This window comes from Cupriavidus sp. F041, from assembly GCF_057814235.1.
On record NZ_JBVASY010000001.1, the window covers coordinates 171,044 to 226,889 of the forward strand.

Sequence of the window (55,846 nt, forward strand, 5' to 3'; positions counted from 1 at the left end):
CGCCTTGCTCGAGCGGCTGGAACCCGCCGCTTCCACGTCGTTCCGCGACTGACCCCCCACCCTTTCGTCTTGCCAGTTCCACATACCAAGCCCCCAGGAGAGTCTCGCCATGAATCGTCGCCAACTGATCAAAATGGGTGTCGCCACCACCGGGCTGTCGCTCGCGGGTGTACCGTTCCACGTCCTCGCGCAGGGAAAGAAGGGCGGCGTGATCAACGCGCTCGTGCAGCCGGAGCCCTCCGGCCTGATGATCGGCATTACCCAGAACGGCCCCACCCAACTGATCTCCGGCAACATCTACGAGGGCCTGCTGCGTTATGACGAGAAACTGGAGCCGCAGCCGGCGCTGGCGACTTCCTGGACGGTCAACCCGACCGGTACCGTGTACACATTCAAGCTCAAGCCCAAGGTCACGTGGCATGACGGCAAGCCGTTCACCGCGGCCGATGTGGTGTTTTCCGCCGATGTGTTCCTGCGCAAGACGCACGCCCGGCTGCGGGCCAACCTGGCGGCCGTGGAAAGCATCCGCGCAGTGGACCCGCTCACGGTGGAGTTCAAGCTGAAGTATCCGTTTGGCCCGTTCCTCGGCATCTTTGAAGTGGGCACCATGCCCATGGTGCCCAAGCATATCTACGAGGGCACGGATTTCCTGACCAACCCGGCCAACGCCAGGCCCATCGGCACCGGCCCGCTGAAGTTCAAGGAATGGGTGCGCGGCTCGTACATCCAGCTGGTGCGCAACGACGCGTACCACCAGCCCGACGTGCCGCTGGTCGACAGCGTGTACTTCCACGTGATTCCCGATGCCTCCGCACGAGCCGCGGCGTTCGAGTCCGGCAAGGTCGACCTGGTGCCCGGCGGCGCGGTGGAGTACTTCGACGTGGCGCGCCTGAGCAAGCTGCCCGGCGTGCAGGTCACCACCAAGGGCTGGGAATTCTTCGCGCCGCACTCGTGGCTGTGGGTCAATAACCGCAAGGCGCCGATGGACAACATCAAGTTCCGCCAGGCGCTGGCCTTTGCCATCGACCGCGATGCGATCTCCAAGGTGGCATGGCAGGGCTATGCGAAAACCGCCACCGGCCCCTTCAACAGCCACATCAAGTACGCCAGCACCGATGTGGCCAAGTATCCGCGCGACCTGGCCCGCGCCAAGCAGTTGCTGACCGAATCCGGCTACAAGGGCGAAACGCTGCGCCTGCTGCCCCTGCCCTACGGCGAAACCTGGACCCGCTCCGCCGAAATCGTACGGCAGAACCTGCAGCAAGCTGGCGTGAAGATCGAGATGACGCCCACCGACGTGGCAGGCTGGGGCGAGCGCCTGAACAAGTGGGACTACGACCTCGCCTTCACATACGTCTACCAGTACGGCGATCCGGCACTGGGCGTGGCGCGCAACTACACCTCGGATAACATCGCGCAGGGCTCGCCCTTCAACAACGTTGAGGGCTATCGCAACGCCAAGGTCGACGAGTTGTTCCAGGCCGGCGCGCGCGAGATCGATCCCGCCAAGCGGGCGGCGATCTACCACCAGGTGCAGAAGATCCTGGTCGACGAAATGCCCGTCGTGTGGATGCACGAGCTCAATTTCCCCACCCTGTTCCGCACCCGCATCAACAATCCCATCAGTTCCGGCATCGGCCTGAACGACGGCCTCGGCCGCGCCTGGCTGGCGTGATGGCAGTCATCTTCATCTCGGGGGCAAAGCCATGAGTCGTACGCAGCGCATGCTAGGCCGGATGGTACAGGGCGTGATCGCGATCCTGGTCATCGCGACCGTCAACTTCCTGCTGATCCGGGCCGCACCGGGCGATCCGGTCTCGGTGATGGCTGGCGAGGCCGGCGCATCGGACCCGCAGTTCGTCGCGCAGTTGCGCGCGCAGTTCGGGCTGGACAAGCCGGTGCCGGAGCAACTGGCCACCTACCTCGGCCATGTGGTTCAGCTGGACCTGGGTTACTCGTACCGGCAGCAGCAGCCGGTACTGGACCTGATCCGACAGCGCCTGCCCGCCACGCTGATCCTGACCGGCAGCGCCTTCCTGCTCTCGGTGCTGTTCGGCGTGGTGTTGGGGGCATGGGCGAGCCGGCGTGCCGGGAGCTGGGTGGATAACGCCATCACCCTGTTCGCCCTGGTGTTCTATGCCACGCCGCTGTACTGGCTGGCGATGATGGCGGTGCTGCTGTTCTCGGTGAAGCTCGACTGGCTGCCGGGCTTTGGGTACTTCACTGTGGGCGCGGACCTGCACGGCCTGGCGCTGGTGTTCGACATTGCCTCGCACCTCGTGCTGCCGGCGCTCACGCTGGCCCTGTTCTACATGGCGGTGTATGCGCGCATGACCCGGGCCTCGATGCTGGAGGTGGCGCAGATGGATTTCGTCAAGACCGCGCGTGCGAAGGGCGTGCGGCCGGGGCGTATCCAGCGCGCCCACATTTTGCGCAACGCCCTGCTGCCGGTCGTCACGCTGGCCGGCATCCAGGCCGGCGGCATGATCGGCGGCGCGGTGCTGACCGAGACGGTGTTTGCGTGGCCCGGCATTGGCCGCCTGATGTTCGACGCCCTGCTGCAGCGCGACTACAACCTGCTGCTGGGCTGCTTCCTGGTCACCGCGGCCATGGCCGTGTTGTTCAACCTGTTGACCGATTTTGTCTACACGCTGGTCGACCCGCGGATCGAGATGCAATGAAAAATACTTTCTGGCGGCGTTTCTGCCGCAACAAGGCAGCCGTGCTCGGCATGGTGGTATTGGCGGGCTTTGCCGTGCTCGCGCTGTTCGGCCCGTGGATGGCGGGGAACGATCCCTGGGACATGGTGCAACAGCCGTTCCTGCAGCCCATGCAGGAGGCCGGCTTTGCCATGGGCACCGACACCATGGGGCGCGACATCCTGGCGGGCGTGATCCACGGCGCGCGCATCTCGCTGCTGATCGGTGTGGTGTCTACCGTGGTCTCGCTGCTGATCGGTGTGACGCTGGGCGCCGTTTCAGGCTACTTCGGCGGCTGGATCGATGCAGCGCTGATGCGCTTTACCGAGTTGTTCCAGGCGGTGCCGAGCTTTGCGCTGGCGCTGGTGCTGGTGGCGATCTTCGAGCCGTCCATTGGCTCCATCGTGGCCGCGATCGCCATCGTGTCCTGGCCGCCGGTGGCGCGCCTGGTGCGCAGCGAGTTCCTCACGCTGCGCCAGCGCGACTTTGTGCAGGCCGCCAAACTGGCCGGGCAATCGACGCCGCGCATCATCCTGTCGCAGATCCTGCCCAATGCCAGCTCCCCCATCGTGGTGATGGCGTCGCTGATGGTGGCGACCGCTATCCTGCTCGAATCCAGCCTGAGCTTTCTTGGGCTGGGCGACCCTAACCATATGAGCTGGGGCTATATGGTGGGCTCGGCACGCACGGTGCTGCGCCAGGCCTGGTGGATGGCAGTATTTCCCGGCACGGCCATCTTGCTGACGGTCCTGGCACTCAACATGGTGGGCGAAGGCCTGAACGACGCGCTGAACGCGCGGCTTGGCGGGAGCGGACGATGAGCGCACCGGTACTTGATATCCAGGACCTGAGCATCCGCCTGCCGGCCGGCGGCGACCGCGCCCTGGCGGTGCAAGGCGCATCGCTGACGCTGGAAGCCGGCCAGACGCTGTGCGTGGTGGGCGAGTCCGGCTCGGGCAAGTCCATGATCGCCAATGCGGTAATGGGCCTGCTGCCAAGGCCACATGTGGAACCGGTTGCCGGGCGCATCCTGTTCGAGGGCCAGGACCTGCTGCAGCTGGATGACGCCGCCATGCGCGAGTTGCGCGGCCAGAAGATCGGCATGGTATTCCAGGAACCCATGACGGCGCTCAACCCGGTGATGCGCATCGGCGACCAGATCGCTGAAGTGTTCGACGCGCACCAACGTCTGGGCGCGGCCGAGAAGCGCAAGCGCATCGTGGCGGCGCTGGCCGATGTCGGCCTGCCCGATCCCGAACTGCTGTACGACAGCTATCCGTTCCGCTTGTCGGGCGGGCAACGCCAGCGCGTGATGATCGCGTGCGCCATGGCGCTGGAGCCGCGCCTGCTGATTGCCGACGAGCCCACCACCGCGCTCGACGTGACCACCCAGGCGCAGATCCTGCAGTTGATCCGCGATTTGCAGAAGCGGCGCGGCATGGCCGTGCTGTTTATCACGCACGATTTTGGCGTGGTGTCCGAGATCGCCGACATGGTGGTGGTGATGCAGACCGGCACCATTGTCGAAGCCGGGCCGGCCGCGCGCGTGCTGACCGATCCGCAGCATCCCTATACGCGCAAGCTGATCAGCGCGATTCCCGGCGGCCATTTGCGCCAGCCGCCCGTGCAGGCGGAACTCAACCGCGTCCTGCAGGTGCAGGACCTGTGCAAGACCTATCGCACTGGCGGCAGCCTGCTGCGGCGCGGGCGCGAGGTGCAGGCCGCGCGCAACGTGAACTTTGAACTGCTGCGCGGGCAGACGCTCGGGCTGGTGGGCGAATCGGGCTCAGGCAAATCCACGGTAGGTCGCTGTATCGTCGGCCTGGCGCCATTCGACAGCGGCCGCATCGTGATCAACGGGCGCAACCTGTCGCAGGGCAGCGGCTTGCTGCAGCGCTCCGGCGGCAAGCTCCAGATGGTATTCCAGGATCCCTACGCCTCGCTCAATCCCCGCCACAGGATCGGCGCGGCCATTGCCTCCGGCCCGATCGCCCAGGGGGTCTCGCGCGAGGAGGCGCAGGCCCGCACAATCGAGCTTCTCGGGCTGGTCGGGCTGGGCCCGGAGGCGGCCGAGCGCTATCCGCACGAGTTTTCCGGCGGGCAGCGCCAGCGCATCGGCATTGCCCGGGCGCTGGCCATGCAGCCGGAGTTGCTGGTGGCGGACGAGCCCGTCTCCGCGCTCGATGTATCCGTGCAGGCGCAGGTGCTGGAGCTGTTCGCCAAGGTGCGCGAGCAGTTCAAGCTGGCCATGGTCTTCATCACCCACGACCTGCGCGTGGCGGCGCAGATGTGCGACAAGATCGCCGTCATGCAGCGGGGCGAAGTGGTCGAATACGGCGAGACTGCCCGCGTGCTGAGCGCGCCCGAGCATCCGTACACGCGCAAGCTGATCGAGGCCATCCCGCGCCTGACACGGGCGCAGGAGGTTACCGAGGCACAGGAGCCGGCCCGCCTGCAGGCGGTCGGAGGCTACGCATGACGCGCACCGGCCTCGAAGATTCAGCGGCGACATTGGACATGAAGGATATGGCGGCCGGCAAGCCACCCTGCGTGGCACTGCTTAGCAGCGTGCTCGACATGAGCTACCTGGTTCCCGCCTTCCGCGCGGCGGCGCCCGGGCTGGACCTGCGCATGGGGCCCGACCTGGGTGCGCTCGACGAGATCGATGCCGCGGTCTGCTGGGTGCCCCCGCCCGGGTTGCTGGCCGCCATGCCGAAGCTGAGCCTGGTGCAGTCGCTGGGCGCAGGCATCGACCATCTGCGGAGCGACCCGGACCTGCCGTCCGGGCCAACCGTGTGCCGCATCGTGGATACCGCGATGGCCGGCAGCATGACGGCCTACGTGACATGGGCCGTGATCCAGCACCAGCGCAGCATGGGCGCCTATCTGGCCAGCGCGGCAGCCAGGCAATGGCAGGAGCAGCCCATCGTGGTGCCGTCGCGGCACCGCGTGGGCATTGCAGGGCTTGGCACGCTGGGCGTTGCCAGCGCCCGCGCACTGCAGGCGGTGGGCTATTCGGTGCGCGGCTGGAGCCGTAGCCCCAAGACTGACTTGCCCGAGGGTGTCGAAGCGTTCCACGGGCAGGACGGCCTGGATGCCTTCCTGGCAGGCTGCGACGCACTGGTTTGCCTGCTGCCGCTTACCGCGCAGACGCAGGGATTCTTGTGCGCCGACCTGTTCGCCCGCCTGCCGCGCGGCGCGCATCTGATCAACGTGGGCCGCGGCAGCCATCTCGTCGAGGCAGACCTGCTGCGCGCGCTGGACGAAGGCACGCTGGGCGCGGCCACGCTGGACGCCTTCCAGCACGAGCCGCTGCCGGCGGAGCATCCGTTCTGGCGGCATCCGCGCATCGTGGTCACGCCGCATGTGGCGGCTCGCACCGATTCGGCTACGATCGCGCGCCAGACGCTGGATAATCTGGCTCAACTGCGCCGTGGGCAGCGACCCGCGGTGGCAGTCGATCCGGCGCGGGGATACTGATCTTGCTGAGCCAGGCCTTGCCATGCCGCTGCCCTCCCCTCCAACACACCAGACAACTACAACAGGACGTGACCCGACATGACCGTCGCCTTGCCCTCGCACGCCGCCCTTGCAGCCGACGATATCGCGGCCCACCTGCACCCCTTTACCAACCTGGCCACTCACCCCGGCGTCGGCCCGCTCGTCATCACGAAGGGCGACGGCATCTATGTGGAGGATGACCAGGGCAAGCGCTACCTGGAGGGGATGTCTGGCCTGTGGTGCAGTTCCCTCGGGTTCAGCCATGCGCGCGTGATCGAGGCTGGCGTGCAGGCCATGCGCACGCTGCCCTGCTATCACACCTTCAACCACCGCTCCAACCCGGCGGCCATCATGCTGGCCGAGAAACTGGTCGCGATGGCGCCGGTGCCAATGTCCAAGGTGTTCTTCGCCAACTCCGGCTCGGAGGCCAACGACACCGCAGTCAAGCTGGTCTGGTACTACCACAACGCCATCGGCAAGCCGGACAAGAAGAAGATCATCGCGCGCACCAACGCCTATCACGGCGTCACAGTGGCGGCGGCGAGCCTGAGCGGCCTGCAAGCCAATCACCGCGATTTCGACCTGCCCATCGACCGCATCCTGCGCGCCGGCTGCCCGCATCACTACCGCTACGGCGCACCAGGCGAGAGCGAAGCAGCGTTTGCCAGCCGCCTCGCCCGGGAGCTGGAAGCGCTGATCCAGGCGGAAGGCCCGGATACCATCGGCGCCTTTATCGCGGAGCCGGTGATGGGCGCGGGCGGCGTGATTGTGCCGCCGGCCACCTACTTCGCCGAAATCCAGGCCGTGCTGCGCCGCCATGACATCCTGCTGATCGCCGACGAGGTGATCTGCGGCTTTGGGCGAACCGGCGCGATGTTCGGCTCCACCACCTACGGCATGCGGCCGGACATCCTCACCTGTGCCAAGGCGCTGTCCTCCGGCTACATGCCGATTTCGGCGGTGATGGTATCGGAGATGGTGCACGCGGCGATAGCCGCCAACAGCGGCAAGATCGGCACCTTCGGCCATGGCTTCACTTACTCGGGTCATCCGGTCACCACGGCAGTGGCGCTGGAAACACTGCGGGTCTATGAGGACGACAGCATCCTCGACCACGTGAACGCAGTCGCGCCCCGCTTCCAGCAAGCGCTGTGCGCATACGCCGGACGTCCGCTGGTGGGCGAGGTGCGCGGGGTCGGGCTGCTGGGCGCGATCGAGCTGGCGGCGGATCCGGCGGCGCGGCGCAGCTTCGACCCTGCGCTAAAGACTGGCCCACGCCTGGCCCAGCTGGCGCAGGAGCAAGGCCTGATCGTGCGCGCCATGGGCGACACCATCGCGTTCTGCCCGCCGCTGATCGTCACCGAGGCGCAGATCGATGAACTGTTCGCGCGTTTCGAGAAAGCCATGATGGCGCTGGAGCATGAGCTCCCGGCCAGCGACAAGGCTGCGGCCTGATGACCGGCCCCGCCAATCCATCGCTACGGCTTACCACGGCAAGCGCGCGCCGCGACGGCATCCTGCTGTTTTTCTGCGCGCTGGTGGCGTTTGCCAGCTATGACGCCTTCTGCAAGTGGATGCTGCGCGACCACTCGGCGCCCATGATGAACCTCACCCGATACGTGTCGGTGAGCGTCATCGCGCTGGTGTGGCTGGTGCGCAAAGGCGACCTGAAGCTGTGGCGCACGCCCTGCAAGTGGCTGTTACTGGTGCGCGGGCTGGCGCTCGGGATCGTGGCCAGTTGCTTCATGGCCGCGCTGGTGTACATGCCGCTGGCCGAGGCAACGGCGATCTACTTCACCGCGCCGCTGATCATGGTGGCGCTGTCGCCGGCGGTGCTGGGCGAGCGGGTGGGACGCGCGCAGTGGGCTGCCGTGCTGGCCGGCTTTGGCGGCATGCTGCTGATCGTGCGGCCAGGCGGTGACCTGCCCTTCGTGGGTACGGTGCTGATGATGGTATCGGCCGTGTGCTACGCGGCCTTCCAGCTGCTGACGCGCCGGCTGGCCGGCGTGGTCGCCGGGCCGGTACTCTACGCCTGGACCGCGCTGATCTGCCTGGTGGTGACCGGCGTACCCGCGCTGGTGACGCTGCCCGAGGTCATGCCGTCCGCGCCCGATATCATGCTGATGATGGCCGGCGGCGCCTGCAGCGGGCTGGCCCAGCTCCTGCTGCTCGGTGCCTTCCGGCGTGTAGCCGCCTCCACGCTCGCGCCGCTCAATTACTTTCAATTGCTGCTCGCCGTGCTGATCAGCACCTTTGTCTTCCAGCGCCCGCCCGACGGCATCGCGCTGGCGGGCATCGTGCTGATCACGCTGTCGGGCGGCTACCTCGCATTGCGCGGGCGGCCGGTGCCATCAGGGCAGCCGGTCGTGGCCCGCCCCAAGGACTAAGCCCATGTCGGATTCCATATTCAAAGACACCTCGCCCTCCTCTCCGTTTGCCTCGATCGAGGTTTCCGACCTGGTGGCGGCGGTAGAGGCCCAGCTCACCCAGGCCATCGTCGAAGGGCGGCTGCCGCCCGGCAGCCGTATCGTCGAGGCGGACATCGCCCGCCGCATGAATGTCAGCCGCGCACCGGTGCGCGAGGCGGCCCGGCGGCTGGAGCGGCAAGGCGTGCTGATCTCGCGGCCGCGCCACGGCTTTGCCGTCCGCACGGTGACTGTGCGCGAAATAGACGACCTGTTCCAGGTACGGCTGAACCTGGAACTGATGGCGGCGTCGCTGGCGTGCAAGCAAGCGCCCGAGGCCGGCCTGAAGCAGCTCCTGGCCATGGTCGAGCGCATGGTGCTGGAGGCCGACTCTTTGCCGCAGATCGAGCGGGTGGCGCGCGACCTGGCCTTCCACACGGCCATTTGCGAGCTGTCCGGCAATGCCTACCTGCATCGGATGTTCTCGCAGATGCAGACGGAAATCCGCATGATCGTGGCGTTGATCGACAGCGTCTACCACGACCCGAAGGCCGTGGCGGAGACCCACCGCCCCATCGCCGAAGCGATCTCCCGGCGCGACGAAGCCGCCGCCCAAGCCGCGGTGCGCTTCCATATCGAAGACGCCTGGGTGCATGTCCGGGCGGTGTTCATGCAGAAACAAGGCGCCACCGAGGCGCCTCCGATGGAGTCCGTCCTATGAAAGTCGTCTACAGCGATCAGCATCTCGACCACGACCCGCACGCGTTCATGGTGCGCGGCAAGATGAAGCGTAGCAACGAGCAGCCAGAACGCGCCCTGCGCCTGCTGGCCGCGGTGCGCACCAACGGCCACGACGTGATCGCCCCCGCCGATCACGGTCCGGGCCCGCGCGCCGCGATCCACACGCCGGAGTACCTGCGCTTCCTGGAAACCGCGTACGACCGCTGGCAGTTGCTGCCCGATGCCTCTGAAGAGGTGCTACCCAACATTCATCCGTTCCCCGGACAGCCCTGCACCTATCCCGACAGCGTGGTCGGCCAGGCGGGCTTCCATATGGGCGACACTGCCTGCTCCATCGGGCCCAACACCTGGCGCGCGGCGGTCGGCTCGGCCGACGTGGCCACCCACGCCGCGCAGCTGGTAGCAGACGGCGAACGTGCCGCCTACGCGCTGTGCCGCCCGCCGGGCCACCATGCCTATGCGGACCGCGCCAACGGCTTTTGCTACCTGAACAACACCGCCATCGCCGCGCAGCATCTGCGTCGCCACCATGAACGCGTCGCTATCCTCGATATCGACATGCATCACGGCAACGGCACGCAGGGGATCTTTTATCGCCGCAACGATGTGCTGACGGTGTCGCTGCATGGCGATCCGATGCTGTTCACGCCCTTCTTCACCGGCCATGCGCATGAGCGCGGCGAGGCGGAAGGGCTGGGTTACAACATCAACCGGCCACTGGCCCGCGGCACCGGCGACGAGGCCTATCTGGCGGCCCTGCGCGACGTGTGCCAGAGCATCCGCGCCTTCGCGCCCGGCGCGCTGGTGGTGGCACTGGGACTGGACGCCCACGAGCGAGACCCGTATCAGGCACTCGCCGTCACCACGCCCGGCTTTGCCCTCATCGCTGCGGAAATCGCCCGGCTTGGCCTGCCGACCGTGCTGGTGCAGGAAGGCGGCTATCTCTCCGACGACCTCGGACCCAATCTCTCCAGCGCGCTGCGCGGCTTCGCGAGCGCAGCATGAATGGGCCGGCAAATGCGGCGCTGGCCGCCGGCTCCCAAGAGGGGGATGTGCTGAGCGAAGGCACACCCGAAGTCCCGCTGGCGTGGGCCATAGACTTGCTGGCGCGGCAGTACGGGCTGGCGGGCCGGCTCTCCCCGCTGACCGGCGAGCGCGACCAGAACTTCCTGCTGGAAACCCTGGCGGCAAGCTATATGCTCAAGGTCTCCCATCCCGCCGAATTGCCGCTGGTAGCGGACTTCCAGACGCAGGCGCTGCTGCATATTTCAGCGACCGATCCCACGCTCCCGGTGCAGCGTATTGTGCCGACCCTGACGGGACAGCCTTCACTGATCGCGCAGCCGCCCGGCGGCGACGCGCGCGTGGTGCGGCTGTTCAGCTACCTGCCGGGCGAGCCGCTGCCAAAAGCGCAACGCTCGCAGGCGCAGACGCGGGAACTGGCGCGCACGCTGGCACGGCTCGACCTGGCGCTGCGCGGCTTCCGCCATCCCGCCGGCGAGCTTGAGCTGCCGTGGGATATCCAGCGCGCCGACAGTGTGCGGAGCTTGCTCGACTGCGTCCCGGACAGAGCACGCCGCGAGCAGGCGATACGCGCGCTGGATCGTTTCGCCACCAACGTGCAGCCCCGGCTGTCGCGCCTGCGCGCCCAGCCGATCCACAACGACTTCAATATCTATAACGTTCTGGTCGACCCGCAAGACCATGCGCGCATTGCGGGTGTGCTCGATTTTGGCGACATGGTCCATGCGCCGCTGATCGACGACCTGGCCGTGGCCGCCGCCTATCAAGTAGATCCGGCCGGCGATACGATGGCCACGCTGGCGGACTTCGTCGCCGCTTATCACGCGGTGCTGCCGCTCGAAGCCGATGAGATCGACGTGCTGTTCGACCTGGTGCAAGCCCGGCTGGTGATGGTGGTGGCCATCAGCGGCTGGCGCGCCGCGCGGCATCCGGAGAACGCCCCTTACCTGCTGCGCAACAATGCGGTCTCCTGGGACCGGCTGACGGCCTGCGACGCCATTCCCACCGCACAGGCACGCAACGTCCTGCGACGAGCTTGCGGGCTGGCGTGACCACGACACCAAGGAATACGATGACCCCTTCCGTTCCCGAACTGGCCGAGCGGCGTGCCCGCGTGCTCGGGCCGGCGTACCGCCTCTTCTACGAGGAGCCGCTGCACATCGTGCGCGGCGACGGCGCGTGGCTTTACGACGCCGGAGGAGAGCGCTACCTCGACGCGTATAACAACGTCGCATCGGTCGGCCATTGCCATCCGCAAGTGGTGGATGCCATCGCCCGTCAGGCAGCCCAGTTGAACACGCACACGCGCTACCTCCATGAAAGCATCCTGGATTACGCGGAGCGCCTGCTGGGCACCATGCCGGATGCGCTTGGCCATGCCATGCTCACCTGCACCGGCAGCGAGGCCAACGACCTGGCAATGCGAATCGCCCGCGCCCACACCGGCGCGCAAGGTCTGATCATCACGCGCTTTGCCTATCACGGCGTCACCGCATCCATTGCCGAGGCATCGCCTTCGCTCGGGCGCTACGTGAAGCTCGGCGACAGCGTGCGCACCGTGCCGGCTCCGGACAGCTACCGCGTCCCGCCGGCGCAACTTGGCGCCGTATTCGCCGAGGGCGTGCGGCACGCCATCGACGACCTGCGCGCGCACGGCATCCGCCCGGCCGCGCTGCTGGTCGACACCGTGTTCTCCAGCGACGGCATCTTCACCGATCCCCCCGGCTTCCTGAAAGACGCGGTCGCCGTCATCCGCGCGGCCGGCGGCGTGTTCATTGCCGATGAGGTGCAGCCTGGCCTGGGCCGCACCGGCGACGCGTTCTGGGGATTCCAGCGGCACGGCGTGGTACCCGACATCGTTACCATGGGCAAGCCAATGGGCAACGGCCACCCCCTCGCCGGGCTGGCTGTGCGCCCCGAGGTGCTGGAGGCGTTTGGCCGCGAGTGCCGCTATTTCAATACCTTCGGCGGCAACCCGGTCTCGGTCGCGGCCGGCATGGCGGTGCTGGACGTGATTGAGCAGACGAATCTCACGGCGCAGGTACGGCGCGTTGGCGCGCACCTGCGCGAGCGGCTGGCCGGCGTTGCGGCACGGCACCCGCTGATTTGCGACATCCGTGGGGCCGGCCTGTTCGTCGCAGTGGAATTTGTGAATGGTGGCGATGCCGGGCAGCCAGCGACAGCGCAAACCGCCCGCGTCGTCAACGGCCTGCGGCGCCGCCATGTGCTGGTCGGCGCCACCGGGGAACATGCCAACATCCTGAAGATCCGTCCTCCCATGGTGTTCACGGAGGCGCATGCCGACCTGCTCGCCGACACCCTGGACGCGGTGCTAACCGACGTGGCGAACGCACCCCCGACATAGAAAGTGGCTACGGGCAGGTCGCATCAGAGACCGGGCGCCGCGCTACTAGCGCGGGTGTCGTGCGCCGACGAGGCGCGGCCCGGCATCGCATGCCTGCGTTGGCACTACGATGCACGCTCGTGGAGCGCCCCGGACCGACACAAGACTGTCGCTGACCAGAGCGGCCCGCGACAGGCGCTCACGGCGTGACAATCTGTCAATGCCGAAGCCCTGTAGGAAAAGTCACCCTGCAGAAGCCCCTTTCCGGACAACGCGAAGACCGAGCAGACCGAGTGGTCACGCCAATCTGCCCGCTCCCTGAACCGGAGCAGCCAAGCTCAGTTCAAGTCGTCGTCCTTGTAGTACTTGGTCCCTTTAGCGGTGAGTTCGATCGCCAGGCCTTTATCGGTAAGCTGGTAGAGCCAGACGCCAGGCCCCACGGCTATCGCCCCCTGGTACGCGCTGCCCTTGTCGCCGGCTTTCGCCGCGGCGGTTGCCTGCCCACCGAACGTCCACCCGGACGTGATGAAATCGTTCAGCGCGGTCTCGTTCTCGAATACCCAGACCAGCTGGAATTTCTTCACGCCCATGCCGAGGCCGGCCTGGACCTCCGCCATCTTCATATAGGTCATGGCCTTGGTCTTGTTATTGACCGCGACGCCCTCGCCCGACCCTCCGCCAGCGAGGAGGATCTTCATGCCGAAGTTGCTGAACGCCGCATAGCCTGCCGCAGACTCCACAGCCTTGCGCGCCGACGGTTGCACCCTGTAGAGGGCAGCTAAAGAATCTTGTGCCGCTTTGCGTACTTTCCCCTGCTTTTCCTCCTTGCTTGCGCCGAGCGCGATAGCCGGCGTGGCCGATAAGCAAGCCAGCGCCAGGATTACCATGCGACGATTCATGACCACCCCCTGATGAGCGATGTTGCATTGGCGCGGGAGTAACGGCGGCCCTCAGGCCTATGGGCACTGGCTGATGGCGCTAGCCGCATTGCTGTCAGTGCCACGGAAACCCACCGATGAACCGGACCCACTCGCGCCCTGGCGTACGATGGCGGCCGCGCCGCTTGGTGGTTGCTGGCCTGGAACGTAGACATCGAATGCCTGGTCGTTAGCGAGCATGTACTGCATATAGACCACCTGCCCAGAGCTATTCGCCCATTTAGACCCGATGCATTGAGCGGCCGCCTTGGGGGCGAGCTGACTTTGGCCGACGGGACGAACGTCTGACGGCGGTGGTGGTGGTAGGCTGGCGCACCCGGAGACTGCGATGACCAACGCGATTAAGGGATATTTCATGTTAGCGACTCCATATCAAATCGCAAAAAGCACGGACGTCGGTACGGGAGTCATCCGGCGCAAGGGGTCTCTATGCCGCGCAGCATGCCGATGAAACCCTGGTTCGAATGGCAGTTTCGCTGACCCCAAGTTAGCGCGTCCGCATCACAGGCTTGCACTATTCCCAGACTGCAAGTACATAGTGTCACACCGACACTATGATTCAATTGGACCTTGGTCCTACACAGCGTGTACGGGAACGGTCCTTTCGATCACTCCGGCTCAGCAAGCCCCTTTGCACGTGTATGCCGAACGCCGCACGGCGGACCGCGCGAGGGTAAGCGTAGCGCCTGGTCAGAGGTTGAAGGCGAACTTAGCGAGTCGGCGGCGGGCGTCTCAGGCTTTTCGATTTACATGCTCCCCACCCATGAACCCTCCGTGGGTCGAAGATGTAGCGGATGTCGATCTGGTCCTTGATGACGTCTTCGCCTATGATCAATTTGCGGCCAAAAAATATGAAAAATCTCTAGAATTTTTCGTGCAATCACCCTTCCTGACTCTCTTCTTTTCACTGTCGCCTATAATCCCGCCATAGGATACTCACATCATGAAAAGATATTATCCTCAACTTTATTCCTGCACTGTAATATTATTTACCTTGGCGGGATGCGCGAATCGCCCATCTTTTTCCGGCGAAAATAGTGTTGCCACAGCAGAAAGAGTAGTAGATTCTGCCGGAACCAAATATATAGATTCGTGTGGCGGGATGGCACCAAATGTTTCAGCCACAGCTCAGACCATTACCATTTGGGCCAGGCCGAGGAATCCCCCAGGCAGTGTTAGTCATGTGACCCAGCCAAGTGAGGGTTTGAACGTGCCTCAACAATCGGTCGTATGTAAGGTCAACTACAAAATCCTTGAGCACAATAACCCCGCTCAAGCCGGCTTCTGGGTCCAGGATGGGAGAACGAGATATAGCGCAGTTGCCTGCAGCGGATTCTGGGAGGTACTCACCGGGATTAAAGTTATGCTTTGCCCTTACGTAACAAGTAAGGACGCGGCAAGTCAGCCAAACTCCGGCTGCACTCCGATCGACAAGCTGTATATTGGCTCCGACGCACCCCATGAGCTTATTTGCAATTAAATATTTATCCAAGGATTCATGACGCACGAATCTTTAAAAAATTGAAGAATACAGGTAGGTCACAAAGAATCAGGGATTTTCCCCTCCGGGCAGGCAGCTGAAATATATGCTGGACCAGCTACCTCCAGCCTTCTTCCTCCCGACGTGTGCCCCGCGCGACTTCCAGGCCCGACTGTCGCCCGAGATCCTCCGCGTCACGAAGTTGCCCGAGGTGTGGCAGCGGCTAGTGACGATGCGCCTCCAGCCGGTGGGTTCGGCGCCCAGGGAGTCGGCGGCGGTGGTCAGCACGGATACGCCGAAGTGGGCCCACATCATGCGCGACGTCCATATTCAGCGCGACCGAGATCCCGGCCGCGCTCGTCAAGACCTCCCTCAGACTAATACGTGACGTGTTTCAACGAAGAAGCGTTGAATCTGGCGATCTATATCAGGATCGACCATCACCTCGGGCCGGTTTCCATTCGGGCAGGCCAGCCGGGGCGTAGTGCCAAACAGGCGGCAGACCAACGGGCGCTCGGCATAAACCTGGCAACCCTTGCTGCCAAGATAAGGGCAACTCAGGTTTTCAAGCGCAGCTTCGTGCTCGGCATCGCTTTTTACGGGAAGCCTCGACATCTCTTCCGTCGACGCCATCACCGGCCCACAGCAGTCATGGCAGCCAGGTGTGCATTCGAATGAGGGAATCCGTGAGCGAAAGAATCTGATTTTTTGACTGGTCATTTCAGTCACTTGAGTCATTTGAGCGTCCCCCATTTGAGCGTCCCCCTTCATTGGCCTGTCCACCTACCTGCGATTGACCTGGTGGCCGGCGGCGCGCGCATCAAATGCGCAGCCGCGCCAGCCAGGCCACTGCCACCGCAGCCGTGGCAAGCCAGAGTGCAACAATCACGACGACCGCAATGCGGCTGCCGGGACGCTCCGCAGCGAGCGCGGCGGCAGTTCGATGCTCCTCCATCACTTCAACCGGGATCATCCGGACCACCAGCAACACGCCGAGGGGCACCAGCACCACATCGTCCAGATAGCCAAGAATCGGGATGAAATCCGGAATCAGGTCGATCGGAGACAACGCATAGGCGGCCACCAGCATGGCCAGCGCTTTCGCATACCAGGGCGTGCGGGGATCGCGCGCAGCGAGCCACACCGCGTGGACGTCGCACTTGACCTCCCGTGCCCATGCGCGCGCGCGGGCGGCGAGTCGTGGAAGGAAGTCCGAGCGCAACATGTTGCTTCGCACATCATCCATGACCGGTACGGCACCAAGTGCGAGCAGCAATGTGGCCAATGGCAGGGTCACACTGAACCCAACGTGCCTGAACCCTACCGCCCCGACTACACCGCCGGCAAAGAACAGCGCGACCAGCGTAACGAGCACCCGCAGTTTTCTCCGGTCGGCCAGCACAGTTGGCTTGGCGGAATTGGCTCTGGCCAGGTTCCAGTAGAACAGCTTACCCAGCTCAATGCCGATGTCGGTGACCATACCCGTTATGTGCGTGGTGCGGATCTCGGCCTTCGAGAGCTTTGTGATCATGGCATTCTGCAACCCCATGATGAAACAAAGCACCATGACCGTCGCCGGCACGAACAGCCATTCGTGACGCTCGAGATTGCTGCCCAGCAGACCGAAACACACCAGCAACACGGATTCAAGCATCAACGGCAGCGCGAATTCGCTGTGCAGGCTCTCGCGCCGCCCCCAGTTGATCAAAATCGCAGAGCAGGCCGCACCCGCCAGAAACGATAACAAGGCACCCAGGCCGTCCAGGATGAGTCCGATGCTGCCGAGCGCCAGATTGTCGGCCATGGCCGACACGATGCCCGACATATGGGAGGTGTATTGCTGCACCGCCAGGAATCCGCCTGCGTTGGTAGCACCTGCCACAAACGCAAGATAGCGCGCCAGTTGCCGGTCGGCCTCCGGACTGCGTTCCCTCCCGGTCAGTCTGCGCAAGTATGGAATCGGCATGGTCACATCGGTGAGCGTTACCTTCGGTTCAGATCGTGTCTATCCAGACATCGGCCGGAGAACTCGTCAGCCCGCGAGCTTTTGCCAGAACTTGTGATCCGCCGCGAGCCGTTTGCCCTGTTTCAGGCGACGCGCGGCCGAGCGCAGATTCAGCGGATGCGTGGTTTCCAGAGCGCGCGCACGCATCAGCAATTCGTCCAGCGAGGGAAGTGCCTGCGCGCCCTTCCAGGCGAACAGCGCGTAGTTGCAACTGTCCTCAGACGGAGAAATGGAAAAGGAGTCGCCGAACACCGAACGAATTTCTTCCATATAGAACGGAATATCGGTATCGCTGTCGATGAAGTTGGCGACCAATACTCCATCGTCGGCGAGCCTCGCGTGGCACGCCGCGTAGAAGTCCGCGCTGCCCAGTTGTGTCGGCATGCCATGGGCGAGAAAGCCATCCACCAGGATGACTTCCGGCCGCGCGTCCTGACTCTTGACATATTCGGCGCCATCCGCGCAAACCACCTCGAGCCGTTCGTCGTCGGGCGGAATGTGAAACGTATCGCGCAGGGCAATCACCGCCGGATCGATTTCGATGGCGACAACCTTGGCATCCGGCAGATGCCGATAGCAGTATTTGAGCAATGATCCCCCGCCGAGGCCGATCATCGAAATCCTGGCGGGCGCCGGCTGCAACAGTAAAAACGCCATCATCGTCCGTGTGTAGCCTAGAACAAGCTTGTCGGGGTCACGCCGCGACATGACGCTTTGCGTTGCCAGCGCGTCGAAATGCAGTGAAAGCGCAAGCGAGGTTTCCAGTACCGTCGGCGTGCCGTCGCTGGGTGCTTCGGACAGAAACTTTAGGTAGGCTTCGAAGGACGTGCGCGTGGGGTCCATCTGAGGGGTTCGATCAGGCGTGTTATTCAATTCATCACTCAGTCAGCAGGGCGGCGATGACTTTCACGGCAGCAACTTCATCCGGCCCGATGGCCTGAATACGCACCTCGGTCCCCGCCCGCGCCGAGAGCCGCATCACCTCCATCACATTCTTGGCATTCGCTGTGCAGTCATTACTGACAAGCAGAATCTCGGATTCGAACTGAGCGGCGGTAAAGGTTAGCCGCGCTGAGCCCCGGCCTTGCAAGCCCATGCGGTTCGTCATTTCAATTGTCGCGTTTACCACATCGCCCTCAGATAAGAAGCGGCCCCTAAGCAACTTGCATACGTCACGCCTTCTGGCTCGCCGCCATAGGCCGGACAAGACGGGCTGGCATGCCGGAACATCGTCAAGTTGTATATAATGATAACTCTATTATCATACAACACTATTCTAGAGCGCATGGAATCCAAGACCGCCCGTTTCACCGTGTTGATCGACCCCGTGAAGAAGAAGGCCTTTGAAACGCTGTGCGCGGCGCAGGATCAGACGCCGTCGCAGGTGGTGCGCCAGTTGATCCGCGACTATCTTGAGCAGCATGGAGTGGCTTACGCCACCCGGCCCCAAGTCGGTACTACGCTTCCGGCCAGGAAGGACCACGAGTGACCGATGTCCGCGTCGCGGACTACCAGCATCAATCCGCAGTTCCACTTCGCGGTTGCATCCGGCAAAGATCCGTGCGAGGGCCCCGAGATGCCTGCCCTCCCTGCGAGGTGCCGACCAGGAGGCAATGCTTCTTGCCGGCACGGAATGCCGCGGCCGGAGTCAGGCCCTTGCAACAATCGGGAGAGATCCGTGCACAAGCCGGCGGTTAGTTATCGCGTTACTCCGCGCGCAAAGGCGCTCGTCGACGGCAGCTACCAGCCGAAGGTGCTGGTGGCCATCTATCGGGGTGACGCTCTGCTTAGAGATGTCACGCTCTACGCGCTCGGTGGCTCTTGTCCGTTGCGCGCCACCGCGGCAAGGCTTGCCGAAGCGCTGGCCTTGCGGATTCAGGCGGTACTTCAAGCGGTGCTTGAGGACATGCAAGAGACGGATGACGTCGCCACGGCCGCCATTCACACACTATTGCACCGTATTGGACTCAGGACGAGCCTGCGATCCGTCACCATAGGTGATGCCGGCGCCAGCTAGCCGCACCGCATGTCCATGCCCCCTGTCAAGCAACCCAATCCTCCACCTGCTCCACAAGCTGTTCCATGGTTGCTTCGCCAGCCCATTCGCGCAAATGCCTCACGCGCTTTGACGCCTGCTTGGTTTATGTTAATCACATTAGCATAGTGATTACACGTATGGCGTATTGAATTACGGTTCCTGGCATATGCAATCTTCATTCCGTATGCTAGGTTGTAACAAGCATATGGCGAACTTTGCTGCCGCTTCACCGGCGGTGCTCGGTGGCAGTGCCGAGCACCGCCTGGTCGCGGACATTCATGCATGATGTGGTTCATCTGACCATCGTATTAGCGCGTTGAGGCTCCATGGAGATCAAGACTGCTCGGCTGACGCTGCTCATCGATCCAAACAAGAAGGCCGCTTTCGAGCGCCTTTGCGCGCAACAGGATCTGACGGCATCGCAGGTGGTGCGCCAGCTCATCCGCGAGTACCTCGCTCAACATGGGGTCCAGTACGTGCCCAGCGGATTGAACGTGGGCAATGTCGAGCCTGCCGGCAATGAGACAGTGCCAGAAGCACAGGCGCAGGCGCAGTCTGACGCGCCGCCCGCCAAACGGCGCACCGCACGCCGCAAGGCCTAGGCCATGAGCAGCCTGCCCCCGGCCGCGCAATGGCTCCATATCGACTGGGTGCTTATTGTCGTGGGGGCCTGGTTGCTGGTCGGGGCCGCAGGCGTTCTCGCGCTGCAGCGACTGACGCTGGTGTCTCGCGTTCTCTTTCCTCTCGGTGGATTGCTTGGACTGGCGCTTTCCGGCCTCGCGCTCGCCGCGACACTCGGCACGCCCGAGGTCGCAGTACTGGCCATCGGGCTGCCGTCGCTGCCCTTCCACGTCCGGCTCGACAGCCTCTCCGCTTACTTCTTGATGGTCATCGGCGGCGCGACCGCGGGCATCTCCATGTTCGCGGCCGGGTATTTCCGCAAGGGCGAGGGCACGCCGCCAGGTTTGCTTTGCCTGGAATATCACCTGTTCCTGGCCAGCATGGCCGGTGTCATCCTGGCTGACGATGCCTATTCGTTCATGGTGATGTGGGAGACCATGGCGCTGTCGTCATTCTTCCTGGTGACCGCGAATCACCGCATTCCGGAGGTGCGCAGCGCCGGCTACCTCTACATCACGATGGCGCGGATCGGCGCGATCGCGATCCTGCTCTGCTTCGGTGTGCTGCAGGCCAACACCGGTGACTACACCTTCGCCAACATGCGCGACCAGGCTCTGACGCCCTTCTGGGCATCGGTTGCCTTCCTGCTTGCCGTGTTCGGCTTCGGCGCCAAGGCCGGCATACTGCCCTTGCATGTCTGGCTGCCGGAGGCACATCCGGCAGCGCCCTCGCCGGTCTCCGCGATGATGAGCGGCGTCATGCTCAATACAGCCATCTACGGGCTGTTGCGCGTGTCCTTCAATCTGCTGTCCATGCGCCTGTGGTGGTGGGGTGCGCTGCTTCTGGCCATCGGCCTGGCCACCGCCCTGTTCGGCGTGGTCTTCGCCGCAGTGCAGACCGACATGAAGCGCTTGCTGGCCTACTCGTCGATCGAGAACATGGGCCTGCTGTTTGTCGCCATGGGCCTGACCCTGATCTTTTCGGCTTACGACATGAGGCCGATGGCGGCACTAGCCCTGACAGCGACGCTTTATCACGTCGCAAGCCACGCCTTCTTCAAGAGCCTGCTTTTTCTCGGCACAGGCAGTGTGCTGCATGCGACCGCCGAGCGAAGCCTGGGCAAACTGGGCGGATTGATACGGTACATGCCATGGGTTGGCTGGCTCACATTGCTGGGGGTGCTGGCCAGCGCAGGCCTGCCTCCGCTCGGCGGTTTCGTGTCGGAGTGGCTGCTGCTGCAGAGCTTCCTGTTCACGCCCGGCTTGCCGGTGCCGCTGCTGACCATGCTGATTCCGGTGGTCGCCGCGCTGATCGCGCTGGTGGCGGCGCTGGCCGGCTATACGATGGTCAAGTTCTTCGGCGTGATCTTTCTCGGCCAGCCGCGCGAGCACAAGCTAACCCACTCGCATGACGCCGGCCCCTGGGAATGCGCGGGCATGGCGTGGCTGGCCCTTGGGTGCGTGGCGCTTGGCCTGTTGCCGACGCAGTTCATTCAACTGATCGACCCGGTGACACGACAACTGGTCACCGCCGGCCTCGGTGCCCGGGTAGCGGCAAGCGGCTGGCTGCTGGCGCCGACCAGCCAGGACCAGGCCAGTTATGGGCCGGTGATCTTCCTGCTCGGCATCCTGGCCAGCTTTGCCCTGGCCTACGTGCTCGTGCGCTGGCTGTACCACGGCCGGTTGCGCCGCGGCCCGCCGTGGGCCTGCGGGTTTCCCTGGGGCACCGCGCGCATGCAGGACACCGCCGAGGGATTCGGCCAGCCTATCCGGCAGATCTTCGAACCCTTTTTCCTGATGGAGCGCGAACTGCCGACGCCCTTCGACGAACGGCCGCGCTACCGCGTGACCATTGAGGACCGCTTCTGGCGCTGGCTATACCTGCCCGCTGTCGATCTGGCCTCGTACCTGGCGCGGCTGGCCGGCTTGATGCAGCAGGGGCGCATCTCCGTGTATCTGCTGTATAGCTTCCTGACTCTGATTGCCACGCTGCTGGCGGTGATGCGATGAGGTCTCCATGACAGTCACCGGCTTGCTGTCACAGTCGATCGAGATCGTGATATCGATCGCCATGGCGCCGCTACTGACGGGCTGGGTCAATCAATGCCGTGCCTGGTTGCAGAACAAATCCGCGCCCAGCCTCTGGCAGCCATATCGCACGCTGCACAAACTGTTCAACAAGGAATCGGTGGTGGCAGACAACGCATCGCCGCTGTTCCGCGTCACGCCCTATGTGGTGTTCGGCTGCATGGCGCTGGCATGCGCGATCATCCCAACCCTCTCGACGGACCTCCCACTGGCGCCCGCGGCCGATGCGATCGCGCTGGTCGGCCTGTTCGCGCTGGCACGGGTTTTCATTTCGCTGGCGGCGATGGACATCGGCACCGCCTTCGGCACCCTGGGGGCGCGGCGCGAGATGCTGATCGGCTTTCTTGCCGAGCCGGCATTGCTGATGGTGCTGTTCTCGGCCTCGCTGGTTTCCAAGTCGACATCGCTCACTACCATCGTCGAGACACTCGCCCATCGCCAACTGGCGATCTACCCCGGACTGGCCTTTTCCGGCGTTGCGTTCACCATGGTGTCGCTGGCGGAGAACGCACGCGTGCCGGTCGACAACCCCGCCACGCATCTGGAACTGACGATGATCCATGAGGCGCTCATCCTGGAATACTCGGGCCGCCACCTCGCACTCATCGAGTGGGCTGCGAGCCTGAAGCTGTTCGCCTACTCCTGCATCGGACTCGCGCTGTTCTTCCCCTGGGGCATCGCCGAGGCCCAGGCGCCATCGTCCATGTTGCTGGCGCTGCCGGCGCTGCTGGCCAAACTCATGGTGGGCGGCATCCTGCTTGCCGCGCTGGAGACGGCGAGCGCCAAGATGCGCATCTTCCGCGTCCCGGAATTCCTGGCTACCGCCTTCTTGCTGGCAGTGATCGGCATGCTGGTGCATTTGCTGCTTGCCCGCTGACATGAGCACCCTGCTGACCCAGTTCGTCAACCTGCTCGGCGCGGTGCTGCTGATCCTGGCCTTCGGGATGATCTCGCAGCGCCGCATCCTGACGCTGATCCACCTGTTCACGCTGCAGGGCGCCACCCTGGCGCTGGCGACAGCCGTGGTCGGCTATGTGACCCGGCAGCCAGACCTGTACCTGTCGGCCGGCGTGACATTCGCGCTCAAGGTGCTGCTGATCCCCTATCTCCTGCACCGGATCATTGCCCGGCTTGATATCCGCTGGGACGTAGAGACGCTGATCAATATCCCAACCATCATGGTGATCGGCATTCTGGTGGTGATCTTCGCGTTCAACCTGGCCATGCCGATCTCGCGGCTGTCGGTGAAGCTGGCCAGCGGCACGCTCGGAATCGCGCTGGCCTGCATACTGCTTTCGTTCCTGATGATGATCACCCGGTCGAAGGCAATACCGCAGGTCATCGGCTTCCTGGCCATGGAGAATGGATTGTTCTTTGCCGCGACCTCGGCGACCTACGGCATGCCGATGGTGGTCGAGCTAGGCATCGCGCTGGACGTGCTGATCGGCGTGCTGATCCTGGGCGTGTTCATGTTCCAGATCCGCGAGCAGTTCGACAGCCTGGACATCCGCCACCTAGAGAAGCTGAAGGAGGACTGATTTGATCGCGCTAGCCTTCCTGCTTGCAACCCCGCTCGCCGGCGGGATGGTGCTGGCGCTGGTCGGTCATCGCGATCATGCGCGCGACGTCAACGTCGTGTTCAGCCTGGGCACCTTCATCGCGGCCTGCCTGCTCACCGGGCAGATTATCGACGACGGTCCCACGCTCGCGTGGGACCGTGCGTTCTACATAGACGCCCTGAATGTGTTTCTCGTTACGCTGACCGCGTTCGTGGGCCTGACCACATCCATCTTCTCGCGGCCCTACATGCGCGTGGAGCGCGACCACGGCAAGATGACGCCGCCGCGGCTGCGCCTGTACCACAGCATGTACCAGCTATTCACCTTTACGATGCTGCTGGCGCTGACCACCAATAATCTGGGCATCGTATGGGTGGCAATGGAAGCTGCCACGCTGACCACGGTCCTGTTGGTCAGCGTCTACCGGACCGCGGCCAGCCTCGAGGCGGCCTGGAAGTACTTCATCCTGTGTGGCGTGGGTATCGCCCAGGCGCTCTTTGGCACGGTGCTGCTCTACATGGCGGCCGAGCAGGTCATTGGCCCCGAGGGCGGCGCGCTGCTGTGGACCAACCTCGATGCGGTCAAGGGCCGGCTGGACCCGAATATCATCACCCTGGCATTTGCCTTCCTGTTCATCGGCTATGGCACCAAGGTCGGCCTGGTTCCCGTGCACAACTGGCTGCCGGACGCCCATGCCGAGGGACCGACCCCGGTGTCCGCCGTGCTGTCCGGCCTGCTGCTCAATGTGGCGCTCTACGCCATCCTGCGCTGCAAGGTGTTGACGGACGGCGCGCTGAACAACCATCTCACCGGCCACCTGATGATGGGCTTCGGCCTGGTTTCCGTAGTGGCGGCGGTCTTGCTCCTCATCCGCCAGCGGGACGTCAAGCGCATGTTCGCCTACTCCTCCATCGAGCATATGGGCATGATGACCTTCGCTTTCGGTATGGGCGGCCCGATCGCCAGCTTCGCCGGACTGCTGCACATGACGGTGCATTCGCTGGTCAAGTCCGCGATCTTCTTCGCCGTCGGCCATGCGGCCCAGCAAGCGGGAACGCAGGCCATGGACGAGATCCGCGGGCTGGTCCGGGTCAGCCCCACGGTCGGTTGGGGCCTGATGCTAGGCGTACTGGCCATTCTGGGCATGCCGCCGTTCGGCGTGTTCGCCAGCGAGTTCCTGATCGTGACGACCGCGATGCGGGAACAACCCTGGGCCACGCCCTTCCTGCTGGTCGCGCTCGGCATGGCCTTTGCGTCAGTGTTCAGCCGCGTGCAACCGATGGTCTTCGGCGAGACCACCCTGAAGCCCCTGCCGCACCCGCCGGCGCTGGTCCCGGTGTTCTTGCACCTCATACTCGGCTTGATGCTGGGCCTCTATGTCCCGCCGTATCTGGATGCGTGGTACCGCCAGGCGGCCGCCATGCTGGGGAGTTGAGCGTATGGCCCTGCCTGAACTCGGACTCAACCTGCATCGCCTCCCGGCACCGCTGCCGGTATGGCACGGGCTCGCCAGTCCCGATGCATGGAGCGCGGCAGCGCGCACGGTCGCGGACACGGGCGGGCGCCTGATCTCCGTGTGGGGCGCCGATCGCAGCGCGGCGGGCGGGACGTTGGCGGCATGCGCCGCGTATGCCGTACCGGCGGGACTGGTCTGGCTCGAACTGCGGCTCGGCGGCCCGGCACAGGGGGTTCCGGACCTGGCCGGCATCTTCCCGTGTGCCGGGCGGATGCAGCGTGCCATGGCCAACCTCTCGGGCATCCGGGTGCAAGGCAACCACGACCAGCGCCCGTGGATCGACCATGGCCTGTGGGCGCCCGGGTCATTCCCCCTGCAACATGCGACGCAACCGCTGGCCGCCGCGGGCAGGCTGCCCGCGGACTACGCCTTCGTACGTGTCGATGGCGATGGGGTGCATGAGATAGCCGTCGGCCCGGTGCATGCCGGCATCATCGAACCCGGCCACTTCCGCTTCTCCGTCGTCGGCGAAAAGGTGCTGCGCCTTGAAGCCCTCCTCGGCTACACGCACAAGGGCATCGAACGCCGCTTCACCGAACTGGCGCCGAGTGAGGCTTACCGGCTCGCGGGCCGCATCTCAGGCGACTCGACGGTGGCCTATGCCTGGGCCTACTGTATGGCGCTGGAATCCGCCTCGGGGAGCGAAATACCGGCAAGGGCGGCCTCGCTGCGCGCCCTGATGCTGGAGCGCGAGCGCGTGGCCAACCACCTCGGCGACCTCGGTGCGTTGGGCAACGATGCCGGACTGGCCTTCGGACTGGCTCAGTTCTCGCGGCTGCGCGAGGATTGGCAGCGGCTGTCCGGGGAAGCCTTCGGACATCGCTTCATGATGGATGCGGTGGTGCCCGGGGGTGTCGCAATGGATCCGGCGCCGCCCATGATGGACCGGCTGCGCAAGCAGTGCGACGGCATCGAGCGCGAAGTTCGCGCGTTGCGCCGCGTCTACGACGAGCATGCCGGACTGCAGGACCGGTTTCGCGCCACGGGACGGGTAACGCCACAACTTGCCGCCCGGCTTGGCCTCGCGGGGCTCGCCGGGCGCGCCAGCGCGCAAGCGGCGGACCTGCGCTGCGACCACGCATGGCCGCCCTATGACCGGTTAGACGTCACGATGGCCACGCACCGCGATGGCGATGTCGCTGCACGCGTGGCGATGCGCTTTGACGAGACCATTGAATCCCTGCGGCTTGTTCGCGCCATCTGCTCGGAACAGCCGGGCGGCGCGATCCATGCCGGTATCCGGGCGCAGGACGCGATCTCCATCGGAGCAGGCTGGGTGGAGGGCTGGCGCGGCGAAGTCCTTGTGGCGCTCGAAATCGGCGCTGACGGCAGAATCCTGCGTTGCCACTGCCATGATCCCTCCTGGCAGAACTGGCCGGTGCTTGAGCACGCGGTCATTGGCAACATCGTTCCGGACTTTCCGCTGATCAACAAGTCCTTCAACCTCAGCTATTCGGGACACGACCTCTGATGTGGCACATCCTCAAACAAATCGTCCGCACTGGCATCGTTACGGAGCCGCCGCCCCCGGCCGTCGATGGCGATGTTCATGGCGTTGGCGATGGCGGCGCCGCGATGCAACAGATCCACCAGGACATCCTCGACATCCTCGGTCAGGCGCTCACGATCAGGGAGGTCGATGCAGGCTCGTGTAACGGCTGCGAGCTGGAAATCCACGCACTCAACAACCCCTACTACAACATTGAGGGGCTTGGCATCAAATTCGTTGCCAGCCCGCGGCATGCTGACATGCTGCTGGTGACAGGACCGGTTTCGCGCCACATGGAAGACGCTTTGCGGCGTACCTATGACGCGACGCCAGAGCCGAAACTCGTGGTCGCGGTGGGTGACTGCGGCTGTACAGGAGGCATATTCGGCGAGAGCTATGCGAGTTGCGGTCGCGTCGCCAACGTCATCCCCGTCGACGTCGCCGTGCCTGGCTGCCCGCCTCCCCCCATCGAGATCCTGCGGGGAATACTGACCGCCGTGCAGCGGCGCAAAAGCTAAATCCTCCACATGATCCTCATGGAGGATGGCGACGGCATCTTTTGAGGCAACGGGAGTGCCCCCGAATCCGCGCAGTCAGAATCGCCAGCAGCCTTCGATGACAGGTGCCCTACCCTGGCAGCCCGCAGCAGAGATGCGCCGCCTTATTTGCGTTTCCGATCGGAGATCGTAGCCCTTCCAAACCACCGTCTCAGACCTGCAGAGGAATCGCTAGAGTAAGCGTTGCAAAGGCGCGGATATCCACTTGCCACCTGCCGGACAAGCTTGGCCGGATAGAGGCAGGCAGCGGCGCTAGTGCCAAGAACAATCAGCCTGAAGAGAAAAAGATCATGTCCCTGTATCAAATCGGTTCCCTCGCGCCCGTCATTGCCGAATCCGCCTTCATTGCCGAGCAGGCCACCATCATTGGCCGCGCCATTGTTGGCGAGCAGGTCAGCGCGTGGCCCGGCTCGGTGATTCGTGCCGACAATGAGCCCGTCACCATTGGCGCGCGATCCAATGTGCAGGAAGGCGCGGTGCTGCACACCGACCCGGGTTGCCCGCTCCATATCGGCGAGGGCGTCACGATTGGCCATCAGGCCATGCTGCATGGCTGCACAATCGGCGACGGTTCGCTGATCGGAATCCAGGCAATAGTGCTGAATCGCGCGACCATCGGCAAGGAATGCCTGGTGGCTGCCGGTGCCCTTGTGACAGAGGGCAAGGTATTTCCGGATCGCTCGCTGATCCTGGGCTCGCCCGCCAAGGCCGTGCGCCAGTTGACTGACGACGAGGTCGCCAGTCTGCGCGCCAACGCCGACGACTATGCGCGGCGCACGGCCCAGTACACGCGCGAACTGCGCAAGCTCGCCTGACCAGGGGGCGGTGCGCGCGGGCGTCTAGCGCACGGATCGCCTGGATTCCCCAAACGATGCGATGCGCCATGCCCTCCCGACGCTTTACAGCCTGTCGAAGCGCACCGATCTTTATTTCAACGCCTCCTATATGAACAACAAGGGCGCGTCGAAGTTTTCGCCCAATGCGCCCACGCAACTGCCAAACGGAAACCGCGCCGGTATGCCAGGGCGCGGCGCCGGCTCCCCCGCCGGGACGGCACGCCCCAACCTCACTCGAGGGTCACATTGGCCTTCTTGACCAGTGCCGCATAGCGCGCCGCTTCGCTCTGGAAGAACTTCGCGGCGGCCTCCGGCGTGCCGGGATTGATCGTATTGCCCTGCCTCTTCATCGCTTCCAGGACATCCGGGCTGGTGAATGCCTTGACGAACACGGTGTTGAGGCGCTTGACCTCGGCCGGCGGAAGCCCTGCCGGACCCACCACGGCAAACCAGCCCTCGACCGCGTAGTTTGGCAAACCTTGTTCGGCGATGGTGGGAATCTCCGGCGCGGCGGGCGAGCGCGTAGCGCCGCACAAGCCGATCGCACGCAGGGTGCCGTTCTTCAGGTGCGGCGCTACCGCATTCAACGCCACCACGCCTATCTCGACCTGGCCCGCGATCAGGTCGGTGATCATTGGGCCGGTGCCTTTGTAGGGAACATGCCGGGCCTTGACATGCGCTTCGTCAAGGAACATTTCAGCGGCGAGCTGGATGATGGTGCCGTTGCCCGACGAGGCATAGTTGAAGGCATCGGGCTTGGCCTTGAGTAGCGCCACCAGCTCCTGCACGTTCTTCGCGGGCACCTTGGGGTTGACCACCAGGACCAGCGGCGTCGAGCCGATCACGCTGATGGGCGTGAAGTCCTTGATCGCGTCGAACGGCATCTTTTTGTACACGCTCGGATTAATGACATGGTTGTTGGAGAACAGGCCCAGCGTCGTGCCGTCGGGCTGCGCCTTGGCCACCGCCGCTGCGCCGGTAATACCGCCGGCGCCGGGGAGATTCTCGATCACCACCGGCTGGCCCAGGCTCTTGCCGAGCGACGGTCCGGCGGCGCGCGCGATAGCATCCACGCCCGAGCCTGCGCTGATAGGCAGGATCAGGCGTACCGGCCGGCCCGAGCCTTGGGCCATGACGGTGCCGGCCGGCAAGGCGACCGCGAGTGCGATGGCCGAAGCGGCCATGCCGAGTAGTGCCCGGCGCGAAAGGGGGAATGCCATGTCTGTCTCCGTGTATTTATCGTTCTGGTCCGCGCGGCCATCCGAAGCCACTCGGCAATGCGGGTAGATTCAGTCCGGGGTGCGCATGCGCAGGCCGGACAGGATTTCATCGTTGTGCTCGCCGATGCCTGGCAGCGGCATGCGCACGCCGGGCCTGCGTCCGCCCATCAGCAGCGGCAGCAGCACAACGTCCGTGGTGCCGCCATCCTCGGTCTGCATCGGCACCAGGCCACCACTTGCCTTCAGGTGAGGGTCATCCAGCAGTTGCTCGGGACGCATGATGGGCGCGTAGGGGATGCCCGCGGCTTCGAGCTTCGGCGAAAGCTCTTCCACGCGATGGTCCTTGAGAATCTCGCCAAGCCGCTCCAGCAATGCCGGACGCACCGCAACGCGCATGGCGTTGGTGGCAAGTGCCGGATCGGCGGCCAAGTCGGGGCGTTGCAGCACGTCGCACAGGGTGTTGAACTGCTTGTCGCTGACAGCACCAATAAACAATTGCTCGCCTTCGGCCAGCGTGAACACGTCATAGACACTCCAGGCGGAGACGCGCGACGGCATCGGCGGCGGCGGCTCGCCAGTCATCGAGAACTGCTGCATATGCTGGGACGACAGGAACACGCAATTCTCGAACAGCGCGCTCTGCACTTCCTGCCCCCTGCCGGTACGGTCGCGCTCCCGCAAGGCGGCCATCACGCCGATGGCGCCGAACATTCCGCCCATGATGTCGTTCACCGAGGTGCCCGCGCGCAGCGGGCGGCCCTTGGGCCCGGTCATGTAGGACAGGCCTCCCATCATCTGCACGACTTCGTCGAGCGCCAGGCGGTTTTCATAAGGGCCGGGCAGGAAGCCCTTGTGCGACACGTAGATCAGCCCGGGGAATCTGGCGGACAACGTGGCGTAGTCCAGCCCGCATTTCTCCATCAGGCCCGGGCGGAAGTTCTCCAGCAACACATCGCACTGGCCAACCAGTTCCGCGGCCGTGGCCTGCCCTTCCGGGGTGGTGATGTCGATGACGACGCTCTTCTTGTTGCGGTTGAACGAGCGGAAGAAGCCGATGCCAAGGCCGGGCAGGTTGCGCGTCTTGTCGCCGCCGGGGGGCTCGACCTTGATGACTTCCGCGCCCAGGTCCGCGAGGATCATGCCGCAGGTCGGGCCCATCACCATATGGGTGAACTCAACCACGCGGACGCCGGCGAGCGGCAAGGAGGCATGTTCAGTGCTCATGATTTTCTCTCTCAGGCGCAGGCGGTAGCCGCATCGGCAACCGACGCAGGAAATGTCTTGGGCAGGCCGGCGCGCCACAACGTGCCGTGCAGGGTCTCATTGGTCAGCCAGCCGGCCACGCGCTCGCGCAGCGCCAGCAACCGGCCGATATCGAGGGCGGTATCGAAGCCCATGCTGCCCAGCAGGTAGGCCAGGTCTTCGGTGGCGACATTGCCGCTGGCGCCGGGCGCGTGCGGGCAACCGCCAATCCCGGCGAGACAGGCATCAAAGCGGGTCACGCCGGTTTGCAAGGCGGCATACACGTTGGCCAGGCCAAGTCCGCGCGTGTCGTGGAAGTGGCCGCACCAGAAGCGGTCGCCGGCGATTGCCGTGGCGCGTTCGAACAGGCTGCGCACCATCGCGGGATCGGCATAGCCCACCGTGTCCGCCAGGCTGACGCGATCGGCACCCGCATCCAGCAGGGCCTGCATCAGGCGGAGCACCTCGTCCGGATCCACATGTCCCTGCAGCGTGCAGCCGAAGGCCGTGCCCACGCCACCTTCGATCAGCGTCCTGGAGCCGGCCGCGTCGCGGGCGGCGCGGATCTTCGCCACCTCGGCCACCACGTCGTCAGGCGTCTTGCGCAGGTTGGCCAGGCTATGGGCATGGCTGGCGGACAGCGGCACCAGCATCAGGTCGGCGCCGCTGGCGATGGCGTTTTCCGCGCCCCGCAGGTTTGGCACCAGGACCGAGACGAACAGCCCCGGCAGCGACCTGGCGAAGTCCACGAGTTCCGCGGTATCGGCAAGTTGCGGCAGCAGCTTCGCCGGGACGAAGGAGCCGACTTCAATTTCCCTCTGGCCTGCCGCATAGGCCGCCTGGATCCACTCGCGCTTGGCGGAGGTTGGCAGGATGGTGGCGATGCTCTGCAGGCCGTCGCGCAGCCCGACCTCCCGAATCACGGCCCGGCGTGGAGCAAATTCAGCGTGTGTTGTCATTCTGTCTGTGTCCCCTCGGATGTTCGTGTTTCGGTCTGGCATGAGCACTCTATGCCGTTCCAGCCCAAGGCAGAAGCGCTAATCCAGAAGCACTAACATTCCGAATCGGAATAGCTGGGCAGCGTCACGCCACCCCATGTGCCCCTCGGCTTAGAGATTCCCGGACAAGGCAACATCCGCTAAAATTACCACGATAAATTTCCATATCGGAAATCCTAAACTCGACACCAACTCGACACCAAAAGCTTCAGATGCGTGACCTGGACCTCACCTCCCTGCGCCTGTTCGTGGCAGTTTGCGAGACGCGCAACATGGCGCGCGCTGGCGAACAGCAACACATTGTGGCTTCGGCCATCAGCAAGCGCCTGGCTCAACTGGAAGACACCGTGGGCGTCACGCTGTTCGAGCGGCGCCGGCGTGGGGTCATACCGACCGCGGCTGGCGAGATCCTGCTAGAGCACGCACGCGCCATGCTGGCCGCGGCCGATCGCGTGGAGCGCGATATGGCCGACTACGGCACCGGCATCAAGGGGCAAGTCCGCCTGCTGTCCACCGTCTCGTGCATGGCCGAGTCGCTGCCCGACGATATCGCGAGCTTTCTACAGGTGCCTGACCATCGGGATATCCGCGTCACCGTCGAAGAAAGTCTCAGCCGCGACCTTGTCCGCTCACTGCGCGAAGGCTCCGCGCCGCTGGGCATCTGCTGGGATGCCGCGGATCTCGAAGGACTCCAGACCCGCCCCTATCGCAGCGATGCCTTGGCAGCCATCGTGCATTCCTCGCATCCGCTCGCGAGCCAGGCGGAGTGCTCCTTCGAGCAGACGCTTGAATTCGACCATATCGGCCTGCCCGGGCAGACCGCGGTACACACCATGCTGGCGCGTGCGGCGGCCATCATCGGCAAGCCGATGGCGTACCGGGTGGTGGTTTCCTCCTTCGATGCGTCCCTGCGCTGCGTCCGCGCGAACCTCGGTCTTACCATCGTGCCCCGCGAGGTGGTTGAGCCCGTTTCCGCCAGCTTTGGCTTGCAGGTGGTCCCGCTCACGGATAGCTGGGCGCAGCGCCGCTTCGCGATTTGCTTCCGCGACGAGGCGAGCCTCTCGCCGGCGGCGAAGCTGTTGGTGGATTACCTGGTGCGCCAGGCGGCGTCCTGACAGCCCGCAGGCCACCCGGGGGCGACAGGGACGCCTGTCGCTGCGCGGGCACCGTCGGGCCAGAACACCTATGCTTGAAACCTGCGAGGCGCGTGAACCTGCGGGACTGCGCCCCCTGGCGCTACTGTTCCAGCGCGCCACAATACAGAGCAGAGCGTGGCCTCAGGCCACGGGTACCGGGAGACCTCCATGGATTCGAAAGCGCAGCGCAACGTACATGTCGTGCCTCACGGCGACGGCTGGGATGTCGTCCATGAAGGAGCCAGGGGCGAGCGAGCCCATTTCCTCAACCAGGACGAAGCCGTCGAGGCCGCCACGGTGATCGCCAGGCGCGAGAAGGTCGAACTGCTGGTTCACGGCCAGGATGGCCAGATCCGCATGCGCAACAGCTATGGCCACGACCCTCGCGACGTGCGGGGCTAGACAGTAAGCCGGCGCCATCGGGAGCGACCAGGAACCCGAAAATACCAAGCCATTGCTTGTGTAATTCACGGCATCACCTTATTATCCAAGAATAATTTTGGATAATAAGACGGCAGCCATCCTGCCGCACGCTCTCAATGCCTCCTGAACAAGCCTCCACCGGCGCCTGGCGCGAACTGCTCCTTGGCAAGAACGGGTTACTTGCCCTCGCCCTTACCGGCGGCGTGGCGCTTCACGCCATCAACGTCCACATTGTCACCACCGTGCTGCCGTCCGTGGTACGGGACATTGGCGGCCTGGACTGGTACGCCTGGAACACCACGCTTTTCGTCGTCGCCTCCATCGTCGGCGCCGCGCTGTCCGTCCGGCTTCTGGCCGCCCTGGGACCGCGCGGTGCCTCCATGACCGCGCTGGCCGTGTTCGCGCTGGGATCGGCCGGCTGCGCGCTCGCGCCGTCCATGCCCTGGATGCTGGCCAGCCGCGCCGTGCAGGGCCTGGGCGGCGGCACGCTGGCGGCGCTTAGCTATGCACTGATCCGGGTTGTGTTCGCGCCGCCGCTTTGGCCCCGCGCGGTGGCCCTGGTCTCGGGCATGTGGGGCATCGCCACGCTCTGCGGGCCGGCCGTGGGCGGGTTGTTCGCCCAGGTGGGGCATTGGCGCTGGGCGTTCTGGACGCTGCTGCCGGTGTCCATCATGCAGGGCTTGCTGGTGGCGGTGCAATTGCGCCCGGCCGGCGAGCGCGCATCGTCCACCGCCGCGCCGAGCATTCCCGCCGCGCAGATCGCACTGCTGGCTGCGTCGGTCCTGGCTGTCGCCGCCGGCAGCCTGTCGGCGGCGATGGGCTGGCAGGCCGCTGGCGTGGCCGCGGGCCTGGCATTCGGCGCCGCCGCCATTGTGTGGGACCGGCGCGCGCTGGTGCGGTTGCTGCCTAGCGGCGGCACCGAGCCCGGCACGCCGCTGGGCGCGGTCTATGCCAGCGTGGCCCTGCTCCTGATCGGCACCACCACCGAAGTCTTCGTGCCTTATTTCCTGCAGACCTTGCATGGCCACACACCGCTGGCCGCGGGCTATCTCACAGCCGCGATGGCGGGTGGCTGGAGCCTGGGGGCGCTGCTTTCCTCCGGCCACGGCGGTACGGGCGCGGCACGGCTGCTGCGCGCGGGGCCGGTACTGTGCGCCGCCAGCCTGATCGCGCTGGCGATAGTGGTACCGGCGGGGGCAAGCCTGGCGCCGACGGCTCGCACGCTGCTCAGCGGCCTGGCGCTGGCCGGCGCGGGCGCTGGCGTGGGCATCGGCTGGCCGCATTTGCTGACGCGCGTGCTGACGCTGGCGCCGCACGGCGAGGAAGGCACGGCTTCGGCCGCGATCACAACCGTCCAACTCTACGGCATGGCGATCGGCGCGGCGATCGCGGGGCTGGTGGCGAATGCCGCTGGCCTGATCGTCCCCGGCGGCACCGCGGGCGCGCAGTCGGCTGCCGCCTGGCTGTTCGCCAGCTTTGCCGTGGCGCCCGTGCTGGCAGCGCTGGCCGCGCGCCGGATTACAAGCCGGGCGCATTAGGATTCCGTGGCGTTGCGCCATCTCCTACGCCGCTACCCGCGCCCGGACGCGCTCAGGCCATGCGGCGCGCCTTGGCGCGCAAGTCCGCTAGCGTCGCCACCGGCGTCAGGTCGCGCCAGCTGAACGGCAGGTTGCTGACCACCGGCACGGTATGGAGCGCGGACGAGGTGACCAGCAACTTGCGGGCCCCCACGGCACAAGCGCCACCGGCCGATGCATCAGCGGCTCAGGCCCCGCGCATCGATATCCCACAGGCCTGCTACCCGCCCCTGCCGGAAGCAGACGTAGTGCCGGTGCAGGTTGGCGGTAGGGTCGCAGTGCCCCGGGATCAGCAGCAGCTTGCCGCCCAGCAACTCGTGGCTGTCGCCGTTGAGCACTTCGAGCACGCCGTGCTCGTCGTTGGCGGCGACGTAGCGCAGCGACCCGTTGCTGTCGCGCGACCACAGCCGCGGCAGGCCGGAATCGACCGCCACCGTCTTCAGGCCGACATCGCAAACCACCACGCCGGGGCGCGCCGTGCTCATCACCGTGGCCGCGATGAACAGGCTGTGCACCGGCCGGAATTGCCCCATCCATTCGTTGGCGCCGTAATGTCCGTCCAGGAACAGATAGGACCCCGGCTGGATCTCGGTGTAGACGCCGCCGCCGACGTCGAACTCCGCGGTGCCGGTACCCCCGCCCGTGACCACCGGGCAGGCGATACCGCGCGCATCCAGGTGCCGGACATAAGCGTGCGCCGCTTCGGCAGCCCGTTGTGCGGCCTGGCGGCGCTGCGCCCAGACGGCGATATGCTGGGCCGGGCCGTGGTACGCCTGGAGGCCGCCGAACCGCAATGCCGGAAACGCTGCGATGGCGTCAGCCAGCGCGCTCAAGGCATCGCGGCTGGCAACGCCGCAGCGTCCGTGTCCCACGTCGACCTCCGGCAACACCGTGATCTTCACACCCGCGGCGGTGGCGGCGGCCCCCACCGCCCGCACCTGCCGCACGTCATCGGCGCAGATGCTCAGCGCCACATGCCCGGCCAGTTCTACCGCCATGGCCACCTTGTCGGCGCCGGCGAATTCGTTGCTGATGTGGATGCTGGCGATGCCGGCCGCCGCGAACGGATAGGCTTCGCTCAGCTTCTGGCAGCAGATGCCCACGGCTCCCTGGGCCATCTGGGCCCGGGCGATGGCGACGGACTTGTGCGCCTTGGCATGCGGGCGCAAGGCCACCCCCGCGGCCGCCGCCAGGCCGCGCATCTGCAGCAGGTTCGACTCGAAGGCGTCCAGGTCCACCAGCAGCGCCGGCGAACTCACGTCCTCCAGCGCATCGCCCTTCGCGGCCGGCTCGGGAAGCCGCAAGGGTGGCCGCCTGGCGGCTGCCGGGCCGGTGTGCTCACGCATGATGCGGCTGCCCCTGGTCTGTCCGTTCCAGCGCCATCGCCAGCACGCGCGCCACGTGCACGGCCTTGGTGTCCGCGCCGTCCAGGATCTGGTGGCGGCAACTGGTGCCGTCGGCGACCACAATGGCGTTGGCCGCGCGCTGGCGCACCGCCGGCAGCAGCGAGAGTTCCGCCATGGCTTTCGATGCCTCATAGTGCTCGGCCTCGTAGCCGAAGCTGCCCGCCATGCCGCAACAGGAGGATTCCACCGGCGACACCTTCAGGCCGGGGATCCAGCCGAGCACGGTCTGCACCGGGGTGAAGGCATCGAAGGCCTTCTGGTGGCAGTGGCCATGCACCAGGGCTTCACTGGCCTGCAGCGCATCGAGATCGAGGGCCAGGCGTCCCGCCGTCTTCTCCCGCACCAGGAATTCTTCGAACAGGAAGGCCTGGGCGGCCAGCTTCCTGGCCTCGTCGCCGTAGCCGTAATTGAGGAACTCGTCGCGCAGGGACAGCAGGCACGAAGGCTCCAGCCCCACGATCGGGATGTTCCGGTCGACATAGGGCTTGACGGCATCCAGCAGGCGCCGCGCTTCCTCCCTGGCCTGGTCCACCAGCCCCGCCGCAAGGAAGGTACGGCCGCAGCACAGGGGGCGCTCGCCCTCGCGGGTGTTGAAGTGCACCGTGTAGCCGGCGGCTCCCAGCACTTGCTGCGCCGCCCGCGCGTTTTCCGGCTCCATATAGTTGGTGAAGGTGTCCACGAAGAGCATGACTTCGCGGCCCGGTGCTGCCTGCTCCCTGGTCCGGGCTTTCGACAGGAACGATGTCTTGAAGCGTGGCAACGAGCGCTGCGGCGCGAATCCCATCGCGCGCTTTATCGCGCCGGAGATGCCGGGAATGCTGTCGGCCAGCGCGAGCAGCGCGGGAAACCGGCTGGCGACCGGCGCGTAGCGCGGCAGGAAGGCCACCATGCGCTCGCGCAGGGTGATGCCGTGGCGCTTGGTCCAGGCATGGCGGGCCTCGATCTTGAACTTCGCCATATCGACGCCCGTCGGGCAGTCGCGCCTGCAGCCCTTGCAGGAGACGCACAGGTCCAGGGCTTCCTTGACTTCCGCGCTGGCGAGGCCCTCATCGCCCAACTGGCCGGAGACCGCCAGCCGCAGCGTATTGGCCCGGCCCCGCGTGACATGCTGCTCGTCCTTGGTCACGCGATAGCTCGGGCACATGGTGCCCGCGTCGAACTTGCGGCAATAGCCGTTGTTGTTGCACATCTCCACTGCCGCGGCGAGCCCGCCCGCGCGGTCGCTGCCCGTGCCCGGCGCTGTTTCCTCGCCGGTCAGCGGGTTGCGCGTCACGTTCCAGGCGGACCAGTCCAGTGCCGGCGCGAGCGGCAGCGCGGCGTAGCCCGGCGCGAAACGGAAGTTCTCGCGTGCGTCCATCTTCGGCGGCCGCACGATCTTGTCCGGGTTGAAGCGGTTGTCCGGGTCGAACAGCGCCTTGATCTCGCCAAAGGCGGCATTGATGCGCGGACCGTATTGCCAGGCCACCCACTCACCCCGGCACAGCCCGTCGCCGTGTTCGCCGGAATAGGCGCCCTTGTACTCGCTCACCAGTGCGGCCGCTTCCTCGGCGATTTCGCGCATGCGCAGCGCGCCATCGCGCCGCATGTCCAGGATCGGGCGCACATGCAGCGTGCCCACGCTGGCATGGGCGTACCACGTGCCTTCGGTCTCGTGCTTGTGGAACACGGCGGTGAGCCGGCGCGTGTACTCGGCAAGGTGCTCCAGCGGAACAGCGCAATCCTCGATGAAGGACACCGGCTTGCCGTCGCCCTTCATGCTCATCATGATGTTCAGGCCGGCCTTGCGCACATCCCACAGTGCCTTCTGGGCTTTGGCGTCGGGCATCTTGACGACGGAGCCGGGCAGGCCCAAGTCGCCCATCAGCGTCGCGAGGTCGTCGAGCTGCGCCAGCAGCGCGCTGTGCTCCTCGCCCGCGAACTCGACCAGCAGGATGGCCTGCGGCTCGCCGGACAAGGCCTGCCCGATCACCGGGCGGAACGCCGGGTTCTCCATCGACAGGTCGATCATGGTGCGGTCCACCAACTCTACCGCCACGGGCTTGAGCCTGACGATATGCTGCGTCATGTCCATCGCCTGGTAGAACGTGGGGAAGTTCACCACACCCAGCACCTTGTGCTGCGGCAACGGCGACAGCTTCAGCGTGAGCTGCCGGCTGTAGGCGAGCGTGCCTTCGGATCCCACCAGGATATGCGAGAGATTGGCGTAGCCGTCGTCGGTATAGGCGCGCGGGTTCTGGCATTCGAACAGGTCGATGTTGTAGCCCGCCACGCGGCGCAGCACCTTCGGCATGCGCTCGGCGATTTCCTCGCGCTCGCGGGTGGCGATTCGCCGCAGGCCTTGCAGGATGCCCTCCACGCGCCTGTCCGCGACAGCCTCTTTGAGTGAGCCGAAATGGCATTGGCTGCCGTCGGCCAGCACGGCATCGATGCCCAGTACGTTGTGCACCATGTTGCCGTACTCGATGGAGCGCGAGCCGCATGAGTTATTCCCGGCCATGCCGCCGATGGTGCATTGGGCGCCGGTCGATACATCCACGGGAAACCACAAGCCGTGCGGCTTGAGCCAGGCATTGAGGTGGTCCAGCACACTGCCGGGTTCCACAGTCACGGTACGGGCGACGGGATCAAAATCCACGACGTTGTTGAGCCACTTGCTGTTGTCGATCACCAGCGCCTCGCCAACGGTCTGGCCGCACTGGCTGGTGCCCGCGCCGCGCGCCAGCACCGGGGCCTTTTCGTCGCGGGCGATCTCCAGCGCCAGCAACAGGTCGGCCTGGTCGCGCGGCACCACCACGCCGACCGGCATGATCTGGTAGATCGAGGCATCGGTAGCGTAGCGGCCCCGGCTGGCCCGGTCGAAGAGCACATCGCCGCGCAACTCCTTGCGCAGTCGTGCCGACAGCGGCGAGCTGGCGCGGCCTTGCGACGGCACGAGGTGGATCGGCTTGACCAGCAGCGAGGGGGAGGAATCGTTCATGGCTTTCTACCAGTGGCTTGTGGGTATCGGTGCCGCGTCTGCGCGCGGCTTGTTACGCAAGGATGAGTTCGACCGGGGGCAGGCCGGCGATCCTGCCCAGCGCCGCGCCCGGCTTGCCCGGGAAATGCATGCCGGTGTAGGACCCGGTCGTGACCAGCGTGCCGTGGCCCACCGTCATGCCGCGCGCGGTGCAATGGTTGACCACCCACGGCAGCAGGCGGCGCGGGTCGCCGGCGGGATTGGCCGGCGCGCCCTTGACCACGTCCTCGCCATCGAAGGTGAAGAACAGGCTTGGATCCAGGAAGGGATAGCCGGGTTGGTAAGGCACGTAGTCGCCGACGATCAGGGCACCGTGGTTCTGCAGGTCGGCAAGCTGCGCCAGCTTGTCCACCGCGGGCCATTCCTGGTACCGGCTCGCCACCACCTCGATCGCGGCCGCCATGCATTGCACGCCTTCCAGCACCTCGTCACAGGAATAAGAAGCGCCTCGCGGCGCGAAAACCCGCCCGAAGCAGAACGCAATCTCCAGTTCCAGGCCAAGCGGGCGGAAGCCGCCGCGCGACAGCGTGGCCGGGCTCGGATGCACGCAGTCGTTCGGCAGCGGCGCGCCCTGGATCGGGCCGGTCGCGGATTTCGCGCCAGCCTTCCAGCCGCGGATGCCGGCTTTGCGCAGCCGCAGCACTTCGGCTTGTACGGCGTAGGCGGCGTCTGCATCCTGCGGTAGCAGTTCGCCTGGCAAGGCGGAGAAGCGAATGCCTTCGTTGCCCGCGCCTGCAAGCCGGCTGGCGAGTTCCTGTTCCGGGTGGGGATGGCTCATGATTGCGTTTCCGTTGGCGAGTGAGGGGCGCGCATCGCTTATGCGTGCAATTGCTTGGGATCGGTTGCGCCGGCGGGCTCGCTTTCGAACTTGCTTTCCGGCTGCATGCGGAAGGCCAGCACCACGCCGATGCCCATCAGCGCCATGCTGCCGATAAAGGGCAGCTCCCAGCTGCCGAAGCGGTCGATCAGGTAACCCGACAGCACCGGCGAGATGATCGCCGCCAGCGCGGAGCCGGAATTCATCATCCCGCTCGCGGTACCGGAATGCTCCGGCGCGATATCCATGGGGATCGCCCACATCGGCCCGATGGTCATCTCGGAAAAGAAGAAACCGGCGGCCAGGCAAGCCATCGAGACGTAGAGCTGGTGGGTGAACAACATGGGGATCAGCGACAGCATCGTCAGCAGCATGCAGACCGCCACCATCCAGCTGCGGGCGCGCTTCAGGCTGCCGGTACGCTCGTAGAGCTTGTCTGTGACAATGCCGCCGAGCGTGTCGCCGAGCACGCCGGCAAAGAACACGGCGGAGGCGAAGATGGCGGACTTCTTCAGGTCCAGGTCGTAGCTATGCAGGAAGTACTGGGGAATCCAGCTCAGGAAGAGCCACAGGGTCCAGGCGTAGCAGAAGTAGACGATGGTCACCGGCGCCATGCGCTTGAACAGGCGGCGCCAGGGCACGCTGCCAGCCTTCTTCTTGGCGGCGGGCAGTGTTTCGAGCTCGTCCGCCGTGATGCGGGGATGATCCTTCGGGTGCTCGGTGAAGGTCACCGCCCACAATGCCACCCAGACCAGGCTGATCACGCCGCAGAGATAGAACGACTCACGCCAGCCATAGACCGCCATGATCGCGACGACCGCGGCCGGGGCCACCGCGTTGCCTACCCGTGCGCAGGCGTGGGTGATACCTTGCGCGAAGCCGCGCTTTTCCTTGGGCACCCAGCGCGCCATTGCGGCAGTGGCCGCCGGAAACGTGGCGCCCTCTCCCAGGCCCAGCAGCAGGCGCGCGGCCAGCAGGGAAATCAGCCCGCCGGCGAAGCCGGTCAACATGGTGGCGATGGCCCAGAGCACGCCGCAGACCATCAGGGTGCGCTTGGCGCCGAACCGGTCGCTGACCCAGCCGCCGATGATCTGGAACACCAGGTAGGGGTAGGCAAAGGCCGAGAACACCAGGCCGATCTCGGTCTTGCTGAGGTTGAACTCCTGGCCAAAGCCGGCTGCGGCCGTGCTGACGTTGACGCGGTCCAGGTAGGTGATGAAATACATGATGCATAGCATCCCCAGCACGACGCTGGTTGCGCGAAGGCGCTTCATTGCTTGTCTCCAATCCATTTTTCCTGCCGGCCCGGCCGGGGCCGGGGCTGATTCATCGCGGCCGGCTCTATGGCCGGTTCCCGCTGGTGCGCGCAGGCGGCGGGGCACCAAAAGGCAACACCTCTGCCTGGGCTCACCCCGGGGGGTGAAGCCATGCCTGTCTGCACTTGCCGTGATTCAGGAAGGCCGGCGTGCGCCTGCCGCGCGGGCAAGCCGCCCGGCCTTCCGGTGCCGGTTCAGGCCGCAGCCTTCAGCGCTGGCGTGTCCGCATGCGAGGCCAGGTACTCCATCGCCGCCACGACCCCGCTCGCAGCCACCGGCACGCCCGCGAGCTTCAGCCCCATCTCGCAACCGGACAACGTGGCCATCAGGGTCAGGTCGTTGCAGTCGCCGAGATGCCCGATACGGAACATCTTGCCGCGCATCTTGCCCAGTGCCTGCCCCAGCGACATGTCGAAGCGTTCATAGATGCGCTTGCGCACCGCGTCGGCGTCCACGCCCTCCGGCATCATCACGCCGGTCAGCACCGGGCTGTACACCGATGCGTCCGCACACTGGATCTCCAGCCCCCAGGCCCGCACCGCGCGGCGGGTCGCCTCGGCCAGCCGCTGGTGCCGCGCGAAGACGTTGTCCAGGCCCTCGTCCAGGATCATGTCGAGCGCTTCCGACAGGCCATAGAGCAGGTTGGTGTTCGGCGTGTACGGCCAGTAGCCGTTCTTGTTGGCTTCGATGATTTCGTCCCAGCCCCAGAAGGCGCGCGGCAGCTTTGCCTGCTTGCTGGCCGCGATCGCCTTCGGCGACAACGCGTTGAAGCTGATCCCCGGCGGCAGCATCAGGCCCTTCTGCGATCCCGACACCGTTACGTCCACGCCCCACTCGTCGTGCCGGTAGTCCGCCGAGGCCAGGCCGGAGATGGTGTCCACCAACAGCAGCGCCGGGTGGCCGGCCGCGTTGATAGCGCGGCGCACGGCGGCAATATTCGAGGTAACGCCGGTCGAAGTCTCGTTATGCACCACGCATACGGCCTTGATGGCGTGCGCGCTGTCGGCACGCAGGCGGGCTTCGATCATGTCCGGCTGCACGCCGCGGCGCCAGCCCTCGATGCCGGGCAGGCCCAGGAATTCCGGCTTCAGCCCCAGTGCCTCCGCCATCTTCTTCCACAGCGTGGCGAAGTGACCCGTCTCGAACATCAGCACGTTGTCGCCGGGGCTCAGCGTATTGGTCAACGCGGCTTCCCAGGCACCCGTGCCGGAGGCCGGATAGATGATCACCGGCTGCGCGGTCTTGAAGATCTTCTTGATATCGGCCAGGACCTTGCGACCCAGCGCGCCGAACTCCGGACCGCGGTGGTCGATGGTCGGATAGCTCATCGCACGCAGGATGCGGTCGGGCACGGGGCTCGGACCGGGGATCTGAAGGAAATGGCGGCCAGCGGGGTGGAAGTCGAGTTTGATCATGGGTTGGTCCCTCCTTTGTGGATTATGCATTTTGCATTCAAAATACTTTAGCAGACGAAAGGACCTCCTTCCAAGCGTTGAATGACTGTAAACACTGGGTGTTTACCCCGAAGCTGCGCGTCTGGTATGAGATGCAGTAAAATGCGGAAAACGCAAAGATAAGGACTTTGTATGCAGAATCCAGTTGGCGGCGACCTCTCCCGCCCTGCGCCGGTCCTCCCCAAGGTTGAACGGCAACGGCTTCACGACACGGTGGTCGAGCACCTGCGCAAATTCATCGTGGAAGGCGTGCTATCGCCAGGCATGAAGCTCAATGAACGCGAACTGTGCGAAACCCTCGGGATCTCGCGCACGCCGCTGCGCGAGGCGTTCAAGGTGCTGGCGGCGGAAGGCCTGATCGAGATTTCTCCCAACCGGGGCGCCAGCGTCTCGCGCATGACGGACTCGGAAGTGTGGGAAACCTTCGAGCTGATGAGCGGCCTCGAAGCTTTTTCGGGCGAGCTGGCATGCGAGCGCATCACGCCGGCCGAGCTGGCGGAAATCAAGGCGCTGCATTATTCGATGCTGGCCTGCCGTGTGCAGAACGACCTGCCGGGTTACTACAGCCGCAACCAGGAAATCCACGACCGGATCAACGAAGCAGCGCGCAATGCCACGCTGCGCCAGACCTACCAGAGCATCAACCGGCGCCTGAAGGCGCTGCGTTTCCGGTCGAATCACGAGACCGACAAGTGGGACCGCGCCGTGCACGATCACGAAGACATGATCAAGGCGCTGGAAGCCCGCGATGGCAAGCTGCTCGGCTCGATTCTCAAGCGGCACCTGCTGGAAAAGCGCGACGCCATCATGCGGATCCATCCGGATCCCGTCGGCGACCCGCCCACGGCTAACGCGTAGGCGCGCCGGAAATCACGGCATATTTCTTGCGGCGATGTCCTGACGGGTAAAGCGCTACCGCCACATCCTGCACTGAAAAGGAGTCGGCTCCGCCTTGCGCTTTTGTCAGACGCTCCCCGATGGTCATGCGTCACGGCGGGTCCAGAATGGAGTATTCACACGTCCCAACACGTTCCAAACAGGAGATCGCCATGACAGCCAGGAATATCCACGTTTTGCCGCACGGCACCGGCTGGGACGTGATCCAGGAGGGGGCGAGGTATGCCAACTCGCATCACGCGTCCCAGGAGGACGCCGTGGAAGCCGGTACCCGGGACGCCCAGCGCGAGCACGTCGAACTTCTGATTCACGGCCTGGACGGACAGATCAGTGCGCGCAACAGCTTTGGCCATGATCCTCGTTCGACGCACAGCTGAGCGCCGGGCCGTGAAGACTTTCTTACCGGCGCGGCGCTTTCCACGAAGCGCGGCGACCGGAAGGCAAGTAGCCTGAAAGGCGCCTCGAAATCCATGGTCAAGTCGATGAGCGAAGCCGAGCTGCACGACATGGCCGCCACGAGGCAAAAGGGAAAGCCGGGCCATACGAGCAAGTCATAACGCATTCCGCCAGGCTCCCCCAGACAAGGAAGACATTCCTCCGGGCGATTCCGGGTCGCTTCACTAATCTGTTGAAACCCGAGCCGGCCTGATAACGCTGGGCGCAACGGCGGGAGATTGCACGAGAAACAGCGCACAGTGCAGACTGCCGATGCTCAAGAGGGCGATGACGACACCCATCCGCCAGGGTGTACCGTCCGTGCCGACGCCGACCAGAGCCGACCCGACGATGCCGGTCCCGTACTGGATGGCGCCGATCAGCGCCGACACGGCACCGGCGCGTCCGGGAAACGTGCTGAGCGCACCGGCAATCGAGTTGGCGACGATAAAGCCGGTTGCGGAGACGAACAGGAAAAGCGGAATCACCAGGCCCGCCAGCCCGCCCCAGCCAGTCCGGGCGGCGACTGCCAGCAGCATGCCCGCGATTGCCGCACCGACGGTACCGGCCCGCATCAGGCGATCGCTGCCGAGCCGGGTCACCAGCCTTGAGTTGACCAGGTTGGTGATCATGATGCCGGCGATGCCCGCACCAAACAGCACGCCGTAGGCCTGCGGCGATACGTGGTGGTAGGTGATGTACGCGAAAGGCGTACCGGCGATATAGGCATACATGCCGCCATAGAAAAACCCGCCGGTACCCGCGTAGCCCAGCAGCCGGCGATGCCGGAGCAGTTCGCCGTAGCGGCCCATTGCGCGCGTCAGCGGCTCGCGGTTGCGACGCTCCGGCGGCAAAGTTTCGGGAAGGGCGAACAGCGCCGCGAGCGTCGCCAGGCCGACACCCGCCAGCACCCAGAAAATGGCCCGCCATGACGACACCAGGAGGATCTGCCCACCCAGGCTCGGCCCGAGCAGCGGAGCGATTGCCATCACCGTCATCAGCGTAGACATCATCTGGGCCGCGCGGTGCCCCGCATGGAGATCGCGCACCATCGCACGGGCAAGCACGACGCTGGCGCACGCTCCCACGGCCTGCAGTACGCGCCAGCCGATCATCATCTCCACGCTCGTCGACACCGCGCAACCGGCCGAACCGATGACGAACAGAACGAGCCCGATGGCGACCGGCAGGCGACGGCCATAGCGGTCGCCGACGGGGCCCCAGACGAGCTGGCCCAGGCTGAAGCCGGTCAGATACCCCGAAATCGTCAGCTCGACAGTACCGGCGCCGGCATGAAGCGCCGCAACCATGGCAGGCAGAGCGGGCAAGTAGAGGTCTGTCGAAATCGATGCGAAGGCCATCAAGGTGCTCAGGATCGCGAGGACCCGCAGGCCGCTCGCATCCACGGCCCGGTGCGCGGATGCGTTTTCGGCCGCGCCGTCGGGAAACATGCCCGGCTGGCCGGAAGGTGGATCGTTCAGTGACATGGTTCGATATCCTGCCGCGCACGGCAAACGCGCCGGTACCCGGAAGGCCGGACACCGGCGCGTTGCTGCCACAGGCAAGTCAGCGATCGACTCGCTGCTGGAGATGGGCCGGGTAACGATCACCCGCGACGGTGATCTGTTGCAGTGCCGCCTCGATGACGGACAAATCCTCGGCCGACAGTTCGACGGCGGCCGCGCCGACGTTCTCATTCAGCCGGTGCAGCTTCGTGGTACCCGGAATCGGTGCGATCCACGGCTTTTGCGCCAGCAGCCAGGCGATCGCAATCTGTGCCCGCGTGGCGCCCTTGCCGTCCGCAATCCGGCCAAGTACCTCGACGAGGCCCGCATTGGCCTTGCGGTTTTCCTCGGAGAAGCGTGGCACAACGTTGCGGAAGTCAGTCTTGTCGAACGTCGTGCCCTCGTCGATGGCCCCTGTCAGGAAGCCCTTGCCTAGCGGGCTGAACGGCACGAAGCCGATGCCGAGTTCCTCGAGGGTCGGCAGCACCTTCTCCTCCGGCTCGCGCCACCACAGCGAATACTCGCTCTGCAGCGCCGCCACCGGCTGCACGGCGTGCGCGCGGCGGATCGACTGCGCGCCAGCCTCGCACATGCCGAAGTGCTTGACCTTGCCCTCCCGGATCAGATCCCTGACGGTGCCGGCCACGTCCTCGACCGGCACGGCCGGGTCGACACGATGCTGGTAGAACAGGTCGATGCGATCCGTCTTCAGACGCTTCAGCGATGCCTCCGCGACGGCGCGGATGCGCTCGGGCCGGCTGTCGAGGCCCTTTGTCGAATCGCCGTCCTTGAAGCCGAATTTGGTGGCGATCACCACCTGGTCGCGAAATGGCGCCACGGCCTCGCCGACCAGTTCCTCGTTGACGAACGGGCCATAGGCCTCAGCCGTGTCAAAGAATGTGATGCCTCGCTCGAATGCGGCCCGGATCAGCTTGATGCCTTCGGACTTTTCAGTGGCCGGGCCATAACCGAAGCTCAAGCCCATGCAGCCAAGGCCAATCGCCGACACCTCTAGATTGCCACTCCCAAGCTTGCGCTTTTGCATAACCTTCTCCTTTCGAAATGTTGCAGGCGGCGCGCCGCCCGTCATTGCAACCACCGGCAGACAATCAGCGGTCGATAAAGCCCATGTGTGCTTCAGACAGGCGGGGCTCCTTGACCGGCGCACTGCCCAGTGCTTCATTGATCTCGCGCAGGTCTTCGTTGTCCAGCCGCACCCTGGTCGCGCCGAGGTTTTCTTCCAGCCGCTGAATGCTGCGGGTGCCGGGAATCGGCACGATCCACGGCTTCTGCGCCAGCAGCCAGGCCAGGGCGATTTGCGCCAGCGTCGCGCCCTTCCTGTCGGCGACCTTCCGGATCAGCGCCAGGAACGCCTGGTTGGCGCGCAAGGCCTCCTGCGTGAAGCGCGGAAACGTGCTGCGCAGGTCGGTCGCATCGAAGGCAGCATCACTGTCCAATCTGCCGGTGAGATAGCCCTGCCCCAGCGGGCTCCAGGGAACAAAGCCGATGCCCAGTTCTTCGACGGTCGGCAGAATGCCGTTCTCGGGATCCCGCGTCCACAGCGAATACTCGGTTTGCAGCACACTCACCGGCTGCACGGCGTGGGCGCGGCGGATGGTGCCGGGGCCGGCTTCCGACAAGCCGAAGTGCTTGACCTTCCCCTCCGCCACGAGGTCCTTCACCGCGCCGGCGACCTCTTCGATCGGCACGTTGGGGTCCACGCGGTGCTGGTAAAGCAGGTCGATGACGTCGGTTTTCAGGCGCTTGAGCGAGGCTTCGACAACTTTCCTGATGCTTTCGGGGCGACTGTCCAGGCCGACGATCTGGTTGTCCCGGATGTCGAAACCGAATTTGGTCGCCACAACGATCTGGTCGCGGAAAGGCGCCAAGGCCTCCCCCACGAGTTCCTCATTGATGAAAGGACCGTAGGCCTCGGCGGTGTCGAAGAACGTTACGCCGCGCTCGTAAGCGCCGCGGATCACGTCGATCTGCTCACGCCGGCTCAGCGATGTCGGGCCATAGCCAAAGCTCATGCCCATGCAGCCGAAGCCGAGTTCCGAAACCTCAAGACCGCTGTTACCAAGTGTGCGCTTTTGCATAATCTCTCTTTCCAAATGTCGCAGCGGATCGTTGCCGTTGATCGGGCGCTACTGTCACGGCCTTTGCAGGGAGGCCGTAGCTGCGCGGGCAACGCCGCCAACGCCTGACACGTGTCAGTCGCTATTTGCTGTGGTGGATTCTAGGTTGCTGTACTTCATTCAACAATCCGGCTACCCTTTCACAAGGAGTTGAGATAAATTCAACAATGATGCGCGCTGGCCTGTCTGAACTGACTGCTTTCATGACCATCGCCGAGCAGCGAAGCTTTCGCGCGGCCGCGCGCACGCTGGGCGTTTCGCCGTCGGCGCTAAGTCACGCAATGCGGAATCTCGAAGCGAAGCTGGATGTGCGATTGTTTAACCGGACGACCCGGTCGGTCGCGCTGACCGAAGCGGGTGAACAGCTTCTGCGGCGCGTCAGGCCAGCCATCGCCGATATCGAGGATGCGGTAAACGAAGTTGCGTCAGCAAGCGACCGGCCGTCGGGCTCGATCCGTATCAGCGCATCCGAGTCCGCGGCAAGGCCGCTTGTGCGCCATGTGCTGCCAGACTTCCTGGCGGCTTACCCCGGCATACACGTCGAGTTCATCGTGGACACACGACTCGTGGATATCGTGGCCGACGGTTTCGACGCTGGCATTCGGGTTCTGGACGATGTGCCGCGCGATATGATCGCCGTCCACTTCGGACCTGACATGCGGTTCGCCGCGGTGGCATCCCCGGAATATCTGTCGCGTCACGAGCCGCCGAAAGCGCCACACGACCTGGGGCAGCACCGGTGCATCCGCTTCCGGTTCGAAAGTGGCGCGCTCTACCGCTGGGATCTCGAGCATCGCGGCAAAAGCGCCAGCATCGATGTCGACGGGCCGCTGACGCTTGGCAACCTGAATCTGATGGTCGAGGCAGCACTGGCAGGTATCGGCATCGCCTGGGTCCCGGAAGATCAGGTCGCAGAGCACCTGGCCTCGGGCCGGCTGATCCACCTGCTGCCGGGATGGAGCCCTTCCTTTCCCGGCTTGTGCCTCTATTACCCGGCTAACCGGCACCCGCCTACCGCGCTGAGGCTGTTTGCGCAGGCGGTGCGCGAGTGGGCCAGCCGTCGGCCGGCGTTGTGATGATCAGTAGTGACGATCAACGCGGTTCGGCGCCGGAGATCGTTCACTTCATCGCCCGCATTTCCGGAGCGGGGCAAAGCGGCGGAGGCAACGAGCGTTGCCTCCCCCTTCCTCAATCCGCAGAACTGGCGGGAAGCACCGAAACGCGGACGCTGGTAATGCCCAACGGCTCGCGCCCGGCGGCGCCACGCGCGGCGGATGTATCGGTCCAGCCTTGCAGCGTGTTGGCCAGCGACCGCAACAGCGCCGTGCCTGCCGTGGACGCCTGCTCAAGCCCCAGCAACACTTCGAACGACACGCTGCGCTCGCCCGCGGCCTGCAGCCGCGCGTCCAGGTCCGCCAGCAGGCTGCAGACGGCATTGCCCATCTGCAGCACGAAGCCGCTCTCCAGCCCGAGCTGCCGGTATTGCGCCCGAAGCCACGACTCGACCAGGGTCACGAAGATCACGCCGGTTTCGTCGGCATTGATCTCGAACGCGCAATAGCCGACCGGATGCAGGTCCCGCGCGAGGATCAGCCGGTAGAAGAGGACCTGGCCGCAGACCTCGTCGCTATCCATGTCCATCTCGAACGCCTGGCCGGGCTCCCAGTCCTCGCTGTCAAGGACTTCGCCGGATACAGGCGCGTCGTCGCCGGGCAACGGTACGCCGGCTTCCGCTTCCAGCTGAGCACGCAGGGTTGCCAGCACTTCGTCGCGTCCGGGCGCTTCCGGCGGTTCGGTATAGATGGCAAAACGCTCGCCCTCGGCCGTCCCGGCGAAGTCCGGGCCCATCAAAGGCGACAGTTGCAACGCTAGCGGTTCCTGCAGCGCCTGGCGGAGGGTATCGGTGTTGGTGCGAGCGGTCATGGGCGTAGTGGTGGATGGCGTGTGGTTGGCGTGGCGGCAGTGAACCCGCCGGCGGCAAAAAAGGTAGCGCCGAGTTTGCCATAGGCCAGCCAGCGGAGCCACGATTATCCCGATTCACCCTGGCTTGTCCATTCTGCGGAGAATCCAGTGGCGGCGAAGCGCACATGCCGCGCCAGGCGACGGCCGCTGTGCCACAATCCACACCAGCCGGACGCCGGAACTCCCCCATAGAATATCGGCCGTCACACCAGTCAACCAGGCGCCGCGCGCGGTCCGCTAGCGGTGATGTCGTCGAGTCCGGCAGTCTTCAATCCCCACAGAAAAAGGAAGCCGCATGTCGACCCGCCGTCAATTCCTGAAGACACTGCCGGTAGCCGTGGCCGCAAGCCTCGCGGCCGTTGCGGCGCCGTCCGGCGCCGGCGCGGCCACGCTCGATGAGAAGGATCCGCAGGCCGTCAAGCTAGACTACAAGGCGGATACCCGCAAGGTGGACCAGGCGAAATTCCCCAGGCATGCGGCCAGCCAGACCTGCGCCAACTGCCAGCTGTTCCAGGAAGGCGCCAGTCCGTCGACGGGCAGCTGCGTGCTGTTCGGCGACAAGCAGGTGGCCGCCGCCGGCTGGTGCAGCGCGTGGGAGCAGGGCTGAAAACCGAACGCCATGCCGGCGCCATCAACTCTCGGGAACCTTCCCCGCCGATGATGGATCCGCGCCCTGCCCGCGCGGCTCGCCGCGCTCCCGGTCCTCCGCCTCCCATATGCGCCCCCGTGTGCGCGGGTCGACGGGCAGGCGCTGCTGCATCGCCGCCTTGGCCAGCATATGGGCGCTGATTGGCGCGGTCAGGAACAGGAAGGCGGTGATCAGCAGTTCATGCAGGCTCAGGCCGTTGCCCTGGTTGCTGAAAAACACTACCGAAGCCACCACGACGCCACCGACACCCAGCGTGGTGGATTTGGTCGGCCCGTGCAGGCGCATGAAGAAGTCCGGCAGCCGGAACAGCCCGATGGCGCCGACGAGGGCAAACACGCTGCCGATCAGCAGCAGCGCGCAGGTAGCGAATTCCGCGATTGGGCTCATATTGTCCATTGGGCCTCCCATCATGGTTAGCGGACCGGTCCGATCCGTTCGAGCCGGCCGATCACTTGAGTTCGATGATGTCGCCGCGCTGCAGGTACTTGGTCAGGGCGACGGTGCCGATAAAGCCCATGACCGCGATCAGCAAGGCAACCTCGAAGAACAGTTCCGAGCGCAGCCAGATGCCGAACACCACGATCAGCGCGATGGCATTGATATTGAGCGTATCGAGCGCGACGATGCGGTCGGGCAGGCCCGGCCCGCGCACCAGGCGGATAAAGGCGAGCAGGAAGGCGACCCCGAGGATTGCCAGCGAGAGCGGTATTACGACGGCAAGCATTCAAATATCTCCCGTAGCGGCGCCTCATAGCGCGACTTGATCAGCGCGATCAGCTTGGTTTCATTGCCCAGATCGAGTACGTGGACCAGCAGCCGGCGGCGGTCATCGCTGAGTTCGGCGCATAAGGTGCCCGGGCTGAGCGACACGATGCTGATCAGCGCGGACAGCGCCAGCTCATGCTCGACATCGATCGGCACCTGGATAAAAGTCGGGCGCATCCGCGACACCGGCCCCAGCACCAGCAAGGCCACCTCCACATTGGCCACCACGATGTCGATCAGCACGTGCGCCGCCAGGCGCAGCATCAGATCGGGCCGGCTCACGCGCATCGGACGCAGCCAGAGTCCCTTGCCGATCAGGAGCGAGATCGCCCAGCCGAGAAATGCGCCCAGCGCCCAGTCGGCAGGCGACACCCCGTTTACCAGCAACAGCCATGTCGCCAGGAGCGCCAGGCTGAGCCACGGATGCGGAAACAAGCGTTTGACCATGGCCTTAGCTCCCCGCAGCCGGCAGCACCGCGCGCAGGTAGGCCGCGCGGTCGAACAATTGGGCGGCGGTGTCCGCCAGGTACTGGCTCAGCGGCTGCGCGAACAGGACCAGCGCGACGCTGCAGGCCAGCAGGAAGGCGCAACAACCCAGCTTCCAGCCATCCGGCGCGACCCGATGGTAAGCACCGTGGCGCTCGGGATCGTGTTCCTGGGGCAGGCGCCAGAGCAGGCGCGTGCCGGTGCGGCTCACTGCAATCAGCAGCGCCAGGCTGGATAGCAGGACGCCCGGCCACAACACGGCCGCGGCTGGCAACGGCGCGCTGCGCATCACTATGACCTTGCCGATAAAGCCCGACAGCGGCGGCAGGCCGATCGCCGCCAGCGCCGCAACCAGGAACAGCGCGCCGGCCAGCCGCGAGCCGTGGACAACCGGGACAGGCTGCCCCGCCGAGCCCGCCGGCGGCGCCGGCTCAAGCGCATCCGCAAGCAGGAACAGCGCCGCCGTGCACAGCGTGGTACTGAGCAGGTAATACAGCGCCCCCGCCCAGCTTTGTCCGGTCTGCATCGATACGCTGGCCGCCAGCAGCCCGACCGATGCCAGCACGAGGTAGCAGGTCAGCGTCTTCAGGTTGGGGGCGGCAAGCGCCCCGAGCGCGCCAAACCCCATGGTGGCGAGCGCCATCCACCAGACCCAGTCATGCAGGAACGCCGCCAGCATGCCGTCGGGCGCGCCGAAGATCAGCGCGGCGCAACGCAGGATGGCGTAGATGCCCACCTTCGTCATGATGGCGAACAGCGCGGCGGCCGAGCCCGTAGCGCTGGCGTAGGCCTTGGGCAGCCAGAAGAGCATGGGAAACAGCGCCGCCTTGAGCCCGAAGACAAGCATCAGCATGGCCCCCGCGGCCGTGGCCAGCGGCACGTCGGCAGGCGGCAGCCCGGCCAGCCGGAGGCCCATGTGCGCCATGTTCAGGGTGCCGCTCAGCCCGTACAGCACGCCGATGGCGATCAGGAAAAAGACCGAGCCCGCCAGGTTCAGCAAGACGTAATGCAGCCCGGCGCCGATCCGCGCGCGCCCGCCGCCATGCACAAGCAAGGCATAGGAGGCGATCAGCAAGATCTCGAAGAAGACAAAGAGGTTGAAGAGATCACCCGCCAGGAAGGCGCCATTGAGGCCCATCAGCTGGAACTGGAACAGGGCGTGGAAATGCCGCCCCATCCGCGCGTCTCCCCTGCCCGCGGCCACCACAGCAGCCGCGCCCAGCACGGCGGTCAGCATCAGCATCAGCGCGCCAAGCCGGTCGAGTTGGAGCACGATGCCGAACGGCGCCGGCCAGTTGCCGACGTGATAGACGGGGATGGCGCCGGTGGCTGCCTCCAGGACCATGCAGGCAGCCACCGGCAACAGCAGCAGCGCGGCGGCCGTACTCAGCATACGCTGGGCCCGGAGCCAGCGCAGCGGCATCGCCACCAGTAAACCGCCGGCAAACATTGGCAGCAGGATGGGCAGGAGGATCAAAAAAAGCAGGCTATGGTTCATGGGCCGTCCGCCTCGTTCCTGCCGGCGCTGCCGGCCTCCTCCTGGCCCGTTTCCTTGCCATCCACATGGTCACTGCCTGTGATGCCAAGCGAGCGCAGCGCCAGCACCACCGCGAATGCGGTCATGGCAAAGCCGATGACAATGGCCGTCAGCACCAGTGCCTGCGGCAGCGGGTCGGCATACCGCGCCCCGCTGGCGATGACCGGCGGGCGGCCTCTGGACAGGCGGCCCATGCCCAGCAGGAACAGGCTCACTGCGTACGAGATCAGCGCCAGTCCCAGCACCACCGGGAATGTGCGCGCGCGCAGCAGCAGGTAGATGCCGCAGGCCATCAGGATGCCGACCGTGCCGGCGTAGACGGCTTCCATCAGACACCCTCCCGTGCGTGGATGCGCTTGTCGCGCACGCCGAGGTGCGACACGATCAGCATGGTCGTGCCCACCACCGTGAAATAAACGCCGAGGTCGAACAGCATGGCGGTGGCCAGTTCGATTTCGCCCAGCACCGGCAAGTGGAAGTGCCCGAAGGCCGTCGTCAGGAACGGGAAGCCGAACGCCCAGCTACCCAGCCCGGTCAGCCCGGCCGCCAGGATGCCGCTGCCCGCCAGCGCGCGGTAATTCAGCGCGATGCGCGCCTCGGTCCACAACACGCCGCTGGCCACATACTGCAGCAGCAAGACCACCGCCGTAATCAGCGCGGCGATAAAGCCTCCGCCCGGCAGGTTGTGCCCGCGCAGCAGCATGAAGACCGCGACCAGCATGGTCAGCGGCAACATCAGCCGGGCCAGGATGGCCAGCAGCAACGGGTGGCTCTGGCTCGACCACGGCAGCCCGTTGGGCCCCGCCTGCGGCGCCGCCAGGCGCATGCCCTTGAGCAAGGCCTGCACCGCAAGGCCGGCGACCAGCAGCACGCAGATCTCGCCCAGCGTATCGAAGCCGCGGAAATCGACCAGGATCACATTGACCACATTGTGGCCACCGCCGCCTTCAACGCTGTTGGCCAGGAAAAAGGCGGAAATCGAATCATAGGGCCGGGTCATCACGGCATATGCCAGGATGGCTAGCAAGCCGCCGCTGCCCAGGGCAAGGCAGGCATCGCGGATACGCCGGGACACCGGCGCGGCGTCCGGCCGGTCGATGGGAAGAAAGAACAAGGCCAGCACCAGCAGCAGGATTGTGACGACTTCGACCGAAACCTGCGTCAGCGCCAGGTCGGGAGCCGAGAACCACGTAAACGCCAGCGCCACCAGCAGCCCGCACGCGCCCAGCAGGATCAGCGCGCTCACCCGTTGCCTGTGAGCGAGCACCACGCCGATCGCCGTCAGCCCCAGCAGCGCCATGCCTGTTACGGTCATGGCGTCGAGCGGGCCCGAAGGCACCGGGCCGGCCAGCGTGTCTAGATCCGCCAGGAAAGTGGCCGGAATCAGCAGCATGGCGGCCACCATCCACGCCAGATAGCCTTGCAGCGAGCCGTTCTCGAACGCCCCGGTCATGCGGCCGGCCAGCCGCGCCAGCCAGCCGATGGCCGCCTCGAAGGCATCGCGGGCGTTCAGGTGGACCATGCGTGCGTGATGGCGATGGAAGGCATGTCGCCGGAAGAAGAAAAACACCGAACCGCAGACCATCGAGATCAGGCTCATCAACAACGGCAGGTTGACGCCATGCCACAGGCTCAGGCTGTACTCCGGCAACGGCCCGCCCAGCGTGGCCAGGGCCGCGGCGGCCAGCAAGGGCCCCACCGTGTACGCGGGGAAGAGCCCGACCACGAGGCAGATGGCAACCAGCACTTCCACCGGGATCCTCATGGAACGGGGTGGCTCGTGCGGGGGGTAGTTCGGCAGCTCGACCGGCTTGCCGTCGAAGAACACGCCGTAGATAAAACGCAGCGAGTAGGCCACCGTCAGTGCCCCGGCGAAGGTTGCCGCCGCCGGGATGATCCAGTTGAATTCACCGAGCAGGCCTTGCGCCAGGGTCTCGCCAAAGAACATCTCCTTGCTCAGGAAGCCGTTGAACAGCGGCACGCCCGCCATCGATAACGAGGCCACGATGGCCAGCAGCGCGGTATGCGGCATGTAGCTGCGCAAGCCTCGCAGCCGTTGCAGGTCGCGCGTGCCGGTCTCATGGTCGATGATGCCCGCCGCCATGAAGAGCGACGCCTTGAACACGGCATGGTTGAGGATGTGGAACAGCGCAGCCACCGTGCTCAGTTGCGTGTCCAGGCCGAACAGCAGCGTGATCAGGCCGAGATGGCTGATGGTGGAATACGCCAGCAAGCCCTTCAGGTCGCGCTGCAACAAAGCCATGCCGGCGCCAACCACCAGCGTGGCCAGGCCGGTGAGGCTGACCGTGTAGAACCACCAGTTGGTGCCGTCCAGCACCGGATAAAGCCGGGCCAGCAGGAAGACGCCAGCCTTGACCATGGTGGCGGAATGCAGATACGCCGAGACCGGCGTGGGCGCCGCCATGGCGTGCGGCAGCCAGAAACTGAAGGGAAACTGCGCGGACTTGGTGAACGCCGCCAGCAGGATCAGCGACAGCATCAGCGGATAGAGCGGGTGCCGTTGCACCGTGCCTGCCTGCGCCAGCACATCGGACAATTCCATGCTGCCGCAAATGTGGCCGAGCAGCAGCACGCCGGCCAGCAAGGCCAGCCCGCCCCCGCCGGTCACCGTCAGGGCCATGCGCGCGCCCTTGCGCGCGTCCGAACGATAGGACCAGAAGCCGATCAGCAGGAACGACACAATGCTGGTCATCTCCCAGAACACTGCCAGCAGCAGCAGGTTGCCGGACAGGACGACACCGAGCATCGCCGCCATGAACAGCAGCAACAGTGAGAAAAAACGTACGGTGGATTCGCTGCGCGGCAGGTAATAGCGCGCATAGAGAATGACCAGCAGTCCGATGCCCAGCACCAGCAGCGCGAACACATACGCCAGTCCGTCCAGCCGCAGGCTCAGGCTCAGCCCGATATCCTCGATCCAGGGCTGCCGCCAGACGATGGCGCCGCCATCGGCCACCCGGCCCCGCGCGCTGAGCAGCAGGCCCAGGCCCGCGAGCGGCGTGGCCAA

General features: G+C 65.3%; 54 protein-coding genes and 1 pseudogene (2 of these 55 cut by a window edge). 30 read left to right on the forward strand and 25 right to left on the reverse strand.

What is annotated here, in order from left to right; genetic code table 11:
- The 12 genes from ACZY0R_RS00755 to ACZY0R_RS00810 form a co-directional block, all read left to right on the forward strand.
- On the forward strand, positions 1–52 hold the 3' portion of the coding sequence (locus ACZY0R_RS00755) for a class II aldolase/adducin family protein (RefSeq protein WP_045241276.1). 743 nt of this gene lie to the left of the window's left edge; only the last 52 of its 795 coding nucleotides appear in the window; its start codon lies off the left edge, out of view; it ends in the stop codon at positions 50–52.
- 57 nt (positions 53–109) lie between these two features.
- Positions 110–1,675, forward strand: coding sequence for an ABC transporter substrate-binding protein (locus ACZY0R_RS00760; RefSeq protein WP_045241277.1), 1,566 nt, complete (start codon positions 110–112; stop codon positions 1,673–1,675).
- 31 nt (positions 1,676–1,706) lie between these two features.
- The gene (locus ACZY0R_RS00765; RefSeq protein ID WP_045241278.1) at positions 1,707–2,681 is read left to right on the forward strand and encodes an ABC transporter permease; all 975 of its coding nucleotides are present in this window, start codon (positions 1,707–1,709) and stop codon (positions 2,679–2,681) included.
- On the forward strand, positions 2,678–3,520 hold the full coding sequence (locus ACZY0R_RS00770; protein WP_045241279.1) for an ABC transporter permease: 843 nt from the start codon (positions 2,678–2,680) through the stop codon (positions 3,518–3,520). Before ACZY0R_RS00765 ends, ACZY0R_RS00770 begins: the two co-directional genes overlap by 4 nt.
- On the forward strand, positions 3,517–5,178 hold the full coding sequence (locus ACZY0R_RS00775; RefSeq protein ID WP_488856701.1) for an ABC transporter ATP-binding protein: 1,662 nt from the start codon (positions 3,517–3,519) through the stop codon (positions 5,176–5,178). Before ACZY0R_RS00770 ends, ACZY0R_RS00775 begins: the two co-directional genes overlap by 4 nt.
- A 47-nt stretch (positions 5,179–5,225) precedes the next feature.
- The gene (locus ACZY0R_RS00780) at positions 5,226–6,179 is read left to right on the forward strand and encodes a 2-hydroxyacid dehydrogenase (protein WP_488859462.1); all 954 of its coding nucleotides are present in this window, start codon (positions 5,226–5,228) and stop codon (positions 6,177–6,179) included.
- A gap of 78 nt (positions 6,180–6,257) precedes the next feature.
- On the forward strand, positions 6,258–7,655 hold the full coding sequence (locus ACZY0R_RS00785; protein WP_488856702.1) for an aspartate aminotransferase family protein: 1,398 nt from the start codon (positions 6,258–6,260) through the stop codon (positions 7,653–7,655).
- Positions 7,655–8,587: a DMT family transporter gene (locus ACZY0R_RS00790; RefSeq protein WP_488856703.1), complete on the forward strand. Its 933-nt coding sequence runs from the start codon at positions 7,655–7,657 to the stop codon at positions 8,585–8,587. Before ACZY0R_RS00785 ends, ACZY0R_RS00790 begins: the two co-directional genes overlap by 1 nt.
- A gap of 4 nt (positions 8,588–8,591) precedes the next feature.
- Positions 8,592–9,326: a GntR family transcriptional regulator gene (locus tag ACZY0R_RS00795; RefSeq protein ID WP_045241284.1), complete on the forward strand. Its 735-nt coding sequence runs from the start codon at positions 8,592–8,594 to the stop codon at positions 9,324–9,326.
- The gene (locus ACZY0R_RS00800) at positions 9,323–10,351 is read left to right on the forward strand and encodes a histone deacetylase family protein (RefSeq protein WP_488856704.1); all 1,029 of its coding nucleotides are present in this window, start codon (positions 9,323–9,325) and stop codon (positions 10,349–10,351) included. Before ACZY0R_RS00795 ends, ACZY0R_RS00800 begins: the two co-directional genes overlap by 4 nt.
- The gene (locus tag ACZY0R_RS00805) at positions 10,348–11,421 is read left to right on the forward strand and encodes a phosphotransferase (protein WP_488856705.1); all 1,074 of its coding nucleotides are present in this window, start codon (positions 10,348–10,350) and stop codon (positions 11,419–11,421) included. The genes ACZY0R_RS00800 and ACZY0R_RS00805 overlap by 4 nt, the downstream gene beginning before the upstream one ends.
- A gap of 20 nt (positions 11,422–11,441) precedes the next feature.
- The gene (locus ACZY0R_RS00810; protein WP_488856706.1) at positions 11,442–12,734 is read left to right on the forward strand and encodes an aspartate aminotransferase family protein; all 1,293 of its coding nucleotides are present in this window, start codon (positions 11,442–11,444) and stop codon (positions 12,732–12,734) included.
- A gap of 317 nt (positions 12,735–13,051) precedes the next feature.
- Here ACZY0R_RS00810 and ACZY0R_RS00815 read toward each other — a convergent pair whose 3' ends face one another.
- The 6 genes from ACZY0R_RS00815 to ACZY0R_RS00840 form a co-directional block, all read right to left on the reverse strand.
- Positions 13,052–13,612 (reverse strand): lipid-binding SYLF domain-containing protein, encoded by a 561-nt coding sequence (locus ACZY0R_RS00815; protein ID WP_488856707.1) that lies wholly within the window; start codon positions 13,610–13,612, stop codon positions 13,052–13,054.
- Positions 13,613–13,669: 57 nt separating this feature from the next.
- On the reverse strand, positions 13,670–14,008 hold the full coding sequence (locus ACZY0R_RS00820) for a hypothetical protein (protein ID WP_082095135.1): 339 nt from the start codon (positions 14,006–14,008) through the stop codon (positions 13,670–13,672).
- A gap of 1,495 nt (positions 14,009–15,503) precedes the next feature.
- Entirely contained in the window at positions 15,504–15,869 is a 366-nt protein-coding gene (locus ACZY0R_RS00825) for a YkgJ family cysteine cluster protein (protein ID WP_488856708.1), read from the reverse strand.
- An 82-nt stretch (positions 15,870–15,951) separates the two neighbouring features.
- Positions 15,952–17,097, reverse strand: coding sequence for a DUF1275 domain-containing transporter (locus ACZY0R_RS00830; RefSeq protein ID WP_488856709.1), 1,146 nt, complete (start codon positions 17,095–17,097; stop codon positions 15,952–15,954).
- Positions 17,098–17,163: 66 nt separating this feature from the next.
- Positions 17,164–17,979 carry a fused MFS/spermidine synthase gene (locus ACZY0R_RS00835; protein ID WP_488856710.1) on the reverse strand — a complete coding sequence of 272 codons (816 nt, stop codon included), beginning with the start codon at positions 17,977–17,979 and terminating at the stop codon, positions 17,164–17,166.
- Between the two features lie 34 nt (positions 17,980–18,013).
- Positions 18,014–18,265 (reverse strand): HPr family phosphocarrier protein, encoded by a 252-nt coding sequence (locus ACZY0R_RS00840; protein WP_488856711.1) that lies wholly within the window; start codon positions 18,263–18,265, stop codon positions 18,014–18,016.
- Positions 18,266–18,421: 156 nt separating this feature from the next.
- On the opposite strand from ACZY0R_RS00840, the gene ACZY0R_RS00845 reads away from it, so the two are divergent.
- The 10 genes from ACZY0R_RS00845 to ACZY0R_RS00890 all read left to right on the forward strand — a co-directional run bounded on the left by ACZY0R_RS00845 (position 18,422) and on the right by ACZY0R_RS00890 (position 27,818).
- A complete protein-coding gene (locus ACZY0R_RS00845; protein WP_045240745.1) occupies positions 18,422–18,625 on the forward strand; it encodes a hypothetical protein in 204 nt (67 codons plus the stop codon).
- A gap of 189 nt (positions 18,626–18,814) precedes the next feature.
- The gene (locus tag ACZY0R_RS00850) at positions 18,815–19,153 is read left to right on the forward strand and encodes a hypothetical protein (protein WP_488856712.1); all 339 of its coding nucleotides are present in this window, start codon (positions 18,815–18,817) and stop codon (positions 19,151–19,153) included.
- Between the two features lie 347 nt (positions 19,154–19,500).
- Positions 19,501–19,776: a ribbon-helix-helix protein, CopG family gene (locus ACZY0R_RS00855; RefSeq protein ID WP_488856713.1), complete on the forward strand. Its 276-nt coding sequence runs from the start codon at positions 19,501–19,503 to the stop codon at positions 19,774–19,776.
- Positions 19,777–19,779: 3 nt separating this feature from the next.
- Positions 19,780–21,804, forward strand: a complete 2,025-nt coding sequence (gene hyfB, locus ACZY0R_RS00860) for a hydrogenase 4 subunit B (protein WP_488856714.1) — start codon at positions 19,780–19,782, stop codon at positions 21,802–21,804.
- 7 nt (positions 21,805–21,811) lie between these two features.
- Positions 21,812–22,759: a respiratory chain complex I subunit 1 family protein gene (locus ACZY0R_RS00865; protein ID WP_488856715.1), complete on the forward strand. Its 948-nt coding sequence runs from the start codon at positions 21,812–21,814 to the stop codon at positions 22,757–22,759.
- Position 22,760: 1 nt separating this feature from the next.
- Complete coding sequence (locus ACZY0R_RS00870) at positions 22,761–23,420, forward strand: formate hydrogenlyase (protein WP_488856716.1); 660 nt, start codon at positions 22,761–22,763, stop codon at positions 23,418–23,420.
- 1 nt (position 23,421) lies between these two features.
- Positions 23,422–24,876, forward strand: coding sequence for a hydrogenase 4 subunit F (locus ACZY0R_RS00875; protein ID WP_488856717.1), 1,455 nt, complete (start codon positions 23,422–23,424; stop codon positions 24,874–24,876).
- A gap of 4 nt (positions 24,877–24,880) precedes the next feature.
- Positions 24,881–26,428, forward strand: coding sequence for a hydrogenase large subunit (locus ACZY0R_RS00880; protein WP_488856718.1), 1,548 nt, complete (start codon positions 24,881–24,883; stop codon positions 26,426–26,428).
- Positions 26,428–26,964, forward strand: coding sequence for an NADH-quinone oxidoreductase subunit B family protein (locus ACZY0R_RS00885; protein WP_488856719.1), 537 nt, complete (start codon positions 26,428–26,430; stop codon positions 26,962–26,964). Before ACZY0R_RS00880 ends, ACZY0R_RS00885 begins: the two co-directional genes overlap by 1 nt.
- A gap of 329 nt (positions 26,965–27,293) precedes the next feature.
- Positions 27,294–27,818, forward strand: a complete 525-nt coding sequence (locus tag ACZY0R_RS00890) for a gamma carbonic anhydrase family protein (RefSeq protein ID WP_488856720.1) — start codon at positions 27,294–27,296, stop codon at positions 27,816–27,818.
- A gap of 251 nt (positions 27,819–28,069) precedes the next feature.
- On the opposite strand, the gene ACZY0R_RS00895 is transcribed toward ACZY0R_RS00890, so the two are convergent.
- The 3 genes from ACZY0R_RS00895 to ACZY0R_RS00905 form a co-directional block, all read right to left on the reverse strand.
- A complete protein-coding gene (locus ACZY0R_RS00895; RefSeq protein ID WP_488856721.1) occupies positions 28,070–29,059 on the reverse strand; it encodes a tripartite tricarboxylate transporter substrate binding protein in 990 nt (329 codons plus the stop codon).
- 69 nt (positions 29,060–29,128) lie between these two features.
- Entirely contained in the window at positions 29,129–30,283 is a 1,155-nt protein-coding gene (locus ACZY0R_RS00900) for a CaiB/BaiF CoA transferase family protein (RefSeq protein WP_488856722.1), read from the reverse strand.
- 11 nt (positions 30,284–30,294) lie between these two features.
- Positions 30,295–31,260, reverse strand: a complete 966-nt coding sequence (locus ACZY0R_RS00905) for a hydroxymethylglutaryl-CoA lyase (protein ID WP_488856723.1) — start codon at positions 31,258–31,260, stop codon at positions 30,295–30,297.
- 251 nt (positions 31,261–31,511) lie between these two features.
- On the opposite strand from ACZY0R_RS00905, the gene ACZY0R_RS00910 reads away from it, so the two are divergent.
- The 3 genes from ACZY0R_RS00910 to ACZY0R_RS00920 all read left to right on the forward strand — a co-directional run bounded on the left by ACZY0R_RS00910 (position 31,512) and on the right by ACZY0R_RS00920 (position 34,396).
- Positions 31,512–32,414, forward strand: a complete 903-nt coding sequence (locus ACZY0R_RS00910) for a LysR family transcriptional regulator (protein WP_488856724.1) — start codon at positions 31,512–31,514, stop codon at positions 32,412–32,414.
- A 189-nt stretch (positions 32,415–32,603) separates the two neighbouring features.
- Complete coding sequence (locus tag ACZY0R_RS00915) at positions 32,604–32,837, forward strand: DUF2188 domain-containing protein (protein WP_045240758.1); 234 nt, start codon at positions 32,604–32,606, stop codon at positions 32,835–32,837.
- Between the two features lie 137 nt (positions 32,838–32,974).
- Positions 32,975–34,396, forward strand: coding sequence for an MFS transporter (locus tag ACZY0R_RS00920; protein WP_488856725.1), 1,422 nt, complete (start codon positions 32,975–32,977; stop codon positions 34,394–34,396).
- 52 nt (positions 34,397–34,448) lie between these two features.
- Here ACZY0R_RS00920 and ACZY0R_RS00925 read toward each other — a convergent pair whose 3' ends face one another.
- From ACZY0R_RS00925 to ACZY0R_RS00950, 6 genes are all read right to left on the reverse strand, one after another.
- Positions 34,449–34,589, reverse strand: a complete 141-nt coding sequence (locus ACZY0R_RS00925) for a hypothetical protein (protein WP_488856726.1) — start codon at positions 34,587–34,589, stop codon at positions 34,449–34,451.
- Between the two features lie 25 nt (positions 34,590–34,614).
- A complete protein-coding gene (locus ACZY0R_RS00930; RefSeq protein WP_488856727.1) occupies positions 34,615–35,781 on the reverse strand; it encodes a DSD1 family PLP-dependent enzyme in 1,167 nt (388 codons plus the stop codon).
- The gene (locus ACZY0R_RS00935) at positions 35,774–38,818 is read right to left on the reverse strand and encodes an FAD-binding and (Fe-S)-binding domain-containing protein (protein ID WP_488856728.1); all 3,045 of its coding nucleotides are present in this window, start codon (positions 38,816–38,818) and stop codon (positions 35,774–35,776) included. Before ACZY0R_RS00935 ends, ACZY0R_RS00930 begins: the two co-directional genes overlap by 8 nt.
- Positions 38,819–38,870: 52 nt before the next feature.
- Entirely contained in the window at positions 38,871–39,635 is a 765-nt protein-coding gene (locus ACZY0R_RS00940) for a 2-keto-4-pentenoate hydratase (protein ID WP_488856729.1), read from the reverse strand.
- 38 nt (positions 39,636–39,673) lie between these two features.
- Positions 39,674–40,948 (reverse strand): MFS transporter, encoded by a 1,275-nt coding sequence (locus tag ACZY0R_RS00945; RefSeq protein ID WP_488856730.1) that lies wholly within the window; start codon positions 40,946–40,948, stop codon positions 39,674–39,676.
- A 236-nt stretch (positions 40,949–41,184) separates the two neighbouring features.
- Positions 41,185–42,405, reverse strand: coding sequence for a pyridoxal-phosphate-dependent aminotransferase family protein (locus ACZY0R_RS00950; RefSeq protein WP_488856731.1), 1,221 nt, complete (start codon positions 42,403–42,405; stop codon positions 41,185–41,187).
- A 171-nt stretch (positions 42,406–42,576) separates the two neighbouring features.
- Between ACZY0R_RS00950 and ACZY0R_RS00955 the strand changes: the two genes are divergently transcribed.
- The 3 genes and pseudogenes from ACZY0R_RS00955 to ACZY0R_RS00965 all read left to right on the forward strand — a co-directional run.
- Entirely contained in the window at positions 42,577–43,302 is a 726-nt protein-coding gene (locus tag ACZY0R_RS00955; RefSeq protein WP_488856732.1) for a GntR family transcriptional regulator, read from the forward strand.
- 191 nt (positions 43,303–43,493) lie between these two features.
- The gene (locus ACZY0R_RS00960; protein ID WP_488856733.1) at positions 43,494–43,718 is read left to right on the forward strand and encodes a DUF2188 domain-containing protein; all 225 of its coding nucleotides are present in this window, start codon (positions 43,494–43,496) and stop codon (positions 43,716–43,718) included.
- Between the two features lie 39 nt (positions 43,719–43,757).
- Positions 43,758–43,898 (forward strand): annotated as a pseudogene (locus ACZY0R_RS00965) (DUF3008 family protein); the annotation flags it as partial.
- A gap of 63 nt (positions 43,899–43,961) precedes the next feature.
- Here ACZY0R_RS00965 and ACZY0R_RS00970 read toward each other — a convergent pair.
- The 3 genes from ACZY0R_RS00970 to ACZY0R_RS00980 form a co-directional block, all read right to left on the reverse strand.
- Entirely contained in the window at positions 43,962–45,227 is a 1,266-nt protein-coding gene (locus ACZY0R_RS00970; RefSeq protein ID WP_488859463.1) for a multidrug effflux MFS transporter, read from the reverse strand.
- A gap of 115 nt (positions 45,228–45,342) precedes the next feature.
- Positions 45,343–46,326: an aldo/keto reductase gene (locus ACZY0R_RS00975; RefSeq protein WP_488856734.1), complete on the reverse strand. Its 984-nt coding sequence runs from the start codon at positions 46,324–46,326 to the stop codon at positions 45,343–45,345.
- A 64-nt stretch (positions 46,327–46,390) separates the two neighbouring features.
- Positions 46,391–47,380 carry an aldo/keto reductase gene (locus tag ACZY0R_RS00980; protein WP_488856735.1) on the reverse strand — a complete coding sequence of 330 codons (990 nt, stop codon included), beginning with the start codon at positions 47,378–47,380 and terminating at the stop codon, positions 46,391–46,393.
- Between the two features lie 206 nt (positions 47,381–47,586).
- On the opposite strand from ACZY0R_RS00980, the gene ACZY0R_RS00985 reads away from it, so the two are divergent.
- Complete coding sequence (locus ACZY0R_RS00985; RefSeq protein WP_488856736.1) at positions 47,587–48,495, forward strand: LysR family transcriptional regulator; 909 nt, start codon at positions 47,587–47,589, stop codon at positions 48,493–48,495.
- 112 nt (positions 48,496–48,607) lie between these two features.
- Here ACZY0R_RS00985 and ACZY0R_RS00990 read toward each other — a convergent pair whose 3' ends face one another.
- Positions 48,608–49,342, reverse strand: coding sequence for a hypothetical protein (locus tag ACZY0R_RS00990; RefSeq protein WP_488856737.1), 735 nt, complete (start codon positions 49,340–49,342; stop codon positions 48,608–48,610).
- A 334-nt stretch (positions 49,343–49,676) separates the two neighbouring features.
- Between ACZY0R_RS00990 and ACZY0R_RS00995 the strand changes: the two genes are divergently transcribed.
- On the forward strand, positions 49,677–49,988 hold the full coding sequence (locus ACZY0R_RS00995) for a high-potential iron-sulfur protein (protein WP_035864346.1): 312 nt from the start codon (positions 49,677–49,679) through the stop codon (positions 49,986–49,988).
- A gap of 24 nt (positions 49,989–50,012) precedes the next feature.
- Here the strand turns inward: ACZY0R_RS00995 and ACZY0R_RS01000 are convergent, their stop codons facing one another.
- The 6 genes from ACZY0R_RS01000 to ACZY0R_RS01025 form a co-directional block, all read right to left on the reverse strand.
- Complete coding sequence (locus ACZY0R_RS01000; RefSeq protein WP_488859464.1) at positions 50,013–50,417, reverse strand: Na+/H+ antiporter subunit G; 405 nt, start codon at positions 50,415–50,417, stop codon at positions 50,013–50,015.
- Between the two features lie 61 nt (positions 50,418–50,478).
- A complete protein-coding gene (locus ACZY0R_RS01005) occupies positions 50,479–50,754 on the reverse strand; it encodes a K+/H+ antiporter subunit F (RefSeq protein WP_488856738.1) in 276 nt (91 codons plus the stop codon).
- Complete coding sequence (locus ACZY0R_RS01010; protein WP_488856739.1) at positions 50,739–51,242, reverse strand: Na+/H+ antiporter subunit E; 504 nt, start codon at positions 51,240–51,242, stop codon at positions 50,739–50,741. Before ACZY0R_RS01010 ends, ACZY0R_RS01005 begins: the two co-directional genes overlap by 16 nt.
- Before the next feature lie 4 nt (positions 51,243–51,246).
- Positions 51,247–52,779 (reverse strand): monovalent cation/H+ antiporter subunit D, encoded by a 1,533-nt coding sequence (locus ACZY0R_RS01015; RefSeq protein ID WP_488856740.1) that lies wholly within the window; start codon positions 52,777–52,779, stop codon positions 51,247–51,249.
- Positions 52,776–53,147, reverse strand: coding sequence for a Na+/H+ antiporter subunit C (locus tag ACZY0R_RS01020; RefSeq protein ID WP_488856741.1), 372 nt, complete (start codon positions 53,145–53,147; stop codon positions 52,776–52,778). Before ACZY0R_RS01020 ends, ACZY0R_RS01015 begins: the two co-directional genes overlap by 4 nt.
- A protein-coding gene (locus ACZY0R_RS01025; protein WP_488856742.1) for a monovalent cation/H+ antiporter subunit A crosses the window boundary here: on the reverse strand, positions 53,147–55,846 show its 3' portion. 96 nt of this gene lie beyond the right edge of the window; the window shows 2,700 of its 2,796 coding nt (coding positions 97–2,796); its start codon lies off the right edge, out of view; it ends in the stop codon at positions 53,147–53,149. Before ACZY0R_RS01025 ends, ACZY0R_RS01020 begins: the two co-directional genes overlap by 1 nt.

Excerpts from the sequence above, each read along its gene's own strand:
- ACZY0R_RS00760 (WP_045241277.1), top strand. The coding sequence starts at position 110 with ATGAATCGTCGCCAACTGATCAAAATGGGTGTCGCCACCACCGGGCTG.
- ACZY0R_RS00785 (WP_488856702.1), top strand. The coding sequence starts at position 6,258 with ATGACCGTCGCCTTGCCCTCGCACGCCGCCCTTGCAGCCGACGATATC.
- ACZY0R_RS00765 (WP_045241278.1), top strand. The coding sequence starts at position 1,707 with ATGAGTCGTACGCAGCGCATGCTAGGCCGGATGGTACAGGGCGTGATC.
- ACZY0R_RS00815 (WP_488856707.1), bottom strand. The coding sequence starts at position 13,612 with ATGAATCGTCGCATGGTAATCCTGGCGCTGGCTTGCTTATCGGCCACG.
- ACZY0R_RS00770 (WP_045241279.1), top strand. The coding sequence starts at position 2,678 with ATGAAAAATACTTTCTGGCGGCGTTTCTGCCGCAACAAGGCAGCCGTG.
- ACZY0R_RS00855 (WP_488856713.1), top strand. The coding sequence starts at position 19,501 with ATGGAGATCAAGACTGCTCGGCTGACGCTGCTCATCGATCCAAACAAG.
- ACZY0R_RS00995 (WP_035864346.1), top strand. The coding sequence starts at position 49,677 with ATGTCGACCCGCCGTCAATTCCTGAAGACACTGCCGGTAGCCGTGGCC.
- ACZY0R_RS00800 (WP_488856704.1), top strand. The coding sequence starts at position 9,323 with ATGAAAGTCGTCTACAGCGATCAGCATCTCGACCACGACCCGCACGCG.
- ACZY0R_RS00890 (WP_488856720.1), top strand. The coding sequence starts at position 27,294 with ATGTCCCTGTATCAAATCGGTTCCCTCGCGCCCGTCATTGCCGAATCC.
- ACZY0R_RS00955 (WP_488856732.1), top strand. The coding sequence starts at position 42,577 with ATGCAGAATCCAGTTGGCGGCGACCTCTCCCGCCCTGCGCCGGTCCTC.
- ACZY0R_RS00775 (WP_488856701.1), top strand. The coding sequence starts at position 3,517 with ATGAGCGCACCGGTACTTGATATCCAGGACCTGAGCATCCGCCTGCCG.
- ACZY0R_RS00830 (WP_488856709.1), bottom strand. The coding sequence starts at position 17,097 with ATGCCGATTCCATACTTGCGCAGACTGACCGGGAGGGAACGCAGTCCG.
- ACZY0R_RS00790 (WP_488856703.1), top strand. The coding sequence starts at position 7,655 with ATGACCGGCCCCGCCAATCCATCGCTACGGCTTACCACGGCAAGCGCG.
- ACZY0R_RS00845 (WP_045240745.1), top strand. The coding sequence starts at position 18,422 with ATGGAATCCAAGACCGCCCGTTTCACCGTGTTGATCGACCCCGTGAAG.
- ACZY0R_RS00950 (WP_488856731.1), bottom strand. The coding sequence starts at position 42,405 with ATGATCAAACTCGACTTCCACCCCGCTGGCCGCCATTTCCTTCAGATC.
- ACZY0R_RS00980 (WP_488856735.1), bottom strand. The coding sequence starts at position 47,380 with ATGCAAAAGCGCACACTTGGTAACAGCGGTCTTGAGGTTTCGGAACTC.
- hyfB (WP_488856714.1), top strand. The coding sequence starts at position 19,780 with ATGAGCAGCCTGCCCCCGGCCGCGCAATGGCTCCATATCGACTGGGTG.
- ACZY0R_RS00960 (WP_488856733.1), top strand. The coding sequence starts at position 43,494 with ATGACAGCCAGGAATATCCACGTTTTGCCGCACGGCACCGGCTGGGAC.
- ACZY0R_RS00865 (WP_488856715.1), top strand. The coding sequence starts at position 21,812 with ATGACAGTCACCGGCTTGCTGTCACAGTCGATCGAGATCGTGATATCG.
- ACZY0R_RS01000 (WP_488859464.1), bottom strand. The coding sequence starts at position 50,417 with ATGAGCCCAATCGCGGAATTCGCTACCTGCGCGCTGCTGCTGATCGGC.
- ACZY0R_RS00885 (WP_488856719.1), top strand. The coding sequence starts at position 26,428 with ATGTGGCACATCCTCAAACAAATCGTCCGCACTGGCATCGTTACGGAG.
- ACZY0R_RS00825 (WP_488856708.1), bottom strand. The coding sequence starts at position 15,869 with ATGACTCAAGTGACTGAAATGACCAGTCAAAAAATCAGATTCTTTCGC.
- ACZY0R_RS00880 (WP_488856718.1), top strand. The coding sequence starts at position 24,881 with ATGGCCCTGCCTGAACTCGGACTCAACCTGCATCGCCTCCCGGCACCG.
- ACZY0R_RS00970 (WP_488859463.1), bottom strand. The coding sequence starts at position 45,227 with ATGTTTCCCGACGGCGCGGCCGAAAACGCATCCGCGCACCGGGCCGTG.
- ACZY0R_RS01010 (WP_488856739.1), bottom strand. The coding sequence starts at position 51,242 with ATGGTCAAACGCTTGTTTCCGCATCCGTGGCTCAGCCTGGCGCTCCTG.
- ACZY0R_RS00780 (WP_488859462.1), top strand. The coding sequence starts at position 5,226 with ATGGCGGCCGGCAAGCCACCCTGCGTGGCACTGCTTAGCAGCGTGCTC.
- ACZY0R_RS00810 (WP_488856706.1), top strand. The coding sequence starts at position 11,442 with ATGACCCCTTCCGTTCCCGAACTGGCCGAGCGGCGTGCCCGCGTGCTC.
- ACZY0R_RS00935 (WP_488856728.1), bottom strand. The coding sequence starts at position 38,818 with ATGAACGATTCCTCCCCCTCGCTGCTGGTCAAGCCGATCCACCTCGTG.
- ACZY0R_RS00975 (WP_488856734.1), bottom strand. The coding sequence starts at position 46,326 with ATGCAAAAGCGCAAGCTTGGGAGTGGCAATCTAGAGGTGTCGGCGATT.
- ACZY0R_RS00915 (WP_045240758.1), top strand. The coding sequence starts at position 32,604 with ATGGATTCGAAAGCGCAGCGCAACGTACATGTCGTGCCTCACGGCGAC.
- ACZY0R_RS00910 (WP_488856724.1), top strand. The coding sequence starts at position 31,512 with ATGCGTGACCTGGACCTCACCTCCCTGCGCCTGTTCGTGGCAGTTTGC.
- ACZY0R_RS00795 (WP_045241284.1), top strand. The coding sequence starts at position 8,592 with ATGTCGGATTCCATATTCAAAGACACCTCGCCCTCCTCTCCGTTTGCC.
- ACZY0R_RS00870 (WP_488856716.1), top strand. The coding sequence starts at position 22,761 with ATGAGCACCCTGCTGACCCAGTTCGTCAACCTGCTCGGCGCGGTGCTG.
- ACZY0R_RS00985 (WP_488856736.1), top strand. The coding sequence starts at position 47,587 with ATGATGCGCGCTGGCCTGTCTGAACTGACTGCTTTCATGACCATCGCC.
- ACZY0R_RS00945 (WP_488856730.1), bottom strand. The coding sequence starts at position 40,948 with ATGAAGCGCCTTCGCGCAACCAGCGTCGTGCTGGGGATGCTATGCATC.
- ACZY0R_RS00900 (WP_488856722.1), bottom strand. The coding sequence starts at position 30,283 with ATGAGCACTGAACATGCCTCCTTGCCGCTCGCCGGCGTCCGCGTGGTT.
- ACZY0R_RS00920 (WP_488856725.1), top strand. The coding sequence starts at position 32,975 with ATGCCTCCTGAACAAGCCTCCACCGGCGCCTGGCGCGAACTGCTCCTT.
- ACZY0R_RS01015 (WP_488856740.1), bottom strand. The coding sequence starts at position 52,779 with ATGAACCATAGCCTGCTTTTTTTGATCCTCCTGCCCATCCTGCTGCCA.
- ACZY0R_RS00940 (WP_488856729.1), bottom strand. The coding sequence starts at position 39,635 with ATGAGCCATCCCCACCCGGAACAGGAACTCGCCAGCCGGCTTGCAGGC.
- ACZY0R_RS00930 (WP_488856727.1), bottom strand. The coding sequence starts at position 35,781 with ATGCGTGAGCACACCGGCCCGGCAGCCGCCAGGCGGCCACCCTTGCGG.
- ACZY0R_RS01020 (WP_488856741.1), bottom strand. The coding sequence starts at position 53,147 with ATGGAAGCCGTCTACGCCGGCACGGTCGGCATCCTGATGGCCTGCGGC.
- ACZY0R_RS00895 (WP_488856721.1), bottom strand. The coding sequence starts at position 29,059 with ATGGCATTCCCCCTTTCGCGCCGGGCACTACTCGGCATGGCCGCTTCG.
- ACZY0R_RS01005 (WP_488856738.1), bottom strand. The coding sequence starts at position 50,754 with ATGCTTGCCGTCGTAATACCGCTCTCGCTGGCAATCCTCGGGGTCGCC.
- ACZY0R_RS00905 (WP_488856723.1), bottom strand. The coding sequence starts at position 31,260 with ATGACAACACACGCTGAATTTGCTCCACGCCGGGCCGTGATTCGGGAG.
- ACZY0R_RS00835 (WP_488856710.1), bottom strand. The coding sequence starts at position 17,979 with ATGGACCCCACGCGCACGTCCTTCGAAGCCTACCTAAAGTTTCTGTCC.
- ACZY0R_RS00820 (WP_082095135.1), bottom strand. The coding sequence starts at position 14,008 with ATGAAATATCCCTTAATCGCGTTGGTCATCGCAGTCTCCGGGTGCGCC.
- ACZY0R_RS00805 (WP_488856705.1), top strand. The coding sequence starts at position 10,348 with ATGAATGGGCCGGCAAATGCGGCGCTGGCCGCCGGCTCCCAAGAGGGG.
- ACZY0R_RS00990 (WP_488856737.1), bottom strand. The coding sequence starts at position 49,342 with ATGACCGCTCGCACCAACACCGATACCCTCCGCCAGGCGCTGCAGGAA.